The 57671-nt window shown below is 35.2% G+C and carries 57 protein-coding genes and 5 pseudogenes (2 of these 62 only partly in view); 47 read left to right on the plus strand and 15 right to left on the minus strand.

Going from position 1 to position 57671, the window contains the following annotated elements; translation table 11 throughout:
* From RHP64_RS05410 to RHP64_RS05575, 34 genes and pseudogenes are all read left to right on the plus strand, one after another.
* On the plus strand, positions 1 to 983 hold the 3' portion of the coding sequence (locus RHP64_RS05410) for a phage tail tip lysozyme (RefSeq protein ID WP_160215177.1). Its footprint begins 268 nt before the window's first position; 983 of the gene's 1251 nt are visible here — the last part of the coding sequence; its start codon lies beyond the left edge, outside the window; its stop codon occupies positions 981 to 983.
* A 12-nt stretch (positions 984 to 995) separates the two neighbouring features.
* Positions 996 to 1421, plus strand: a complete 426-nt coding sequence (locus tag RHP64_RS05415; RefSeq protein WP_150288708.1) for a thioredoxin family protein — start codon at positions 996 to 998, stop codon at positions 1419 to 1421.
* Between the two features lie 2 nt (positions 1422 to 1423).
* Positions 1424 to 1981, plus strand: a complete 558-nt coding sequence (locus RHP64_RS05420; protein ID WP_150288707.1) for a hypothetical protein — start codon at positions 1424 to 1426, stop codon at positions 1979 to 1981.
* A 2-nt stretch (positions 1982 to 1983) separates the two neighbouring features.
* A complete protein-coding gene (locus RHP64_RS05425) occupies positions 1984 to 2580 on the plus strand; it encodes a hypothetical protein (protein WP_150288706.1) in 597 nt (198 codons plus the stop codon).
* Between the two features lie 294 nt (positions 2581 to 2874).
* Positions 2875 to 3264: a hypothetical protein gene (locus tag RHP64_RS05430; RefSeq protein ID WP_013102158.1), complete on the plus strand. Its 390-nt coding sequence runs from the start codon at positions 2875 to 2877 to the stop codon at positions 3262 to 3264.
* Between the two features lie 15 nt (positions 3265 to 3279).
* Positions 3280 to 5457 carry a hypothetical protein gene (locus RHP64_RS05435; protein WP_160215176.1) on the plus strand — a complete coding sequence of 726 codons (2178 nt, stop codon included), beginning with the start codon at positions 3280 to 3282 and terminating at the stop codon, positions 5455 to 5457.
* Positions 5458 to 5467: 10 nt separating this feature from the next.
* Positions 5468 to 6349, plus strand: coding sequence for a sortase family protein (locus tag RHP64_RS05440; RefSeq protein WP_160215175.1), 882 nt, complete (start codon positions 5468 to 5470; stop codon positions 6347 to 6349).
* Between the two features lie 67 nt (positions 6350 to 6416).
* The gene (locus tag RHP64_RS05445) at positions 6417 to 8435 is read left to right on the plus strand and encodes an SspB-related isopeptide-forming adhesin (protein ID WP_160215174.1); all 2019 of its coding nucleotides are present in this window, start codon (positions 6417 to 6419) and stop codon (positions 8433 to 8435) included.
* Between the two features lie 722 nt (positions 8436 to 9157).
* Complete coding sequence (locus RHP64_RS05450) at positions 9158 to 10183, plus strand: IS30 family transposase (protein ID WP_160215173.1); 1026 nt, start codon at positions 9158 to 9160, stop codon at positions 10181 to 10183.
* 1373 nt (positions 10184 to 11556) lie between these two features.
* A complete protein-coding gene (locus RHP64_RS05455; protein WP_160215172.1) occupies positions 11557 to 13638 on the plus strand; it encodes an RNA-directed DNA polymerase in 2082 nt (693 codons plus the stop codon).
* A 659-nt stretch (positions 13639 to 14297) separates the two neighbouring features.
* A complete protein-coding gene (locus RHP64_RS05460; protein ID WP_150288700.1) occupies positions 14298 to 14948 on the plus strand; it encodes a hypothetical protein in 651 nt (216 codons plus the stop codon).
* Positions 14949 to 15080: 132 nt separating this feature from the next.
* Positions 15081 to 15866 carry a hypothetical protein gene (locus tag RHP64_RS05465; protein ID WP_150288699.1) on the plus strand — a complete coding sequence of 262 codons (786 nt, stop codon included), beginning with the start codon at positions 15081 to 15083 and terminating at the stop codon, positions 15864 to 15866.
* Between the two features lie 248 nt (positions 15867 to 16114).
* Complete coding sequence (locus RHP64_RS05470; protein ID WP_150288698.1) at positions 16115 to 16915, plus strand: alpha/beta fold hydrolase; 801 nt, start codon at positions 16115 to 16117, stop codon at positions 16913 to 16915.
* A gap of 523 nt (positions 16916 to 17438) precedes the next feature.
* Positions 17439 to 18503 carry a YdcF family protein gene (locus RHP64_RS05475; protein ID WP_150288696.1) on the plus strand — a complete coding sequence of 355 codons (1065 nt, stop codon included), beginning with the start codon at positions 17439 to 17441 and terminating at the stop codon, positions 18501 to 18503.
* Between the two features lie 20 nt (positions 18504 to 18523).
* On the plus strand, positions 18524 to 18922 hold the full coding sequence (locus RHP64_RS05480) for a DUF1093 domain-containing protein (RefSeq protein WP_150288695.1): 399 nt from the start codon (positions 18524 to 18526) through the stop codon (positions 18920 to 18922).
* A gap of 141 nt (positions 18923 to 19063) precedes the next feature.
* Complete coding sequence (locus RHP64_RS05485) at positions 19064 to 21214, plus strand: KxYKxGKxW signal peptide domain-containing protein (protein WP_150288694.1); 2151 nt, start codon at positions 19064 to 19066, stop codon at positions 21212 to 21214.
* Positions 21215 to 21302: 88 nt separating this feature from the next.
* The gene (gene uasX / locus RHP64_RS05490) at positions 21303 to 22178 is read left to right on the plus strand and encodes a serine-rich aggregation substance UasX (RefSeq protein WP_150288693.1); all 876 of its coding nucleotides are present in this window, start codon (positions 21303 to 21305) and stop codon (positions 22176 to 22178) included.
* A 70-nt stretch (positions 22179 to 22248) separates the two neighbouring features.
* On the plus strand, positions 22249 to 22614 hold the full coding sequence (locus RHP64_RS05495; RefSeq protein ID WP_150288692.1) for a cupin domain-containing protein: 366 nt from the start codon (positions 22249 to 22251) through the stop codon (positions 22612 to 22614).
* Between the two features lie 138 nt (positions 22615 to 22752).
* Positions 22753 to 23700 carry a conjugal transfer protein gene (locus RHP64_RS05500; protein WP_150288691.1) on the plus strand — a complete coding sequence of 316 codons (948 nt, stop codon included), beginning with the start codon at positions 22753 to 22755 and terminating at the stop codon, positions 23698 to 23700.
* 15 nt (positions 23701 to 23715) lie between these two features.
* Entirely contained in the window at positions 23716 to 23943 is a 228-nt protein-coding gene (locus RHP64_RS05505) for a TcpD family membrane protein (protein WP_010385861.1), read from the plus strand.
* A gap of 1 nt (position 23944) precedes the next feature.
* Positions 23945 to 24313 carry a hypothetical protein gene (locus RHP64_RS05510; RefSeq protein WP_150288690.1) on the plus strand — a complete coding sequence of 123 codons (369 nt, stop codon included), beginning with the start codon at positions 23945 to 23947 and terminating at the stop codon, positions 24311 to 24313.
* Between the two features lie 134 nt (positions 24314 to 24447).
* The gene (locus RHP64_RS05515) at positions 24448 to 25053 is read left to right on the plus strand and encodes an alanyl-tRNA synthetase (RefSeq protein ID WP_150288689.1); all 606 of its coding nucleotides are present in this window, start codon (positions 24448 to 24450) and stop codon (positions 25051 to 25053) included.
* 63 nt (positions 25054 to 25116) lie between these two features.
* Positions 25117 to 27146 (plus strand): annotated as a pseudogene (locus RHP64_RS05520) (CD3337/EF1877 family mobilome membrane protein).
* Entirely contained in the window at positions 27146 to 28318 is a 1173-nt protein-coding gene (locus tag RHP64_RS05525; protein ID WP_190323655.1) for a phage tail tip lysozyme, read from the plus strand. The pseudogene RHP64_RS05520 and the gene RHP64_RS05525 overlap by 1 nt, the downstream one beginning before the upstream one ends.
* A 15-nt stretch (positions 28319 to 28333) precedes the next feature.
* On the plus strand, positions 28334 to 28858 hold the full coding sequence (locus RHP64_RS05530; protein WP_150288688.1) for a hypothetical protein: 525 nt from the start codon (positions 28334 to 28336) through the stop codon (positions 28856 to 28858).
* Positions 28848 to 29414 (plus strand): hypothetical protein, encoded by a 567-nt coding sequence (locus RHP64_RS05535; protein WP_150288687.1) that lies wholly within the window; start codon positions 28848 to 28850, stop codon positions 29412 to 29414. Before RHP64_RS05530 ends, RHP64_RS05535 begins: the two co-directional genes overlap by 11 nt.
* Before the next feature lie 213 nt (positions 29415 to 29627).
* Positions 29628 to 30563 carry a zinc-dependent alcohol dehydrogenase family protein gene (locus tag RHP64_RS05540; RefSeq protein WP_150288686.1) on the plus strand — a complete coding sequence of 312 codons (936 nt, stop codon included), beginning with the start codon at positions 29628 to 29630 and terminating at the stop codon, positions 30561 to 30563.
* Positions 30564 to 30720: 157 nt separating this feature from the next.
* Positions 30721 to 31179, plus strand: coding sequence for a thioredoxin domain-containing protein (locus RHP64_RS05545; protein ID WP_462784967.1), 459 nt, complete (start codon positions 30721 to 30723; stop codon positions 31177 to 31179).
* 32 nt (positions 31180 to 31211) lie between these two features.
* Positions 31212 to 33710: an ATP-binding protein gene (locus RHP64_RS05550; protein ID WP_150288684.1), complete on the plus strand. Its 2499-nt coding sequence runs from the start codon at positions 31212 to 31214 to the stop codon at positions 33708 to 33710.
* A gap of 13 nt (positions 33711 to 33723) precedes the next feature.
* Entirely contained in the window at positions 33724 to 34059 is a 336-nt protein-coding gene (locus RHP64_RS05555) for a hypothetical protein (protein WP_150288683.1), read from the plus strand.
* Positions 34046 to 34390: a hypothetical protein gene (locus tag RHP64_RS05560; RefSeq protein ID WP_150288682.1), complete on the plus strand. Its 345-nt coding sequence runs from the start codon at positions 34046 to 34048 to the stop codon at positions 34388 to 34390. The genes RHP64_RS05555 and RHP64_RS05560 overlap by 14 nt, the downstream gene beginning before the upstream one ends.
* The gene (locus tag RHP64_RS05565; protein WP_150288681.1) at positions 34383 to 34640 is read left to right on the plus strand and encodes a hypothetical protein; all 258 of its coding nucleotides are present in this window, start codon (positions 34383 to 34385) and stop codon (positions 34638 to 34640) included. The genes RHP64_RS05560 and RHP64_RS05565 overlap by 8 nt, the downstream gene beginning before the upstream one ends.
* 191 nt (positions 34641 to 34831) lie before the next feature.
* Positions 34832 to 35245, plus strand: coding sequence for a GNAT family N-acetyltransferase (locus RHP64_RS05570; RefSeq protein WP_223825246.1), 414 nt, complete (start codon positions 34832 to 34834; stop codon positions 35243 to 35245).
* 25 nt (positions 35246 to 35270) lie between these two features.
* Entirely contained in the window at positions 35271 to 36653 is a 1383-nt protein-coding gene (locus tag RHP64_RS05575; protein ID WP_150288679.1) for a cell division protein FtsK, read from the plus strand.
* Positions 36654 to 36738: 85 nt separating this feature from the next.
* Here RHP64_RS05575 and RHP64_RS05580 read toward each other — a convergent pair whose 3' ends face one another.
* Complete coding sequence (locus RHP64_RS05580; protein WP_150288678.1) at positions 36739 to 37188, minus strand: ASCH domain-containing protein; 450 nt, start codon at positions 37186 to 37188, stop codon at positions 36739 to 36741.
* 292 nt (positions 37189 to 37480) lie between these two features.
* Complete coding sequence (locus RHP64_RS05585; protein WP_150288677.1) at positions 37481 to 38659, minus strand: MFS transporter; 1179 nt, start codon at positions 38657 to 38659, stop codon at positions 37481 to 37483.
* Positions 38660 to 38995: 336 nt separating this feature from the next.
* Between RHP64_RS05585 and RHP64_RS05590 the strand changes: the two genes are divergently transcribed.
* From RHP64_RS05590 to RHP64_RS05630, 9 genes are all read left to right on the plus strand, one after another.
* Complete coding sequence (locus tag RHP64_RS05590; RefSeq protein ID WP_010002619.1) at positions 38996 to 39292, plus strand: hypothetical protein; 297 nt, start codon at positions 38996 to 38998, stop codon at positions 39290 to 39292.
* A 397-nt stretch (positions 39293 to 39689) separates the two neighbouring features.
* The gene (locus RHP64_RS05595) at positions 39690 to 41318 is read left to right on the plus strand and encodes a replication initiation factor domain-containing protein (RefSeq protein ID WP_160215171.1); all 1629 of its coding nucleotides are present in this window, start codon (positions 39690 to 39692) and stop codon (positions 41316 to 41318) included.
* A gap of 2 nt (positions 41319 to 41320) precedes the next feature.
* On the plus strand, positions 41321 to 41506 hold the full coding sequence (locus tag RHP64_RS05600; RefSeq protein WP_146955642.1) for a hypothetical protein: 186 nt from the start codon (positions 41321 to 41323) through the stop codon (positions 41504 to 41506).
* A gap of 87 nt (positions 41507 to 41593) precedes the next feature.
* Positions 41594 to 41854: a hypothetical protein gene (locus tag RHP64_RS05605; protein WP_146955643.1), complete on the plus strand. Its 261-nt coding sequence runs from the start codon at positions 41594 to 41596 to the stop codon at positions 41852 to 41854.
* 72 nt (positions 41855 to 41926) lie between these two features.
* Positions 41927 to 42337, plus strand: coding sequence for a hypothetical protein (locus RHP64_RS05610; RefSeq protein ID WP_146955644.1), 411 nt, complete (start codon positions 41927 to 41929; stop codon positions 42335 to 42337).
* Positions 42337 to 42708, plus strand: a complete 372-nt coding sequence (locus tag RHP64_RS05615; RefSeq protein WP_146955645.1) for an ATP-binding protein — start codon at positions 42337 to 42339, stop codon at positions 42706 to 42708. Before RHP64_RS05610 ends, RHP64_RS05615 begins: the two co-directional genes overlap by 1 nt.
* Before the next feature lie 135 nt (positions 42709 to 42843).
* The gene (locus RHP64_RS05620) at positions 42844 to 44022 is read left to right on the plus strand and encodes an IS30 family transposase (protein ID WP_146955646.1); all 1179 of its coding nucleotides are present in this window, start codon (positions 42844 to 42846) and stop codon (positions 44020 to 44022) included.
* A gap of 146 nt (positions 44023 to 44168) precedes the next feature.
* A complete protein-coding gene (locus RHP64_RS05625) occupies positions 44169 to 44477 on the plus strand; it encodes a MazG nucleotide pyrophosphohydrolase domain-containing protein (protein WP_146958284.1) in 309 nt (102 codons plus the stop codon).
* A 44-nt stretch (positions 44478 to 44521) separates the two neighbouring features.
* Positions 44522 to 45085, plus strand: a complete 564-nt coding sequence (locus RHP64_RS05630; RefSeq protein WP_146955647.1) for an LOG family protein — start codon at positions 44522 to 44524, stop codon at positions 45083 to 45085.
* Positions 45086 to 45970: 885 nt separating this feature from the next.
* Here the strand turns inward: RHP64_RS05630 and RHP64_RS05635 are convergent.
* The 5 genes and pseudogenes from RHP64_RS05635 to RHP64_RS05655 all read right to left on the minus strand — a co-directional run bounded on the left by RHP64_RS05635 (position 45971) and on the right by RHP64_RS05655 (position 49752).
* Positions 45971 to 46607: pseudogene (locus RHP64_RS05635) on the minus strand (YdcF family protein).
* Between the two features lie 63 nt (positions 46608 to 46670).
* Complete coding sequence (locus RHP64_RS05640) at positions 46671 to 46874, minus strand: hypothetical protein (RefSeq protein WP_014324767.1); 204 nt, start codon at positions 46872 to 46874, stop codon at positions 46671 to 46673.
* A 461-nt stretch (positions 46875 to 47335) separates the two neighbouring features.
* Positions 47336 to 47765, minus strand: a pseudogene (locus tag RHP64_RS05645) (restriction endonuclease subunit S); the annotation flags it as partial.
* Positions 47758 to 48639: pseudogene (locus RHP64_RS05650) on the minus strand (type I restriction endonuclease); the annotation flags it as partial. The pseudogenes RHP64_RS05645 and RHP64_RS05650, both read right to left, overlap by 8 nt.
* Positions 48640 to 48948: 309 nt before the next feature.
* Positions 48949 to 49752 carry a CPBP family intramembrane glutamic endopeptidase gene (locus tag RHP64_RS05655; RefSeq protein ID WP_049639980.1) on the minus strand — a complete coding sequence of 268 codons (804 nt, stop codon included), beginning with the start codon at positions 49750 to 49752 and terminating at the stop codon, positions 48949 to 48951.
* Positions 49753 to 50072: 320 nt separating this feature from the next.
* Here RHP64_RS05655 and RHP64_RS05660 point away from each other — a divergent pair, with 320 nt between their 5' ends.
* Positions 50073 to 50180: a putative holin-like toxin gene (locus RHP64_RS05660; RefSeq protein WP_004902735.1), complete on the plus strand. Its 108-nt coding sequence runs from the start codon at positions 50073 to 50075 to the stop codon at positions 50178 to 50180.
* A 799-nt stretch (positions 50181 to 50979) separates the two neighbouring features.
* Here RHP64_RS05660 and RHP64_RS05665 read toward each other — a convergent pair.
* A complete protein-coding gene (locus tag RHP64_RS05665; protein ID WP_025268126.1) occupies positions 50980 to 51213 on the minus strand; it encodes a hypothetical protein in 234 nt (77 codons plus the stop codon).
* A 16-nt stretch (positions 51214 to 51229) separates the two neighbouring features.
* On the opposite strand from RHP64_RS05665, the gene RHP64_RS05670 reads away from it, so the two are divergent.
* A complete protein-coding gene (locus RHP64_RS05670; RefSeq protein ID WP_080675400.1) occupies positions 51230 to 51787 on the plus strand; it encodes an HAD-IIIA family hydrolase in 558 nt (185 codons plus the stop codon).
* 42 nt (positions 51788 to 51829) lie between these two features.
* On the opposite strand, the gene RHP64_RS05675 is transcribed toward RHP64_RS05670, so the two are convergent.
* The 3 genes from RHP64_RS05675 to RHP64_RS05685 all read right to left on the minus strand — a co-directional run bounded on the left by RHP64_RS05675 (position 51830) and on the right by RHP64_RS05685 (position 53376).
* Positions 51830 to 52168 carry an ASCH domain-containing protein gene (locus RHP64_RS05675; protein ID WP_014324773.1) on the minus strand — a complete coding sequence of 113 codons (339 nt, stop codon included), beginning with the start codon at positions 52166 to 52168 and terminating at the stop codon, positions 51830 to 51832.
* 52 nt (positions 52169 to 52220) lie between these two features.
* Positions 52221 to 52835, minus strand: a complete 615-nt coding sequence (locus RHP64_RS05680) for a cadmium resistance transporter (protein ID WP_025268128.1) — start codon at positions 52833 to 52835, stop codon at positions 52221 to 52223.
* 127 nt (positions 52836 to 52962) lie between these two features.
* Complete coding sequence (locus RHP64_RS05685; RefSeq protein ID WP_025268129.1) at positions 52963 to 53376, minus strand: cytidine deaminase family protein; 414 nt, start codon at positions 53374 to 53376, stop codon at positions 52963 to 52965.
* A 216-nt stretch (positions 53377 to 53592) separates the two neighbouring features.
* Between RHP64_RS05685 and RHP64_RS05690 the strand changes: the two are divergent.
* Positions 53593 to 54019 (plus strand): annotated as a pseudogene (locus RHP64_RS05690) (HIT family protein).
* Positions 54020 to 54091: 72 nt separating this feature from the next.
* Positions 54092 to 54532, plus strand: a complete 441-nt coding sequence (locus tag RHP64_RS05695; RefSeq protein ID WP_237048888.1) for a DUF2000 domain-containing protein — start codon at positions 54092 to 54094, stop codon at positions 54530 to 54532.
* Here the strand turns inward: RHP64_RS05695 and RHP64_RS05700 are convergent.
* The 4 genes from RHP64_RS05700 to RHP64_RS05715 form a co-directional block, all read right to left on the minus strand.
* Positions 54499 to 55299 (minus strand): AraC family transcriptional regulator, encoded by an 801-nt coding sequence (locus RHP64_RS05700; RefSeq protein WP_025268132.1) that lies wholly within the window; start codon positions 55297 to 55299, stop codon positions 54499 to 54501. The genes RHP64_RS05695 and RHP64_RS05700 overlap by 34 nt on opposite strands.
* Positions 55300 to 55375: 76 nt before the next feature.
* Positions 55376 to 56023 (minus strand): response regulator transcription factor, encoded by a 648-nt coding sequence (locus RHP64_RS05705; RefSeq protein ID WP_014324778.1) that lies wholly within the window; start codon positions 56021 to 56023, stop codon positions 55376 to 55378.
* Entirely contained in the window at positions 56013 to 57221 is a 1209-nt protein-coding gene (locus RHP64_RS05710) for a sensor histidine kinase (protein ID WP_025268133.1), read from the minus strand. The genes RHP64_RS05705 and RHP64_RS05710 overlap by 11 nt, the downstream gene beginning before the upstream one ends.
* Before the next feature lie 77 nt (positions 57222 to 57298).
* Positions 57299 to 57671, minus strand: the end of a protein-coding gene (locus RHP64_RS05715) for an MMPL family transporter (protein WP_014324780.1). Its footprint extends 1742 nt past the window's final position; 373 of the gene's 2115 nt are visible here — the last part of the coding sequence; its start codon lies beyond the right edge, outside the window; the stop codon is at positions 57299 to 57301.

Genomic DNA, 57671 nt, shown 5'->3' on the forward strand with positions numbered 1-57671 from the left:
ACAATATCGCTGCTGCGATTGCAATTGGTCTTAGAGAAAGTGGCTTTAACCCGAAAGCCGTCAATCCTGCTGGCTCTGTAAAAGGCATCTGGCAATGGGGCGCTGGTGGTATTAACGGAAATCGCTATGGTGACACAGCTGATACAGTGCAAGCACAAGTTCAACTGGCAATCAATGAATTGCATAGTAGTCATAAAGCAACTCTAATTGGCCTAGCGGCCGCTAACAACATTAACAGTTCAATGGTGGCTTGGGATACAAAGTTTGAAGGAGTCGGAGAAAACGATCCACAGCGAAAAGTCGCCGACACCGCAAAAACTGCCGAAGAAGTCAAAAAGGTTTTCAAACTAGATTATGCAGGTGATATTGATGTCTTTGATGGCGGCAACAACGACTCAGGTTCTAGTGATACCTCAAGCGATGCCAATTCAAGTGCTATGTCTGATGCCTCATGTGACACAGGGTTGGATACCAACACAGATGGCTTACCAGTTAAAGGGAAATACAACATAACAGGTGGCTATCCAAACTATGCAGGCCTGACAGGTGCAGAACATTATGGTGTCGATTTTCAAACCGTCAACCACACTATGGCTGGTGGTGAAAGTAATGTGTACGCTGTTCATGATGGCACGGTGGTAGCCAAAAGTTTTGATTCAGTTGGCGGTAATTGGCTAGTGATTAAAGGCACTGACGGGGTGTTTACCTATTATGGTCACGCACCAACACAATCAGCAATTGTTGTCAATACAGGTGATAAGGTTTCTGCTGGTCAACACATTAGTCATGAAGGCCAAACTGGTGAAGCGACAGGTATTCATGTTCACTTCGCAGTGCAAACAAAAGATCAATACAATTGGGCGCCCGAAAGTAAAGGACTAAAATCCCCTGGGCTTTATCTCAAGCTACCTGCAAAGGCAGGCACTAACGTTGTTATTCCTAGTGGGCCATTTGACTCTAGTACAGGCAAAACAGATAAATAGGAGTATTCAAATATGAATAAATTAAAGAAATGGGGCATTGCAGTGTTCTCTTTAGCCGTCATTGCGATATTGACTGCAATTGGTGGAACTTATTACTACAACACGGAAGTGAATGGTTATCCAGATACCAAGAACTTCGCTGACAAAATTGACCAGTTAGATGCCAGTAGCAAGCAAAAGACAGTCTTAATCTTCCATAAGCCTGGTTGCCCTGACTGTAAGAAAGCGCGTAGCACGATTAAAAAGACGATCAAGACACATCAAAAGACAATTGATTACGTTGTGGTCAACGTTAAAAAGTCTGATGCACAAGCATATCTCGCGAAGTATGGTGTGACACAAGTACCAACAGTGATTGCTTTAAAAGGTAATCAAGTAATTGACAGTACCAGCTCAACCAATAACAAAACGATTGCCAAAGTGGTCGCAGGAGATTAACCATGACAAAATTCAATTTAAAATGGGTTTACGCGTTTGTGTTAACGCTTGCTTGCCTGTTTTTAGTTCAGCAAGGACTTAGCTATCAACGCACGGTCAAGAGTGTGACTATCGTGCATCAAGAAATCAAGGCAACAAAAGCTAAGGCAAGTCAGTACAGTGTTCAAGCTAAACAACTTGATAAGGTTAAAACCGCTGATATTCGAGATACCCAAAACATTGAAAAGATTGGCAATACTTTCCTCAAAGAAATGTTTGCCATCTTACCAAAGTTAAATAAATCAGATGCTAAAAGTAGTGTGGCAACGAATGATGTTGTGTCAGCTTTTCTAGGGGCAACGTTTGGCGGTGATGTGGATGAAGGCGTGCCAACTTTTCACTTAGAAAGCAATGATATTGTCTATTCTAAAGCAGCCGATGGCTCAGGCCTAGGATTTGGGACGGTTAAATATAAATTAGGCAAAGAGGAAACCAGCACAACACTATTGATGCACATTGAAAATGGCAAAATTACAGAACTCCAAACGGGTGCTGTAAAAGATACCTCAGGAAGGAAATAACCATGTCAAAAGTAAATAAAAAAATAGCCTTATTGTGGGCTATTCCAGTGTTGATGGTGGTTGCTGGACTTGGCTTTTGGTTAGCTACTCAAGTCGCTGTTAAAACGCATCAAAGTGCCACAAACGAACTAGCCGTGCAACAAAGCAAACTCATCAAGAAGAAATCAAAGGTCGGTACGGTACTAGATTCAAAGCAACCGAATGTTTCTGCAGCCTCTACCTTGCTAGATAAACTGTTTACCCTAGATTGGACAATTGCCTCTCAAAAGGAATTTGATGCTAAAGCCAAACAGATGACACCTTATGTGACTCAGGAGGTCGTCAAAAATAGTTTAGATTTCAAGGCTGATCCCGATAAAATGATTACACAGACAGGAGTGGTAATGACTTATGATCACATGGATTTCTTACCCACCTCAGCAAGTGACACAGAAGTAAAGGGGAAGGTGATTGTCTTTGTTAAAAGCCATCTCAAGGACTCGGCAGATGCTACCACACGTTTTGTCTATAATGTCAGCTACAATCCTAAAACAAATCTTGTGACACAACTAGATCGCATCGGAACTTATCAATTACAAAGTGACAGCAGTGTGTTATGAGTAAATATAAATTATCTGATTTGTATTTCTAAGCCATTTTGATATACTAAAATTATAAACTAATGTTTATTTTTACTCGATGTGTTCCAGCTCGCCAAAGTAGGAACGACACATCGAGTTTTTTATTTTCTAGTCCCTAAAAATTAAAATAAATTTTATTCTCACAGTTCGTCCATTTGGACGGACTTTTTTGTTTGCCCCAGGAAAAACCATTTACCTTTATGACAATTTTTTGATTCTTGTTATTCTGTGCGTGTGTTGATAACACAACAAAGAAAAAGGAGGACTTTTTGAATGAAAAAGTCAAATGCACATAACAAGTTTCTATGGGAGCGTCGTCCGATTTCACGCTTACAACAAACATTAGCGGGATTGGTTGCTTCATTACCAATGTGGCTACCGACTGTTGCCTCAGCGGATATTGGTGATGCTGCCAAAACAAGTGGTTCAAAGGTCATCACAATTCTTTATATTGTGTTGATCGTTGTTGGCGCTATTTGCTTATTGATTGGTTTCATCATGCGTGCTACTGGTAATGAACAGATGGCGCAAAAGAGTAACAGTAAGCTAATGCACGCCATGTTTGGTATTGGTGGTGGTGCTTTGACTGGACTATTGCTGACATGGATTTGGCAAACCGCCACAACTGCTGGTGGCGGAAACGTCATCAACTGGCCATTCTAAACGGGGGAATAAGATATGTTTGGAAAGAAAAAACAAACTAGTATCGGTGATCCATTTTTTGCCCGCGTTGAACAAACTGAAATTGATCTCAATGATGAGGTGATTCAAGACCTGGCAGACAAAAGTGGAGTAAGTGAAAGCTGGCCGAATGTATCACTGTCAGGGCTACAACAATTCGCTGCTCGTTTGGTCAATGATGTGGTTCGAGCAGGTGATCATGACGTTCGTCTAGGCAACGTCGTCTACTTTATCACTAACGAAAAAGGTCGTGCTGAGCCAACAGGATTAAGTTGGGAAAGAGCGACATTAACAGCAGGGTTTGAAAACATTGTTGTTAGTACCGCTGATCATATTTTCAACGACACAGAAATTCGTCAAGATGAAGATATGACTTATGAAATTATTGTTGAAGCCCTACAACCGCTGATGGATGCCGTGCTAGCTGATGGCACTCTCTCATCAGATGACTTGCCAGCGTTACCTTCTGAGGAACAATTTAGACAAGCGCGTGAAACCGGTGAAGTCCTCACGGTTGAGCCAAATAAGTTCCAACGAACAACTGCCGAAGTTAAGCTACCTGTCGAGGAATCTACTAAAGCTGACTCAAATGAGGCTGAATCAAGTGAGCACCCAAATGATGCAATTTGGGAAAATCCAAATGGAGTGACTTTTACGGCTGGACCTACTATTCCTAAGATAGTTGAACAGCCAAAGCAACCTTCACGTGATAAAACAGTGAAGCCAACTGTTCAAGCTGTTGTTCCGACTCAAGACAACTCAGAGGGTGTCATGACCGAAAGTGATCCCACACAGAAGTTAATTGATCGTGTCAACTTGGCACCAAGTGCTTTTGAAATGAGTGATGTCAAAGCTGATTTACCTGCGGAACACCCCGATTACGTGGTTAGTCGTTTGAACGCAGACAAAGCCAAAGCAAATGACTTTTTGAATGATACCAGCAACATTTACACGCAAAAGATACGCAAAGCGATGTCTGACTTGTTGAAGCAACAACAAGCAAAGACGAAAGCAGCAGTTGAACAGTTGCGTGACACTAATGTTTCTGAGACGGTTGATGCACAAATGAAAGAAGAACGGGCAACTGAGTTTGAAACCCGTTATGCGCAAGCACATCAAGCTCGTGAAGCAGGTTATCGCACGGCTGTGGAAGATGAGAATGCGCGTCATGATAATACACTCAAAACGCTCAAGAGTGACTTTGTCAGCGACTTAGAGGCTTTGAAAGTATCTGTTAATCAAGAGCTGGATAACTGGTTTATAGAACGTTCTAAAGACTTGCAAAGTAATCTTCAAGCCACAGTAGACGATCAGGTCTCAGAAGTGACGTCACAAGCGCAAACAGAGACGCTAACCAGTCTTAAAGCTTTGCGTGATGATCTATTAGCTCAGAACACACAATCCTTGCTAGACATGCATCAAAAGCTGGAAGAAGACATCAGTAACAAGCGGGCACAATATCAATCAGAGCATGAAAAAGCGATGATCAGTGCCACTGAGTTAGAAAGTGCTAAAACGCATGCTGGTAACCTCAGTGAACTTGAGCAACAAGTCCAAATTTTGAAGCAAACTAATCTAAACCTCGAGCAACAATTAAAAGGTAAAGATGCTGTCAATAGTGATGAGGGTTCCCAACTTCGTCAACAGTTACAAATGCTTCAAAATGCCCCCCAAACAACATCACATGATGAAACTAACCAACAATTGATGACTTTGTTAGCAGCGCAGATGAAGCAGCCTCAAGTTGAACAAAAGAAAACAAGTGCTTGGCAATCAGCGGCGATTGGTGTCTTGGCCGTTCTGGCTATTGGTGGTGCGGGCTTTGGTGGTTATGCGATGGCACAACACAAAACAGATAGCGCCGCACAATCATCAAAAGCGGTCTCTGCGAGTAGTCACAACGAAGGCAACGCAACCGTAACCTTAGCCCCTGAATCATCTGAGGCTAGTTCTTCTTCAAAGGTAAGTGCTTCAAGTAGTCAATCAAGCTCATCTAGCTCATCTAGCTCACAAGCTAACAGTTCTTCTACGTTAGCTGACCGTTATCATGTCGGTGAAGACGTTGATGCCACAATCAACGGTCAAACAGTCACCGCTAAAGTCGTTTCGGTACAAGACAAAACCATCACAGTGCATCATGATGGCTACGATTATGTTGTACCGTTTGACAATTAGGCGGTGATCTATGGCAATCAACATTGAACAGGTCAAGCGCCGTCGCACGACTGCGCATCCTAGACGTCCAAATTTTCATCGTTTGAAAAGACACCATCCAATTCTAAAAACACTGTTATTAGCCATGATTGGCATCTTAATTGTCACTGGCGCTGTGATTTACGGTAACCATACGCAGTGGCAAACAGCTCAAAGTGTGAAAAAAGCAAGTCATAAGGCTGTTGCTAAAGCAAAAAAACAACCTGTTGTCAAAGCAAGTCAAGTCAAACAAGTGGCGGCACAGAAAAGTGTCAAACCTGATTACTCAGGGACTGGCGGTTTATCTAGCAAAGAAGATATGTTGAAACTAGCTCAAAGCAATCAAGCTGAAATACTACGTGGACATGTGGCTGTGCCAAGTTTTAGCATTAGTGAGCCAATCTATGAAGGCACTAGTAACCACGTCTTAGCCATTGGTGCGGGCATGAATGCACCCAACCTAAAGTTTGGAACTGGATTAGTGCCAATATTTGCTCACAATATGGGTGATTATAATGCCGTGTGGCCATACCATCCTACCAAGTTTAGTGCGCTACAAAACATGACTGAAAAAACCATCATCGGGAAAGATATTTACCTCTCTGATGGCCATACAGTTTACCGTTATAAAGCCACCAAATTAGATTATGGTATCGCTGTGGGCGTGATGAATCAAGAATTAGCTGTTGAGAACACAGGCAAACCAAAGGTTAAATTGATTGCTTGTTTGGAAGATCAGGAATTTTGGCAGCAAGTTAAAGCGAGTCACTACACAAATTTCACCGCTAAAAAGCGAATCGTACTGACTGGTGAATTAGTTGGTCAACAATCAATTAATTCCCTGGACAGCAGCTTAAAGCAGCAATTGCAATAAAACTAATTTAATTATAGGGGGGTGGCAAATCACCACCCTCCAAAAATCGGAAGAGAGAATATTTATTATGTCACATAACATTAAACACAAACTACGCAATCGTATTTTTGAAGGCGCAGCCATTGCCACGATTATGATTCCAATGGCTTCACCAATCATTGCACATGCCACAGACACACCAACGCCAGTTAAGGTATCGACGACTGGTACAAAAGTGAAAATTGATGACGCGGCTTTGCAAAAAGCTATCGCTGATGCCAAAGCTGCTGGAGTAGATTTAACACAAGAAAAGACTGATACACAAACAGTTAAATCTAGCGAAGTCGCATCCGCTAAAACAAAAATAACTGATAGCTACAAGACACAGGTTTCAACGCTTGAAGCTGCTACTAAAAAGCAGACCACCGCTAACACTGACTACGCTACCAAAGAGGCGCAGTATCAAAAAGATTTAGCTCAGTATAACAAAGATGAAGCCGCCTATGAGGCAGAAATTGCTAAACATAAAGATGATACGCCAATCGCTGACAAGAATGGTATTAAGGTCTACGGTGACTATAATGAAGCTGGTAAAGGCTCACTGGATTACTACAAAAACTTTGATGTTGTCGTTGATGGTTCAAAGGTCAAAGACTTTGCATCTGTTTCTGATTTAGGTTGGAACAAAGATAGTAAGGTCACTGCAATTGGTAAAACACAAGTTTTGAATACTGACAGCACAAACTTTAATGCCCCTTCAAAGGATATGTACCTAATTAAGGATTTCAATAAGGGACAACAGTTCAAGATTGAAAATGTTGGGACTGATAAGATTACAGGTAAAAAAATCAACGCGATCATTACATTTACCAATACGGTTAAAAGTACCAGCTCTGATTCACATTACCTAGCCGTTGGTAAGCAAGATATGGATGGTCAAACTAATGATTCTGTCCGTTTTGAATATCTTAATACCGATGGGGTCAAGACTAAAATCAATTATGAATACTCTGATGGTAAAGCGGCCAATTTGGTAACCGCATTCGCCATTGGTGACGTTGATGTCTTACAAGGTATGCAGACTGACTATGGTAATGTCACGCAATTGAGTCCCAAAGACAATGGTCTAGAGATTGACAAGAATGCCCCTTCTGGATTGTTTGGCACTTATACGACAAGTGCTGCTGGTTTGGATGGTTTTAACGACACACCGCTTGGAACGGTCGGTTTAGTAGGAACTGGTTCAAGCTTCACGTATAACTTCTTTGATGAATACACTAAGAATGCCAGCAAAGCAGATACGACGGCAAGCAATGTTATTACCGAAAAGGGTGGCTTGGTTAATGCCTGGAAGGCTTTGGGAACACAATATAATCTATTTGGTTCCTCTGCGGCTCTAAATGTGGTGACACCACCTGTTAAGCCAACACCACCAACAAAGGAAACGGTCAAGGCTAGTTACAAGCTCAGCGAATTATACACAACGCCAGAGCCACACAAGTCAGAAACAGATGATAGTGGTAAGGACAACAATGGTCAAAATGTGAAACCAGGTGAAACTTTGCATTATAAGTTAACGTGGGATTTGAAAGGTTTAGAAGCTATTGACGTGGATAAGGATACTTTAGCTAAAGGCTTGTCATTCATGGATGATTATGATGAGACTAAGCTAGATATTACTGATCAAACTAAAAAGGATTTCACTGTCATTGATGCTAAAACACAAAAGTCAGTGATGGATGAACTCCAACAAGATTGGGATATCAAGAACGGTAAGTGGACATTGAAAGCCAAGAGCGTGCAAGAATTTTTGACTAATCATGCAGGGCATGAATTGACCATCACGTTTAATCCAGTGGTTAAAAAGGATGCCACAGGGACAGTGACAAACACTGCGGTTCAAAATGACTTTGGTCAGGATTTTGATACTGAAACAGTGAAGAATCCAATTACGCCTGATACACCAAAGCCAGATACACCATCAACGCCTAATACAAGTTATGGTGAAGCGCCAAAGGGTTGGTTATATGGGGCGATTGCAGCGATTGCACTAGCAGGCGCCGCCTTTGGATTCCGCAAGCCAATCAAGAAGTGGTTCCACAAATAACAACTTTTAACAGTGCCTAAGGGCATTGTTTTTTTGTTTTATCCTTATCAAGCGATAAAATAATGAACAATATACATTGTTTTGTTCTTCACAAAGTGGTATATTTAAGAGGTTCAGAAGAGGTCTTGACATGCAATATCAGTAGTTTGCTTTCAGAATTATTACAGTTAACCTGCAAGAAATTATCATATCTCACTTCATATACTTTACTGTTGTTGCATGGCTTTTCAGAACATCTTTCCTAAGTTAAACAGTGAATCTTTACGCCAGATTTACTGCGCAAATAAAGCCATCCATTGATGGCTTTTTTGTGTGTTTATATAAACAAGCGCACTTGTCTAGCCAGATAGACGTAGAAAATTGACGGCGATTAGGTAAATTGATTAGCGCCATAATATGAGAAAATAAACCATTATTTTTAGTTAAAGCAAGTCTATTATCAAGGTCAATATCAGTCTAATGGCTAATATAAATATACATATAAGGCAAACATACATACGTTTATGTTAGCCATTATATACACAAGTATATAGATGTATATATACATCCATATGTTAGCCGGTATACTAGTGTTATATACACTAACATATATACATTATCTACGTCTTAAAACCTTGTTAAAAAAATATTTGCGCAGTTGTTCACTTTTGTTTTTCTTAACATTTTAACTATTGACCGAATGTCAATTTTATAGTCTTATTGAGAGAAGGAATAATTGCCACATGACTAAGAAAAATCCTAATTCCAAATACGCTCGTTTAGATTTTAGTGAACGTGTCACTATAAAAAATATGATCGATGACGGTAAATCAAATGCCGAAATTGCTCGAAAGCTAAACCGACCTCGGGCTACCATTACACATGAATTGCAGCGTAATGCCCGTGTCATGACTTGGCGTGGCAAAAAGAAAATATTGCGCCATACATACGAACCTGTGCAAGCGACTAGACGTGCTGAGTATTACCAATCAAAGGCGCATCGTTCACAGCCTAAAATTACACCTAAAAAGCGCGAAAAGATAGATTACTATCTCAAAAAGAAACATTGGTCGCCAGAACAAATTGCACATGGTGTGCCACGAATTGGGGTTTGCACACGAACAATCTATAACTGGATACTTAATCGCAACCTGAGTGCGACATTAAATGATTTACCGCTTAAAGGCAAAAGACGTAGGCATCTTAGGGCAAAACCAGTTAATCCAGAACATAAACGGATGATGATTGAAACGCGTTCAATTCACAACCGTCCAGAAGTCATCAATAATCGCTCAACATTTGGTCATTGGGAAATTGATGGGGTGATGAGTCCTCAAGATTCCCAATCTTTCGTGATCACATTTGTAGAGAGAAAAACACGTTTTATGGTTGGTGTCAAAGCAAAAAGTAAGAATTCAGAAGATGTCAAAACAGCCATAGATACCTTTATGTCAAGGTTTGAGAACGTTTGTGACAGTATCACGTGTGACCGCGGAACAGAATTCACGAGTAGTTTATTTATTTATAGCATTGAAGATACATATGGGAAAAAATTATATTACGCTGATCCACAGTCACCAGGTCAACGTGGTACAAATGAACGCATGAATCGTGAATTACGGCGTGTATTTCCTGCTGGTTATGACTTTACTAAGATTACCCAACGTAAGCTTCAAAACGCCATTCAGGACATCAATGATCGTCCTAGAAATGTACTCAGGTTCAAAACACCTGAAAAAGTCTTTACTAAGCGAATCATGGCAGCTTAATCATCAATAGATGCTAAATATCGCTAATTGTTAAGACAGTTCAAAGTCAATAGCTTTGGACTGCGTTTTTGCGTATAATAATAACCAGATAAACACGAATTAAGTGCTTGATTGGCTTAAAAAAGTCAAAATGACAATGCAAAAACTAAATATGCGACCAACTTTAAACATCAAAAATAAATTATGGTAGTTGAAATTTAGAAACGCAAAACCACAAATAGCACAAAAACAGTCTTTGTAATCAGATTGTAAACAAATCCGCTATCACAACAGCGACAACGGATTAGCCAAAATAAAATCAATTTTTTAGATTATTTGTTACTTTAGGGGTTGACCGGAGTCTGTAGAATAATAAGCATAAGGTTTGATATGGGAGTTGAAATACTTCTGTAACACACCTTGTGCTTATATTTTTGTCAAAATGGCTTATTTAATTAAGAAAACCTAAAGAATAAAAAAGCACAAAAAAAAGACCAGCCATTGGCTAGTCGAATATGTACCTTGAAAACTAGATATAAAAATTGATTACTATAGAATAATGTCCCCACGACCTTATTAAAAAAATCAAATTTGCTTAACTAATCTTCAATAAGATAATTGTAAAGTATTTTGTGGATTATAGCAATCATGGTTGGCTTTTGATTAGCTAACCCGGAGCCTCTAAAAGAGTGTAGAGAGAACAGTCTAGGACAGTTACGAAAATCAACGTAATTTGTTGCTCCGTTAGAAAAAATCTCAGTGCCGATGCGATGTGTGCATACTTTGGCAAGTATGTTATACCGAAGGTTTTGAGTCGTGAAAACAAAAAAAGTGTGAGAGACTATACACGCACAGAGATATAGTCAATGTATTTTATTTTGTTGCATAGCGTGCTAAATTATTGATTGTACCATATAATACAATTATTTTATTTTTGTGTTTGAACTGACAATTAAGGACATCCTTGATCATTTCAAAGTTATAGTGAGTACTTGATTTTCATAATCAAATAATATAAAAATGAAATAGAATAATTAAATAAAAATGAGTTGAAATTTTTGAATAAGTCTGTGGATTCTGACTTATTTTAAAATTATTTTCGTTAGCATCAAAAGTTAGTCTTAACTTGACCTGCATATAAATGGTTAACTAAGACTTATAGGTGAAACTATAATTTCAAAAAAATAATCTTTTTTCTAATGATTTAAATTGACTTCTAATTGCTCCAGTTTACCTCCATATTCTTACTTTTAAAGTCCGAAATAAAATATTTTTTATATAACAATCAAAAACGCGTTGAAAAGTTCCATATAGTTCAATTAATCGATTATTACGTGATATAATTACGACAACTCTAACTATGGATAGTAATAAATCATTTGTAAGGAACAATAATGTCAGCTGTACCAGATACTATAAAAAATCTAAAATATATTTTAAATCAATTTGGAGGTAAATATCGGACTGTTGTTGGAGACTGGGATAGGGGAAAAATAATTAGCGATCTAAACCTCTACACACCAGAACTAATTACAAAGTTACTTCAAGATGACAAAATATGTGACCGTTTTGTTGATAAAGTTGATCAAACAACTATATTAAAAATAAATGAACTCGTTGATGTATTTAAGAATGAAACTCTTTGGGAAGAACCTAATCCTATTCCTGGTAGTAAAATATTTGACAATGAAAACTTGTCAGGACACGAAGTTGACGATGCCTATATACTTTTAGACGGAATGTTTGCAACACAATTACCACCATTGCTTGACCAAATAATAACTGTTGAATCTTCATCAGCATTAATTGAAGAGTTAGCTCGGCATCCAAAAGAGAACTTGTTCAAAGTTGACTCAAAAACAAATCTACTAATTGAATTTGCCAAAGGAGTTAAGTCACCTGAAAATATTTTTGGTCATAACTGGGCGACAGAAGAAATTACGTTTTATACCATAAAAATTGATGAGTCATGGCGCCCGATGGCCATACCAAACATTAAACACTCAGTTATGTTTGCATACAACAATTTACTTGTTGCACAATCAACATTCAATCATATGTACAGTGAAGAAAACAGACTCGAGGGCATAACCAAGCACTCCGAGTCACCAATAATTGGTCGAGATGGTTTTTTTTCAAGTGTGTTGTATGAAGAAATTGAAAAAAATTTATATGAAGATACTGATGAAACAAATATGATACCAGTCGGTTTTATAGGTTACAGCAATCAAAATAAATTTTTTAAAGAAAGTAAGTTACAACGGTATAGACTAGAAGCTACTTACCCTTATATTTTACATTTAGATATAAGTAAATACTTTGAAAATATCTACACACACCTAATTGCTCAAATTAAACCTGAAATGCTCAGCTCAAAAGCAAATATAGTAGTATTTTCAACTTATTTAAAGTGGTTAGACGATTACAACCAAAAAATCAATAATAATCATACAAAAAGCATAATTCAGGGGCCTATATCATCAAAAATATCTGCCGAGCTGTTACAGTTATCATTAGATCAAAAGATAGAAAAAGCAATTACAGATTTACATTTAGATGTTAGCTTCACAAGATATGTTGATGACTATCGATTTTTCGGAAGAAATGTAAAAGACTTAGAATTAATTAAGAACATTCTGATCAAAATATTTAGGCAACATGAATTATCTTTTAATGAAAATAAAATTCAGCTCTATAAAGGATTCGAACAACACAAACAAGCCTATTTGGAAAACTATCCTAAAATTTTGACAATAACACGTGGTAAAAATGTTCGACTTTCTTTTGATGATTACTTAGTATTTCGGGAGGTGTTGTCACAATCAATACATGAACAAGATTTACCAACAACAAAGTCTATTTTGACTATATTTACTAAAAAAATTCAAGATAAGCAGATAACGATTAGAGATAACTCTTTAATTATTTCTTTAATTGAATTTTTAATAAAAACAGCATATGTTTCTCCAATAATCGCTATGCAAATATTTAAATTATTGAATGAAATTTGCAATGTTTTGGCATCTAAATATAGAAACCAAGTTTGGAATATACTTTTTTCCGAAATAGAGTTTATCGTTGCTAATTATTCTGATACTGATTTAGAATCTTGGTATTTTTATGCTTTAGCTAATTGTGGAAACGCTTATGAAACGTATAGAGTGGTTAACAAATACCTAAAAATTGTTGGAGAAAATCCTAGTGTAATCGTTTTATCTGTCTTATTAAAAAACAAGAGCTTGCGAGCCAATAAGAAAATACAAGATCAAATAATAAAACATATCAACAATTGGCAAAAAGTATCGCAATCAAAATGGTGGTTACCTATTTCAAAGTTGTGGTTAGTAAAAGGAAATTTGGAAATAAATAAAAAAATAAAAAGTCTATTTATATCTAATAATCGGTCTAACATACAATGGGACAAGCTTGGGATAATTGAATATCTAAGACAAAAATCCGATAAAACCAAAAAATAGAACTTATGTACCTTCGTTTGAAACAAAAAAATAGTGAAGAGATACATGGGATTAGTTAGAAAACATTTAGGGGTAAAAAACCAGATTTTTTTTTATATAATATCAGTGATTTTGGAATTGTTTTGGATGCAAAAACTTATTCAAATGTTTATCTTCTTGATATTACAAAGCAACGGAGTTTGCAAGATTATATAGATGGTTCCAAAAATTAAAAAATAAGGTATCTCTAGAAAGAAGGTTTTCATATTATTCATTGTATAATGCCAAAAAACTTATAAAACGGGAATCAATAGAACCGAATTAGATGAAGAAAATTTAGTCAAATATTATGAAAAAAGTAGCTGATTGACTTTTTTTATTTGAAAATTATTATCGATTGTAAAACCAAGGAGAAAAAAGTTAACAAATTTAGTAGTTTATCACTAAAAAAAAGAAGTATCGGAAAGCTCACATTTGATGGGCGTAATTATTTGTACAGATGCTGATATCGCCATGGCAATTCTGAATATAGTCAATATATCAAATACTGAAATAGAGAAAATATGATTTATTAAATGCATAGGATTTCTACAAAATATGATCATCAATTTATAAATTCTATATTCATTAGGACATGTGCTACGATATATCTTAGATAATTTTATAATAAGGAAATAAGTATGGTTAATATTTTGATTCACTTGTGGGAAATTTTGACTTTTGTTATAACACCAGCCACAATTACTATAATTGTTAGTGTTATAGCGATTTGGGTTGCAAGTAAAAATGTAACAGAACAAATTAGGATATCGCGACAGCCGTTATTGATATTCAAAATACAAGATACAAATATTCGTGAAAATGCAGAAGACATTGCCAAAAAATTTCAATTGGTCGAAAACGTAGGTTCAAATACCGCTGTAAACATAAATATTTTTAGATCCTTTTTAGATATAACTCATGAGTCTTTCTTGTATAAGCATATGTACAAAAATCTTCCTAATTTTATAAAGAAAAAAATTAAGATTAGTCCATATCAATTTGCAGATTTGACTTTGGAAGAGAGCTTAGGAACTTTAAAAAGTGATGAGTACAAAAGTATCAATTTATTACCATTGTCGGTTAGTTATGACCTTTTTATTGTGCAATATCAAGATATGTTAGGAAATTATTATCAATCATTATTGATACCCCAAAATGGTAGAGGTGACTTTGAAAAAATAATTCCTCCCAAGAAAATTTCCTCAAAGGAGAGATTTAAAAGTACTTTTATTGGACAAAAAAACCGGATTACGTTAACTAATTTTTTGAAAAATGGATATGAAGAATAAGTCTGATCTTTCTCAATAATACGTTACAAGATTTAAGTTTTAAAAATAAATATATGAAAAAAGCAAAAACAGCAACAAAATTGTTTTTGCTTTTTTCATTTTCAATTAAAAAAGAAAGTAGGAAATTAAATTATGGTTAATAAGTTTGGTAGTTTATCACTACAAGGAAAAAGTATCGGAAAGCTCACATTTGCTGGGCGCAATTTAGTTGGTGCCAATGCTGATGTGGCAGTGGCAATGTTAAATGTGAATAATACACTGAATACTGAAAATGTCACACCACAGGCTGGCTTTGATTTTAGTACGGCTTTTGGCACACCACTAAAACTGATCGATGCAAAAATTATTGCTGGTACTGCTCGCAGTAATCAAAGAAATGGCGCTCGTGTTGCCACTAAGACAGGTACTTTGTTACCTATGTCTGATGCTAAAACAGACACTTTGCCAGAAGAAGAATATGATGCTGTATTCGTATCAGGTAAAGACAAAACACCGCACGGACGTGTACGCAGTGCTGATGCGTTTGATAGTCATGATTTAGTTTTGTTTAGGGTTACACCTAATTATAAAACCGACAATCGTGGTGAAGTTGCTCGTGATGATTACGATGAACCAATCATTTCAAATTATCAGTTCAACTTTATCCAACAAAGCAAATCAGGGGATGTTGGCAATGATGATAACATTGTCCGTATTTTGGTTGACCCAGCAGAAAGTGAACGCTTGCAAGCTGGTTTGAAGCCGGGGGACAAGTTAGTACCACAAGGTTTGAAGTTTGCATTTGCTGGTAATGATGCCACAGATTGGACGGTGTATGCTGACACGTTAGTTGCACTTGATGAAAAGGCAACAGAAAAACCAACATCAAATCAAAATAAGACAACTGCTAATCAAGCTAGCAAACTTAAAAGTGAGTAGTTTTATGAGCATTTAAAAATAGCATAAGTAAATACGCTATGTCTACATTAAAATATCTAAAAATTCTTAGAGGATTCTGGTTTCTAAAGAATGCGATTTTGGTTTTCTATATATGATCTATTTTTAACGTTCAAAAGTTAAGAATTCTTATACTAAATTCAGTTCCGTTTAAAGTGATTGCAGTTTAATCTGTTAACCCATAAACTATTTATGAATTATAATTTTATTGAAAAGCGGGTAAGAAATCAATGGAAACAAAAATATTTGAGAATATAGAATATCAAATTATTGGGAACGGTATACCAATTATATTTTTGCATGGCTTATTTTTAAATAAGCGTTCAACTAAAAATTTTTTTGAAAAAGATAATAGCCTTGCCGAATTCCAACGTATTTATGTAGACCTTCCAGGAATGGGAAATTCATTACCCACACCTGAAGCGACCACTGACGCTATTTTTAAAAAGCTTTTAAGTTTTATTGATTATGTAGTTGGAACACAAGAATTTATCATATACGGGCATTCATATGGTGGCTACTTGGCACAAGCAATTGCTTATCATTATCAGAATCAAGTTAACGGTTTATTCTTAACTTGTCCTGCGGCTATTGCTGATAAAGAATTACGCTTAGTAGAAAGACATAAAAATGAATTTATTGGCAAAGTACATCATTCTGAAAATGAAACATTTTACGATGACTTTGAGTCTATGAATGTCTTAATTAGCCAATCACGATGGGCGGCGTACCAAGATCTTATTTTACCTGGGCTAAATAAGGCTGATGCCAACTTTTTAAAACGTCTTCAAGAGAATAGTTACACCATATCATTTGAAGAAAAATTACAAAATCTGGGACCAAATACAAAAATTCAATTAGTTTTGGGCAGACACGATCATGTAGTAGGGTATAAGCAACAGCTGAATAAATTTATAAGTAATGAAAAATCAAATATAACGTTACTGGCATCTGCCGGACACAACGTTATGATAGATCAACCTAAATATGTGTATGGTCTATTTGATAATTTTTTAAATACTTTTGAATAGTATTTAAAGATAAACTTTTGTCCTTTATTTTGAGAGAACTTGTTATTCTTCCATAAGTCAAAAGTTATCAACTAATTCAGGTCAGAAAAGCTACAACCAAGCCGACAAAGCAAAAGGTTAATAGCTAAACAATATAATAGAAAGGTTAAAGGCTGATTAAACAATCGGTCTTTTTTTAGTTGTTACAATGGCACAGAAAATGATTTATTTTAGCTTTATGTTTGGAGTTTGGCTCGTCTATGTTGGGTCTATGATCCCTATATTTTTACTCTTTATGAGTTTGGGTCAATCACTACATGTCGCTATGATAGTTGCCAGTGTTTTGACCTTTTTATTTATTATCATTCAAAGAACCTTTAGGGGGTTACATGTAATCAATCACACAAAAAAAGTTAATAAACAGACTCACTAAACTCTTGTCATCAAAAATTTTAAGAAATTTTGAGAAATAGTTTCTGCTTTTTTTGTAAAAACCTCTTTCATGCTACAATTGAAGTTAAGTAAGAGAGGGGATTCATTTATCATGGGCAATATTTTTGATAACTATTTTAGTTATTCTATATTTTTTATTGCCGCATCAGCTGTGATGTCGGCAATAACTTTTCTTCTAATCAAGAGAAACCGTTATAGACTTCTGTGTGGTATGGCAACCATTGCAACCATTTTTAGTTATTTTGTCTCACTTTCCATTATTGTGCTCCAGATCAATAACAAAGTGTTGACCTATGTCTATTTAGCTGCGTTGGTATTAATTTTCATACCCATTTTTTTATTGACATTTTTAAGCGCATTCTTGTTTATATGGAATGGTATCATAGTTTGGCGGCGTGAAAGTCATTCAATTGGAAACATGCTCACTTTAATTATTGGCGTTTTACTGCTGCTAATTCCAATTGTCTTTAGTTTGTTGAATCGATATATTCCAAACAACAAAATTATTGATTTTTTGGAGAATGTTTCATACAGCTTCCAAAATTATTTACTTTTCTGGGTTTTGACATTTCTTGCATCTTATATGATTACAAAAGTAGTTCGTCCAAAGTTTAATAAAGAATATGCTATTATTTTAGGATCCGGATTGATTAACGGTGATACGGTTTCACCATTGCTCGGCTCAAGAATTATGGTTGCTGCCAACTTTAAAAATCAACAATTCAAGAAAAATAAAATGCCTATGAAATTAATTATGTCAGGTGGCCAAGGGCGAGATGAATTGTTGGCCGAAGCTGAAGCTATGAGAGAATATGCAATTCATCATGGGGTGCCAGAATCTGATATTCTAGTAGAAAATCAGTCAAAGAATACTTATCAAAATATGCTTTTTTCTAAACAAGTGGTTGAAGAAAATGGATTTGATTTACAAAAAGGGATTTTTGCAACAAATGATTACCATGTGTTTAGAGCAGCGGGTTTTGCACATTTAGTTGGCTTGAATATCGATGGTATAGGCTCTAAAACAAGTAAATATTTTTTGCCTAATGCATTAATTCGTGAATATATAGCAATTCTTTCTAATCACAAAAAATTTCACATAGCTTTTATGCTAGTCATTGTGATTATTAATATATTGCCCATATTTATCTCTTAGAATACAGGAGTAAAAATAAAATGAAAAAAGTAAGTTTAATCATTGCAAGTCTATTGACATTAAGTTTAGTGATTGGTCTAGCAATTCAGGTCAGAAATTATTATGACAACACCTATGCAGCGTCCAAGGCATATACTAGGGTGCCCCTAAAAGTTCCTAATCGTGAAGAAACAAAAGACGACACGGGAAAGGTGATTAAAGGATCATACAGTTATCAGTATCATTTTGAATTTGTGACCGCTGATGGTACTAAAAAAAGGGTTGCTTTTGAACTATCAGGAGAAAATGTTACACCATTTAAACCAGGCGAATTTTTGGAAGCGGAAGTATCGAACACTAGAGTTGTATATGGTCCAACTGCCATTAAACAAAATAAAATACCAAAATCAGTGTTAAAAAAGATTTCAGTAATTGAATAGAATTTACAGACATTACTCTGTGAAAATGAGAAGTTTCCATTCGGAGGCTTTTTTTTTGAAACTAAACGATTGTGTTAGAAATACTTTATAAGGAAGGGAAAGAAAGGCTACCTAATATGTAGTCTTTTTATTTAGAAAATTATGGAAAATGTAAAAAAATATAAGTTGTACAAATCTGGTAAGCTCTGGGTTGTCGGGGCGGTTGCAGTAGCTGGTGTTGCTGTGAGTGCTAACACTACACAAGTCAGTGCTGATACTGTTTCAAACACTGATGCACAAGCTGTTCAAACGACTGATGCCACGCAAAATGACAAGCAAGTGCAATTAACTGCTTCATCAACTGATACTGATACGGCTACGGACAAGGCGACAACTGATGATGCCACTAAAACTGCAACTGTTTCATCAACTGCTGAAAAAAGCACAGTACCAACAAAGGCTGGTACTAGTGTCACACAAGACCAAGCAAAAGATGCAATCGATAAGGCACAAGATACAGTCAAAGATGATGCTAAAACTGCATCTGATGCTGGTGTTGATATCACAACTGGTAAGACAACTGATGTCACAATCAATGATGACAACGCTTCATCAAAGACAAATGAAGTCTTATCTGATTTGAATAAGCAAGACCAAGCTGTTAAAGATGCCACGGCAAAACAACAAGCAAACGATCAGGCTTATCAAACGGCAACTACTGAACAAACAGATGCCACTAAGCAAGGTCAAGCTGATTTGGACAATGCCACATCAGACCTTGATAAGCAAGTTGAAACCACTGAAAAAGCTGGTATCACAGTTAACGTTGAAGTTGCACAATCTTCACCTGAATACAAAGATTTGTCAGGACTTGAGGGTCAAGATTTGTTAGACGCAATGGCTTATAACATTAATCTGTATAAACAAGCAATCGCAGACGGTGTGGCAAGTGAAAAAGCTGATACTGAAACATTGGCTAATTTAACTGCTGAATACCAACAAAAGCAAGCTGATTACGCCAAAGCTAATGCAGACCGTGATGAAGCGGTTGAAAAAGGACAATCAGATTTGAACAATGCGACATCAGACCTTGATAAGCAAGTTGAAGCAAGCAAAAATGCTGGACTTGATGTTAGTGTTGAAGTTTCAAAAGTTTCGCCAAAGTACAAGGATTTGACTGGCTTAGAGGGTCAAGATTTATTAGATGCAATGGCTTATAACCTTGATTTGTACAACAAAGCAGTAGCTAGTGGTGTGGCAAGTGAAAAAGCCGATGCTGAAACATTGGCTAAATTGACGGCTGAATATCAAAAGCAAGTGGCTGACTATGAAGCACAAAAGGCAGCGGTTGATAAGGCAAATGCTGATAAAAAAGCAGCCTATGAAAAAGCACTTGAAGATTATATGAATGGGACTAACCATACGACAAGTATGACAGCCCAAACGCAAACTGATGCTTCATCTGGTCAATATCAAACCTTTATGAATGCCACTGTTGACCAAACAACAGGTGAGTTTACGCTGGAACACGATATGAACGACGGTGTACACATCATTGGTCATGGTGTTTTGAAAGGTAAAATCAATTGGAAGATTGTTTCAAATGGTGACGGCACAGAAACCGTGACGATTTCATCAATTGAATTGTATTCATATACGTATACCAATGCTTATCAAAACCAAGCGGTTAACCAAAATATCAATTTCCACGTCTATGACAATGACGGCAACGAACTATTTTCGGTTTACCATGACGGCAATACGACATTCTCAAAAACAATCAATAAGACTGCGCAAATTAACAAAACATTCAAAATCTCACCAAATGAGACTAGTCCATTGACACAGGTATTGGTTGTTGATGATAACTGGATCTGGAACACGCATGGTCAAGTTTCAACGCAAATTAAGAATACTAACGTAGCGCCAAAGGCACCTACTTATGAACATGATCCAGTGAAGCCTACGGCACCAAAAGCAACGGTTCATCATGTACAAGTTGTGGCACCTGAAAAGGGACAAGAACCTGCTGTACCAGTTGCCAGTGTTAAAAAGGTAACTGTTGCGGATATGCCAAATGCTGATAAGCCACAACCACAAAAGGTTGAGGTGCATTATTACAACATTAAGAAGACACCAAAGGTTGAAAAGACAGCCACACCAGAAACGCCAAAGGCAGTTGAAACGGCAAGCATTTTGCCACATACCAACGCTAATGAAAGTCACGGCGGTGTGTTGTTAAGTGCAATGGCTGGGTTAGCTAGTCTTGGTTTGGCATTTGGTATCTCTAAAAAAGGTAAAAAGCAAAACTAATTTAAAAATTGATCTCGTGACGTTATCACAGCATATAACCAAATGGGGTGTGAAGCCCAATCAATAAAATTGTTAGGAGACAATAAACATGTTGCAAAAACAACTTTTAATCGCTGGGTCTGTTTTAGGGGCTTTAGCATTAGGTCATCAAGCAGTTAGTGCTGATACTGTACCAACAACTGATACTAGTACAGCACAATCAGTACAAGCAACTGCAAAGATGTTGCCACAAGTTAAGGCGGTAGTCTTGAGCGCTACAACTGATGTCACAAGTGATGCCAGTTCTAATGTAGATGACGGCACGACAGTGGGTGACGGTAGTACCTCAACAGATGACGGTACTAGTGTTGATAACGGTTCTGGTTCTTCAACTGATAACGGCAGTGGATCATCATCAACAGATGACGGTTCCAATGTTGATAATGGTGGTTCCTCAACAGAAGACGGCAATAGTTCTTCAACTGATAATGGTGGTTCAAGTTCATCAGAGGACAATGATAGTTCAAGTTCTTCATCAGATAACAATGGTTCTTCATCAAATGGTGGCGGTACGGATAGTTCAACGACTGGTGACAATGGGGCATCAAGCGAAGATAATACCGTGCCACTGACACCAACTACACCTGATACAAACAATCAAGGCGAAGTCAATCATGTCAAGCCAGTTGAAGTAACACCTGATAAATCAGGCAATGTTGTTGATGTACCAACACAAGTTGCTAGTGTACCTAGCGTTGCTCGTGCAGTTGAAGCCTATAATCAAGCATTGACTGATAACGACAAAGATGCGACAAAAGCACCAGTTGTTGAAGCCAAGCAAAAAATTGATGATGCCTTAGCTAAAGCACTGCCATTAACACATGCCACAAAAAAGTCATCTATGGGTGGTAATGGCATCTTAGCATTGTCAATGTCTAGTTTAGTTGCTTTAGGTGGTTTGATTTACAAGCGAAAAAAGATTTAAAAAGCGTGTCATGTAAATAAGTCGTCTCTCCTGTATAATAGTAAGAATAAATGTAAAAGAGGTGATAAACATGGAACAAAAATCGATAAATTTTGAAGAAAAATTTGAGTTATTTGATGAACAATGGTCTCCCAAGATTGTTGCACAAATGAATAATTATCAATTTAAAGTTGTAAAAATTCAAGATAATTTTGTTTGGCATAAACATGACCAAACGGACGAAGTGTTTATCATTATAGATGGAGAAGTACGAATAGACTTTCGTGACGGCAGTGTAACATTGAAGAAAAACGAGATGTTTGTTATTCCAAAAGGTATTGAACATAAACCCTATTCTGAATTGGAATCAAAAATCATTTTAATCGAACCTGAAGGTGTGGTTAACACTGGAGATAACGAAGGCGCCATGACTGCCGAAAGCGATGTTTGGATTTAAATTAGTGAATATTTTTAAAAACCACTATCCTAAATTTGACAATATTTTAAATTTATTTATAAAAAAGTTACTTGCAAAACCAATCATCATATATGATTGGTTTTTATTCTGCCAAAAATTATTGAAAGGGGGTGTGAAATGCGTGGTCTCCCAAAACTAAAAGTGAATTTTGAGTATGAAAAAAAACAAAAAGATAAAGCGGTAAAAATTCCAAAAGCACATGTTTATAATTTGAGTAAAGTACGTAAAATTGTTGTTGGTCTATTGATTATCTTAGTGCTTTATTTTGCCTATGTTTTAGTCTTAGCCAATGGTGTAGCGATTAAAAACCGTGAATTAAGGCATAACATTACTAGTCTTACAACCAGACTTGATAAGGCTAGTGCTGGGACAACCAGTTATAACCCAATTGTGGGGCAATACTTGGCAAACTTTGTGACGGCTTACTATACATTTGATAAAACTAAATCTGATGCTTGGTTGGATAAGGTTACGCCTTATTTTGCTAAGAATGTCACGTTATCATCATCGACCAATACCGAAGATATGAAGCTGTTACAAGCTAAATTGAACGGTATTTTTACGGTGGATAGTATCAAAACAGCACAATATAATCTCACGATTGATAATGACGGTAAGCAAAACGCTATGACTGTCAATGTGCCTTATACACAAGATAATGATAAATTAACTGTGATTGGTTTACCTTATGTGGCTAATGAGATTGATAGTGTTGGTCAAGTGGGTAAAGCGAGATTTGACAAGACTGGTAAAACAATCAATGATGAAGCGGTCACTGGTAAAGTTCAAAAGTTTACCAAACAATTCGTGCAAAAATATGTCTCTAGTTCAACTAAGGATATGTCGTTGTTCATGAATAACCCTGTGGGATTAGATAATGCAGTAGATTTGGTTAGTCTTGATGAGAGTGATATTAAAGTCACTGGTTCGGCAGATAAGCCAATTGTCACTACTAAAATCACGGTTAAAGTACATGGTTCAGATATTACGCAAGTGCAGACAATTTACTTAGAACTTAAAAAACAAAATTCGACGTATTTTGTCACAAAGTTTTTACAGGCTTAGAAAGGGGGTATCAGATTGGACTTTTATAATTCAATTAAACCTTTATTGTTAGTTGGTACGGTTGTTATTGCTGGTGGACGTGCGTTAATGCATTATGGCAAAAATGAATCTAAGGATATGTGGATGTCAATTTTTATTGGTGCGTTAGTGTATTTCTTCGTCAATGGACCGCAAAATAGTTTACAGGCGTTTAGTGGTATTTTGAATGCTTTGCTAAATTGGGTTAAAGGTATTGGTGGTTAACATGTTTAATTATCGAAGAGTTTATATCAATTCAGCTAAGTTTAGTAAAATTGGTAAGGGTATGCGTTTACCAATAATGGTTGATACCAGATTTCTGTATCTGTTTTCAATCACGTTAATCATCACGGCTTTCATTAGTTATGTCTTAGGTTGGTTTCACATGCAGTATCTTAGTTTAGGGTTTGGGTTAATCATAGTCAGCGAAGTAGCTGTTTACTATTTAGACCGTCAACTTAAAAGAGATAATCTACCATTTGAAACAACGATCAGATATTTAATGACTTATGTTTGGCAGGTCTGGTTTCGGAAAAATCAATTGTATCAGGGAAAGCGTGTTAATAGTAATTCAAAGCAGTACATGATACTGTAAGTAAAAAAATTTAAAGAGCATGGTTAAACATGCTTTTATTAAGGCATCGTCAATCAAACGATAGGGCAAGTTGGGGCAGTACCAGCAGATGCGTAAGAAATTCAAAAAGACAATGAGAAAGGTGGTGTGTTAAAATGGATTTAACAAATCGAGATGTGAGAGAAATTACAATGTCAAAAGACATCAAAAAACAAAAATTACTAGACGAAGTAAAAGATGAAAAACCTGTTAAGTCCAAAATACTAACATTACCAATTCTTATTATCGGTTTTTTAGTTATTGTTTTTGGAGCATACATGCTTTATGCAATGACACATATGCACGTTGCAAGCAAAACAGGAACATCGACTGTTAAAACATCAAGTGGTTCAGAAAAAGCATCATCGAGTACCAAAAAATATGTTGCTGGTAAAGATTACAAAATCACTTATAGTAACACGAATTTAATTGATAGATCTACTTTAGATAAGGCTTTAAAAAATAGCACTGGTGCAGATATATCCTACATGATGGATACTTCTGAAGATGGTGGCGATATGGCAAAGGTTGAAGTCTACTATAACAAAGATAAAAATTTGTTGGTTGAAAATTTGTTCAACAACGGACATTCGAGTAATGAAGCCACAACTGCTGTTGTATATGATTTAAAAAATAATCAAATTGTCAATAGTGGCGTGAATTATGACACGAATTACCAACCGACATGGCTGGTTTATACATGGGAAAAATTAACTAAATAAGTGATACAACAAACATTTACAAAACTGTAAGTGTTTTTTTGTTGCACATAAGAAAGGGAAATGATGAAAAAATCAATTATATTATTGCTTGTAATTGGTTCAATGTTTAGCTCACTAGTTGTTAGTAGCTTTTTAATTGCGCCACAACATGTTTATGCGTTAACGTATGATTCCAAAGAAATAAAAGAAGCCAAACGAGAGTCAGATAAGGAAGCGTTGGCAAAGGATAAGGCAGACGGTAAAGCAGTTAATGAGGGGACAACCCAACCCACGCATACCAAAAAGACAATTAATGACAAACTAAAATATAACGATATTGATTGGATAAATAAAAATATTTCTAAAAATTTCACAGTTTATTATCAATCAGGGTCGTTGACTGATTTAGGGCTGAGTTCGGCGCATTTAGTCGCTAGTTTGTTTATGTCACTTAATTTATACATTATCTATCCATTGTTCGATACAGCTTTATCAAAAATGTTTGATTTAACTAATATCACGCAAGGGATCAATGATATTTTTTCAAACGTCCAACAATTTACCAAGCAAACATGGGCTGGCGAAGTTTTTAAACAATTATTGTATACCGCTTTTGGTTTAGGGCTTGTTTGGGTATTTATTCAAAGTGTTAAAAGTGGTGCTGGTTTGAAAGCCATTTTATCAGTTTTGTTAGTAGCGATTATCGGTAGTGCTTGGATAAGCGCTGGTGGTACAGTCTTGACGAAAGTTAATGAATTTACGTCAACTGCACAAACGGCTATGTTTACTGAAACGTCCAATATTAACGGACAATTTACTGATAGTGGCGATAAATTTGAGAGTGCAATCAGAAGAGCTTATTTTGAAAAGTCGGTTATTCGTCCTTATACATTAGCTAACTTTGGAACAACCAATTTAGATGCCAGTGAAAAAGACGGGTCGTATCGTCTAATCGGTGGTAAAGCTGATAGTGATGTGATCGATGCCCTAGCAAAGTCAAATGATTATCTCTCAAAAGACGGTGGCGAAGAATGGTATCAAGCATCTGTCGGACTTATGGCGCCAATTATGTCATTAGCTTATGGTACACCATTGCTGATGATTGGGGTATTTAATTTGATATTGCAATTAGGTGCTATTTTACTTTACTATCTATCGCCTTTTACCGTGTTGTTATCATTGCTACCAAGATTTTCAAACAGTGCTTTAAAAACTGGTTTAAGTGCGTTAGGGTTGCTATTCGCAAAAATCGGACTGCTATTTGGTATCATGTTTGTTTCATGGGTTGGCACAGTTACAGACACGATTGTACCAGTTACAAATAGTGCTAGTGCGCTACTCAATTCAATTGTCTATATTGTCCTAATGGTTTTGCTTTGGAAAAATAAATCATTCTTAGTGCAAACAGTCACTGGTTCATCAATGGCAAATCAGGCTTTGAATAAAATTCAACTCACACAGGCAGGACAACGTGCAATGTTAGCTGGTAGTGAAATGGTCAACTCAACTAAGCATGGGCTAGAAAATGTCAAAGGTTTTAGTGGTCGTCATGCTAAAGACAAATCGGAAGACAAGTCAAATGATGAGCATGAAAGCTCGGACGATAGACGTGGCAATGTACCTGATGAGCAAGAAATGCGTGAATTAGAAGAACAGCGAAGACAAGAACGTGCAGAACGTTTGGCTGACGAAGAAGAACGTCAACGTCAAAGAGATGCTGATGAACAAGGTTTTAACTCTGATCCTGATAACTCTGCTGATGAAAGCTACACTGATAGGCATGGATATGGCGATGATGACGAATTGCCAGCTTATACACGTACACCTTATCTTATAAAAAATCATGACAATACCGAAAGCTACGGGAACGGTTCTAATGAGCGTGACAGGTCGTTTAATCGTGGTCGAGTATTAGATGACAAAAGTAGTGAAAAACTTGCTGAAAAGAGACGTGAAGCACGTTCACAAGTTTTGAAGCCTAGTGCTAAATCAGTTACACCAAAATCAATGATAGTAGATGGTGATAAATTGCAACAACGCAATTTTGATGAAGCCGTTCATCATCAAGAACAAATCACGCAAGATGAGGAAAAAAATTAGATAAGGAGTTGTGATGCAAAAACAATTAGTGTCCCATTTCAAACATAAAATTGTGCTTTTCTTAGCGCCTTATTTAGTTTTTTTCTTAGTGCTGTTACTTATCGTAATGGCGCTTTTTTATCAGGATAATAACAATGACTGTCAAAGTACAGATACCACAGTAACTGTCACAACCAGTGCCGATAAAGAGGCGGTTGCCAAATCATTGCATGATAATTTGAAAAAAATATCAGGTGTGACTGAAGCTGGTATTGCTGGTTATTTAGGAAACACTGAAAATGAAAGTGGTTTTAACGCTAGCATAGTTCAATCAAATGCGACATTCAATGAAAGTACCGCTATGAATTCTAGTATTAGTGGTTACGCTTTAGGTCTCAATCAATGGGACAATTCAAGACGTGTTGAGTTGCTAAACTATGCGAAATCTCAAAATAAAAAATGGTCTGATGCAGGTTTGCAGTTAGATTTTGCGCTTAATCATGACGGCACAAATTCTGATTTATTAAAGCAAGGTCTGAAAATGACCAACGTTGATGATGCCACTGAATTTTTAAGAGCAAAGTGGGAACGTGGTGGCGCAGGAACTACTTCAAAAAGGCAAGCCTATGCTCGTGCTTGGTACGCTAAATTTGCTAGTGGTTCATCAAATACAGCCGTTGATACGGCAACTAATGGGACAGAAACGACACAAAATACCGATAATACAACTAACAACTCAAATGGTTGTGCCACTAATGTTGCACAGGGTATGGGGACTAGTGGTGCGCCGGTTAAAGAAATTCCTAGTGCCTATAAAAGCAAAATTAAAGATACGAATTTTACCGCTACGTCATCATCAAACACTTATCCATTCGGACAATGTACTTGGTACACCTATAATCGTATGCAAGAATTAGGCACACCAGTAGAAAATGGTTTAGGCAATGGGGCTGATTGGGGTAAGAATGCTAAAGCTAAAGGATATAAAACTGATAGTCAGCCACATGTTGGCTGGGCAGTTAGTTTCTCACAAGGTGCAGACGGTGCAGACCCGACATACGGACACGTAGCTGTTGTTGAAGCGATCAGTGATGATAAAACACATTTCTTAGTGAGTGAATGTAATGTTGTAGCATCTGGGACTGGAACGGTTAGTTTTAGAGAATTAACAGCAGGTCAAGGCGTAACCTTTATTCAAGGTAAATAATCGAAAGGAGAAAGTATGAAAAATAGCTGCTTAATCATCTTTGCTAGTCTGGTGTTGGCTGGAATTTTACTAGTCCAATTCAATCAAATACCTAACTTGGATAAACAATTAGGACAAGCTAGGGCAGATTTAAAACAGGCAAAAGCTAATCAAGTCAAATCACAAACGATTGTATCAAGTCCAAAATCACAACAAGAAACGGTTAGTAGTAGTACAAGTCGGGTCAATAAATTTGTACAAACATTTAGTAATCAGCCGACATCAAGTTATTCTGATAGCTTGAAAGGGTTTGCTTCACAAAAAGCGATTAACGAACTAACGCAAACTTTTGCGCCTAGTGTGACGTTTAGTGATAAAGCACATTATGATGTGCCACTTGTAGGGCTTAAAAATGCTTGGGGGTCTAAATTAGAATACTTGGTTGTAGCTAAGAGTGATACACAAAGTGTGGCTTACACAATCACTTATGATACTGATGAAAAACAAGTGACTGATATGTCACGATTAACCTTGAAAGGGGCATTCGATAATGAAAAATAAGGTTTTACTTAGCATTATGGGTTTGCTTTTGGTTGGTCTTGGCATCATGATGTCAATTACTAATGGTAAAAGAGTACAAATTGAACAAGTTAGAAAGGAAGTGTCACAAGTGACTAAAACTCAAAAACATGTGACCACTCAAATTGATAACTTACAAACCACGTACAATGCCAATGATGCAAAAGCTAAGAGCAAGTTACTTGAATTTGCAAAAGCCTATTATACATTTAGTAGTCAGTCAGATTATGATAAGCGATTTAGTGAGGTGTCTGATATTTTGTCACTATCTAATGACCAAAAAAATCAATTATTTGATAGCGGATTTGATGTCACAGGTGGGTCACGAATTGATAATTTGGGTCTGACTAGTCAATACCAAACAGCCACAGGTTATACAAGTGATTTAGATAATCAAACAATCGAAAGCCTAGCAACTGTGGTTGTCAAAACCAGTGGTACAGGTCAAAAAGCAATCAATCAAACCGTGCTATTACATGGCTGGTTTGATAGTGAAAGTCAAAAATTAACGTCAGTTAAAATCAATCAAATACAATAAAAAGAGTTCTGAAAAATAAAATTTGAAATCAGCAAATTATTTTTCAGAACATTAAACTTACCATTGTGAACTGGGTTAATTTTTCATGTGTTACACTGTTGTAAATAGATAAAATGTTGCATAAATATTAACCATGATACAAAGTGAGTCAATTATGAAAAAATATCGCAGTTTAAAGTATAGTCAATTTGGTGATCCATCGAAAGAAGTATCATGTTTTTTTCTCAAATGACGGACTTATTTGAAAATGAATTTTTAGTTCAAATGATTATAGCTCCAATTAATCCGTCAGATTTGATACCTATAACTGGGGCTTACAGTCATCGGACAGTTTTACCATCTTTTATAGGTTATGAAGGTGTAGGTATTGTGAAAGATGTAGGGAATCAACAAAATAGTAATTTATTAGGTAAACGTGTTTTACTCGTGGATGTTAAAGGTACTTGGCAGGAATTTTTAAAAGTCAAACGTGACAATATCATTATCATTCCAGATGATATACCTAACATTATAGGTGCTCAAATGTATATAAATCCTTTGACAGCTTGGATAATTTGTAAATATGTTCTAAATGTTAAAGTTAGCAATTTTGTTGCAATTAATGCTAGTGGATCAAATCTTGGTAAAGCCTTAATTCAAATTAACCACTCTCTTGGAGCAAATATTATTGCAATAGTTCGAAACAACCGAAATATAAAACTCTTAAAAGAGTTGGGTGCGCAATACGTTGTCAATACGGAAAATCAAAGTGTTTATAACGAAATAATGAGAATTACAAAAAATCAAGGTGTAAATTTTGCTATAGATTCTATTGGCGGAGCATCTGGTATGAACCTAGCGAAATCAGTCAAAAAAAATGGAAATTTTGTTGCAGTAGGATTATTATCAAATCAACAAGTTGATTGGAAGTTTATCAGTGAAAATTTATGTATTCAGTGCGGCATTTTCCACCTGAGACATTGGATGAACAGCAACTCAATATTGGAAAAGAGTCAAGAATTTAATAAATTGTTTTCCATGGTTAAAAACAATATGTTACAAATTAGTACTCATGCTAAAATTTATCCGATAGATAAATTCAAGTTTGCTATAAATGATTCATTAAATGAAGATATAAAAGAAAAAATTTTTTTAAGGTTGACTGACTAATTGATTTGAGAAATATAAAATACAATAATATCTTTTACTTATAGTTACAATCTAATAATTATTCTGAGGTAAACAATTCGAAGTTTGTACTTAATTTTAATGAATTAGAAATCTTAAACATCAGTAAGTTAACTAATAACAATAAGGAGAACGAATAATGAAATATTATATTCAGCAGGGTAATCAACCAGCAAGAAGCAATAAAAAGCAATTACCCAAACCAATCAATGTTATTGTCAATCGCGTATTACCAGTCATTTTGTTCTTAGTGGCTGGTTTTTATTTTCTCCCAAAAGCATCAATGTATTTTCAAAATAATGATGTTAAAGGGTTAGACACAAATGTTCAATCTGTGATGTTTTACAGCGCTAATTGTTCACATTGTCAAAAGGTCTATCCCAAAATATTCTGGCACAATGTTTTGAATTTTAATCATGCTGACAAGCAAATTCAAACAATCAATGTGCAAAACCCTAATAACAAACATTACATTAGCGATTTTGCTGTTCAAGAGACACCAACGTTTATGAAGCCAAACAACCCAGACATGAAATTAGTCTCAACTGATGTGAAACAAATTAACAATTTTTTAAAGACCGGTGCAAGTGATCAATGACAAATAATAAAAGAAAAGTGGGTATCTAAATTATGGCAAAAAAAGCAACGGTTAAATATGAAAACCCTGTTGTGCAGTATCGAGATAACTTATTGTTGACTACGATTGGCGATGTGTGGGCTTATTACAAGATTAAACCATTTCAAATCAATGTCGCTAATGTTGAGGATAAACGCAAATACAAAAATAGTTTTATTGATGTGTTTGAACGTTTACAAAAATATGATGATGTTGATTTAAAACTGATTCCAAAAGATATGGACTTAGCGGGTCGTATTCAAGGAACGAGTGATGATTGGGCTGATGACTTGCGAGAAGTTGCCGAGTATTATATCGGTCAAGAAGAAGTCAATTTATTGGAGAGTGAGTTCAACCCAGCAATCATTGATGAATTTTATATTGGGGTTAAGCTCAAAAATATCAACGTTGGCGATGACTTAAAAGACAAGGTCAGTTTTGTGACTGATTTAGTCATGAAACGAATTGCAGAAACATTTAGGTATCAGGTCAAATTTGATGATAGTTTCTTTGAACGTTTTAATACCATGAATGAAGATGTATTAAGCATTTTGAAGTCAATTGATGCCGAAAAAATGGACGAAGACAGATTAGTTGCCATGCTGGGTTTGCCCTATCATCACGAAAAAGAAAAATCACTTATGGCAATGCGTGATACCGTTTTTGATTTATCACAGACAGGTTTTATTAAACGTATCACTGATGAAAAAGAAGATTACTTCACACATCTGGTTATGAATATGCCAGACAAGATGCAATTTTTATCTGTGTTACCAGAGATACAATCATATAAATTTCCAGTCGAAGTTCATATCAAAATCAACTTTCCGCAAAGAGATGGTTGGCGTGGTTTAAAACAACAAACAAAATCATCAAAAGGGAAGTATCGTGACGAATTGCGAGATGCCTTTAATACTGATGAAGACAGTTCGAAACGTAGTGAATTGAACTATAAGTTAGCCAAAAATTTAGTTAACGTTCTCGATGATAAAAACGGTTTTCTGCAATGGTCAGCGATTTTAGTGGTTCGAGATGAGAACGTCAAAGAATTGAAGAAAAAGGTCAATAAACTTAAAACACGTTTAAAGACTTTTGAGCGTGATATTGAGTTGTATCAACCTAGCTTCAATCAAGAACAATTGTTGTATCAAACATTGCCAGCGGTTAATTTAGGGGTCTTCAAACAATGGCGACAGTACACGACTGTACCAGCCTTAGCTGAGTTGATGTTTGGCACAAGTCAAGCGTTAGGGTCACATACAGGTTTCTATGTGGGGCGTGTTTTGAGTTTGGATAAGTTTGAGACTATCCAACAAGCCGTGGCATCATCTCGTTTGTTGCTTTTGTTAAACCTTGTTATCACTAACAAAGGCATCAGGGGTGCTAAAACAGATAGTCCCCACCTTGCATTATCAGGCGATACAGGTCAAGGAAAGTCATTTTTGTTTAAATTGTTGTTGCTTCATATGGCAATGTTTAACGTCAAGATTTTATATATTGATCCTAAGCAAGAAATACACCGTTGGTTTATGCGAGCATTGGAAACTGAGAAAAACCCTTACTTCCGTAAGTTGATTGAGTCGTTTCATTTTGTCACTTTAAATGCCAATGATAGACAAAACTTAGGTGTTCTTGACCCTATTCTGACTTTGAATGAGCAGAGTACGGAAGACGATATACCTGATGTCCTGACTTTGGTTAAAGAAATGTTAGTTCAAATCAGACCAATCTCACAAGATATTCAATTAGAGACTGCTCTTAATCGTTCCATTAGTAAAGTATGTGCGATGCGTATTCAAGGCGAAAAAGTTGGCACTTTAACAGTTTTTGACGAATTAGCTAAAGGTTCTCATGCAGAAAAAGATTTGTCTGATTTCTACCAAAGTATTGTTCCAAAGACAATGTTACGCTTAGCCTTTAGTGACGGTTCAACAGATAGTTTGCAATTTAATGACCAACGTACAATCTTAGAAGTTACTGGTTTGCAATTGCCTAATGCTAAACAAGATAGCCGTACTTATACTGAGACACAAAAGTATTCAATGGCTTTGATGTTGGCGTTAGGTAAGTATTTGGAAAAGTTTGGTCGTGCCAACCCAGATGAGTTTAGTTTGGAAATGATTGATGAAGCTTGGATATTTACCACTTCACAGGCGGGTAAAAATGTTTTCGATAGTATCAAGCGATTAGGGCGTTCTGAAAACAATGCTGTTTTTTATGCCACACAACGTGTCAAAGATAGTGATGATGAAGAAAGTATCGGACAGTATGGTCAATTATTTGCCTTTGATAGTTCTGATGACCGTGAAAATATCTTGAAACAATTTAATTTGCCAGTGACCAAAGCAAATATTGAAATGTTAGCTAATTTGAAAAAGGGGCAATGCTTGTTTAGAGATATTTATGGTCGAGTTGGTAAAGTGGTAATTCATTCATTGTTTGATGAATGGACGGCTGCCTTAAAGACGGTTAACTCAAACGAGAGTGCCAAATTAGAAGAAAAGTATGCTTAGAAAGTAGGATAGTATGGAAAACTTTATTTTGTTTTTAATCTTTGGTTTTGGTATTGCTTTTTTCTATGTTAGGCATAATCGAGATTTTGAAGCGTTAGATGATTTGGGTAAGACGATTTATAAGACCAAAGATTTAGCGTTTATGATACCGCAAGCGAGTGATTTGGCTAAAGCTATTCAAAACAAAACTGGTGTGATTGCTGGCAACATAGTGACTGCTTTTGATAAAAAATTGCTTACGTTGAAGATTGAAGCAAGTGATTTTACTATTATAGTTATTTTGGATAAAAAGAGAAATGTCGTGCGATTTGATGTTAAGAATAGGGATAAGAAATATGACCAAAGTTGATTTTAGAATGGCAGATTTACAGCCTATGTCGCTAGGTTATGAAGAAGGACAAGATGTGACAGCAGAAGTTCTAAAAAGAGCAGAAAAGGCTCATCAGTATTTTCATAATAAGTATTTAGAATTAGTGACATCTGGTGTTGATAAAGAATTGCGAGATCTTTTTATTTTTCATGATGCTTCATTGGAAGATTTTGTTGGTAGAGTGAGACAGGTTGTGAAGTCAGGCTATTATTATGACAGTATGGGAGTGTTTAGTGTTTATTTGGAATATAACGATACTTATGCTGAATTAAGAGATTATTTGAATAGTCGGGGGTCAATTGATGTCTAGTGTTTTTAAAAAATATCGCATGACACGAAAAAATGTGTTGTTATTGGCACGAGCAATTATCAATGTTCATGGCAAAATTGCTTGGAAAGATTATGCGAGTGATAGTCCATATCCCGACCTACACACGCTTACCTTGAATGAAATTAAAAGTAGTCCTGAGAAATTTGAACGATTTAGAAATGAGTTTGCACATCAAATGTATAGTAACGTCATCAATGATGAGATTCAAAAACTAGAAAATGATTTTTGACACAAATATGTTTATAAATTACAACAAAAGTATGATATAGCAAGTCTCATAATGTTATTCTAGTTAACATTGTTCAAATTAACTGAGACTCATCAATGTTACTATTGATTTAAAATACAATTTGGACACATTAGTGGAGTATACCTATGAAAATTAAGAAAGTAAATACTACAGATCAGGACTTTAATAGAATGGTTCAGATTCTTGACAATACATTATCTAGTTTCAACAGTGGTATTCAAAGTACAGAAAAAACTGAATATCATGTTTTTAATTCGATTAGTGATTTAACAGATATTTTTGTTGCTTATAATCTAGGACAGGCAATTGGTTGTGTAGCAACCAAAACCTATTCTGAAGACGTATTAGAAATGAAAAGATTATTTGTTGATCCCATAGCTAGAAGCGCTGGTATAGCAACTAAATTAATTAGCAAGTTAGAGTCCCAAGCTTATTCCAATGGTTATAAAAAAATCATTGTAGAAACCGGTAAAAATAATAATGAAGCAATCCGACTTTACACGAAAATGAAATATCAGTTAATTGATAATTATCCACCCTATGACGGACTAAGTAATTCAATTTGTATGTCAAAGTATTTATAATAATAATGATTCAGATAGGAGCATAATGTTTAAAACAATTAAATATAGTGATCAGTATTTAGCAAAGACTTTATTTAAAAGGACTTTGCTTTTTGTTTGGTTTTTAGTCACGGTGTGTTTTGCTTTTTGGTATTCGAATATTTTTCAATCGTTGATGCAAGGACAATATAGTTGGTGGTATTTGTTGCCTATTTTTTTGAGTATCTTATTGACTAGTTTGTTTGGTTGGGGCGTGTTTTGGTTTTATAAGCATTATGCACCAGAACATTCCGACTTTATTTCAAAGTACCTGAAAACAGTTGAATTACGCCAAATGATAAGCTTGTTGGTTGTTTCCAAAGGGTTCTTCGATACTGCTAGTGATGACAATGGGACATTTATAGCTTATTTTCCAAAATTGAAATTAAAGGTACTACACAAAACAGGCCAACTGATTTTACAAGAACCAGTAGACGGCCAGAAATACATGGAAAGTTTTTCTAAAAATGAGTTTGATAATGTGGTTGAAACAGCATTACTTGCTGATAGACAAACAACTGAATTTAGTAAAAATAAGATGATTAGTACCTTTGCTTTTGACCCAATTAAATTTAGACGACAGTTAAAAGATTTGAAACCTAAAAAAGGGTTATTGCAGATTTCAAAGGGCATTAATTGGAAGTATGATACTTTTTACAATTCTTTAATATCAGGTAACGTGGGTACTGGTAAATCGTATACTATGTTTGCGATTATCGGACAGTTATTACAGGTTACTAAATATGTTGATATTATCGACCCAAAACGTTCTGATTTGGCTAGTTTGAAATATGTTGACGAATTAAAAGGACGAGTTCATAGTACGGCATCTGAAATTAACGATGCCGTGATTAAGTATTATCAGTTAATGATGAAACGTGCAGAACGTATGGAAGAATTAAAAGCATCAGGTCAGATTGGCACCTATAAGGACTTTGGTTTTGAGCCTTGCTTTTTAATCTTTGATGAGTTCGGGGCGTTTGTTGAAATGAATGATAGGTTAGCCTATGACGACCCAATTAAAACAAGCTATGATACAGCAATGTCTAATTTGAATGAGATAGCTATGCTAGGACGTGAACTTGGTTTTTATATTTTGATTGGTATGCAGAGACCTGATGCAGGTTCTTTGCCAATGGCAGTACGTAACCAATTGAATATGCGTATTAACATGGGTGTGCCAACACCAGAAATCGAAAAAATGGTGTTTCCTGATAATGAAAAACAATTGCGCCCTTTGTCATCACATTTGAAAGGGTGGGGCTTTATTAAGATTGGGGACAGTCAAGTTAGGTCATTCTTTGCACCAGAAGTACCAAGAGATTTTAATTTACATGAATACATGCGCATTAATATTGCAAAGTACCAAGTAAAGCGAAATAAAAAATAAATGACTATCAAAAAAAGCAGTTTATAGTAAACTGCCTCATGCTAATCAATTTGTATATATTAGTCTGCTTATTCAAAACTAATTATTATTGTACAGGGTACACAACGTGGAAATTTTCAAGAACCATTTTAGCGTCTTGTTCTTTGAACACGAGTCCTTCTAATTGGTATTCGTTGACAAAAAATTCATTATGAACATGACGCCAGTATTCTAAGCTTCGGTCTCCTTCGCCTTCAAGATAAGCATGTTTTTCGCTAACGTCTAGGTAGTTTTTAATTTCAACGGTATCATTTTGTATGACACAAATGGCTTGATTTTCACTGTCTAATACCACATCATAGGCACCCAGCTGCGGTAGAGGTTCGTCTTTTTCGTATAAGTCTAGTGAACTTGTGGTTGCTGTTTTTTGACCACTTATAACCAAATCTGCCAGTTCATCGGCGGAGACACCAAATTGAAAAGCTGATCGCATTTTTGCATCGTGGGGTACACTATTAGATTCTTGTGCTTTCTTAAAAAGTTCACTTGGTGTCATTTTTGATTCCTCATTTTTTAGAAATTATCTTAATACCTAATTAATTGTATCACTTTAAATTCTTTGTTCAGGAAATAATTTTTAAATATTATGTTATGAGATTATTTTGAATATTGTGCATTTAAAAGATTGGTCTAAATTTAATTGACTTGTGAAATTTAAAAACTGATGTGATGAAATAGGCGTTTTAAGGACTTTGTGAAAGGTTTTGAAAATGACCTATTTTTTAGTGCTTTCAAACGTTGATATATCGTTACTTTGCATAGTCTGTCTTATGTTAACTTTAATTGGTCTAACTGTGAATAGTGTTAAACCTAATTGTAAAAGTAAGAAAAGTAGCTAGGGCTAGTACTATCGCAACAAAGGTATAAGGTAAATTACTATTCAGATCTAATAGAATGCCTCCAAGAATGGGACCAAAAATATTCCCAACGCTAGTTAAGGACATATTTAGTCCATTAACAAATCCTTGCTGAGAATCACTAATATGGGATAACAGAGTTGTTATCGCAGGACGTAGGATATCAAATCCAACGAAAACTATTAATGTTGCTACAAATACTTCCCACTTTTGTTGTGAAAATAGAATCCAAATAATCGAAATAAACCCAAAAAGAAAACTGAGTCTTATAATCATTAATTCGCCCATGAATCGTACCAGTTTATCAAAGAAAACAACTTGGAAAATAAGCGATAAAACACCGTTAACAATTAGAAAGACTGCAATTTCATTAAGATTAAAACCACGCACGTCATGAAAGTAAAGGCTAAACATATTTTCAAAGGCTGCTAGTCCAAAGGAAGAAACTAAAATCATAATGAGCAACATAACTAAAGCTAAACTCCAAAAATTATTTTTTGGAGTTTTTGTATGGTCAGAGGAAGTTTCTATTTGTTTATTGCGTAATTTATTTTCATTTGGCATGAAGATAATGAAAATTAGAAAAGAAATAGCTCCTAAAATAGCAGATCCAAAAAAGGGTAATTTATGATCAATGTTTGCCAAGACCCCTCCCACACCAGGGCCTAAAATAATGCCACCACTAAAAGCAGCTGATAGCCAACCTATGACTTTTGCGCGATTCGAACTGGTGGTCATGTCTGACGCTAATGCAGTAATAGATGGGATTGACAGTGCAGCAGCTAGCCCACCTAAAGCCCGAGCCACATTTAAGTGCCAAAGTTCATGTCCTATTCCTAGAGCAAATAGTCCCTCAGAAATGGAGAAAAGTAGTAGTCCAATGGCAATTAGGGGTACACGAGCAAATTTGTCTGAGAGACGGCCAATGATGGGAGAAGCTAAAAATTGCACAGCAGCAAATAGCGCTGCCATGATTCCCATATCTGTGGCAGTAAGTCCCATATCGTCTTTGATGTAGGGTTCTACCGGTATAATCAATCCAATTCCTAACATGATTAAAAGTTGTGAACCAACCAGTAATGTTAGTGCTCGTTTTTGTAGAGATGTCATCAGAATAACATTCCTTTCTAATCTTTGAAAAAAAATGCATAAAAAAGAGGGCATCGCATTGACAATGTCCAATCTATGCCACTTATGTAGGGCTATCACAGATGTTTTAAAAACATCAATATTGACTTATCTAGAAATTTAACATCAACAAGAATGTTTGTCAAGCAAAGGTGATATTTAAGAATATAAAAAATGTTTAGATTAAAATATCTGATTTGAAGTTAGGAAAACAAAAAAATGGAGTACAACGCTAGAAGTCCAACACTTAGCATCTGTGTTTGGCTTTGCTGTTAATTAAATATTTGTAGTTTAAAAAGAAAAAGTAGGTAAAAAATTATGGCTTTAGAAGTTAAAAAAATTCAATCTTTGTCCGCTCAATCAATTGAAGATTTGAAGGCAATTGAAAAGATAGGTGGACTTGAACACCTTGCTCAACTAAGTGATGAACTTAAAAAAGCAATGGCAGATGAAGAACAGCTACGTGCTGTTAGTCCAATGCTGCCACCTTACTTTGCGGAACTACGCAAAAACTTAGGTTTTTTGCTTGGTACGGCTAAGTCATTGCAAACACACGGTGTCAATCGTACAAAAGACATTCAAGGTTTGCTCGATCAATTATCACATATCAAGTAAGCAACTATTGTTAAAGCTCTAGTCTTTTACAGCAAATGTCCTGTGAGAGACCGGGGCTTTATGTACATAGTGACTTTGGTTTTGGCGTGGCTCGTAGCGACCAGCGAAGAGACAGTGCCACGCCTTGCCCCAACGCGAAGCGTTAAGGGGGCAAGGTGCGTGGTCGCGGTTAAGCACACACGACCAGTGTGTGTCAGCGACTGGCACATGCGCCAAAAATAAAGTCACCAAAAAGGCTTTAACCCCCAGTTACTAACAGGGGGGTTAAACCGGTAAAAACGCTGAAAGCGTCAACCCAATATGGGGAACAAACGCCGGTATGAAGCCATTTAGAACAAAAAACAAAAATGTCCCTTTGAAAGTACCAAATGGGACATTTTAAGAAAGGAAAGCCGACATGATAACGATTAACAATGAGCCAACAGCTTATACACCTATATTTCTAGGCACAACACAACATAGTTTACGGTTATCGTTGGAAATACTTATCATGGTTGGTATGAAATTGAATGATGAAATTATTGAGACTTATAACGTGACCGTATCAGCTATTGAGCTAGGACATTTACCTAATATCGGTAGTGAAATTGCGATTGATGAAATTACTGGTAGTGAGTTATCAGGCTTTAAGGCAAAACTTAAACAGTCTGATGCACAAATACAAAATACGGCTTCAACTGACTTAGAAAAATTAGTTGATTTAAAAAACGTTGGACGATACCAACTATTGAAAGGGAAAAATATTATGACACAAGATTTAAATGCACCAGAACTAACAAATGATAATTTAATATTGATGCGACAACTACTTGGGATAACACAACAAGAATTAGCTACTGCACTGGATATTAGTAGAAAAACAGTTACTCGTTTTGAAAATGGAGAACAAAAAATATCAGATAAGTTTGTTGATAAATTGTTAGTAGCCTATCCAGATTTAGCAGAAAGCATTGAAGTACAATTCGATTGGGTTTCATTAACGTTCCCAGATTTAACTTCAAAGCAAGTAATCGCTGATGTGTTGAGATTACAAGAAAATTTATTTTTAGAACGTCCTACATCTCAAAACTTTTATACTCGTGAAATGGCATTTGCTGGCGAAAAAAATATCTATATTCAAGACTTTGCACCAATTAAAAACCCAGAAACACAAGCGATTGAGCAAAAGTTTGGGACAACGCTTTATTTAACTGGTAAAGGCACACGGCTGTTTGAAAAAGCGCTACTTGAACAAAGCATGAATTGGCGTAACTTTTTTGAGAAAGCACGACAATATCGGGGACATCTCACTAGATTAGATATTGCGATAAATGATAAATGGGGTCTGCTAAACATGAATGACCTTGTTAAAGCTGTTCAAGAAAAACGTTTTTGGAGTAAATCAAAGTCTTATGCAGTTCATGGCAACGTTGATGATGGCTGGACGGTTGATTTTGGTAAGTCGCCTTTTGTTATCCGTGCCTATGATAAGCACAAAGAACAAGCTAATAAAGGCTATGACACTGATGTAAAAACTCGTGTGGAATTAGAATTGCATCAAGATAAAGCAGAGTATGTCCTTGATGAGTGGCTTAATCAAGATAAGAAATTGGTGGATATAACCTTTGATATTTTGTATACCTATTTGTGGTTTACTAATGGCAAAATTGATGACCAACAATTGAAATCAGATACAGTGCGTGATGAGATTGAAGCAACGGTTGAGCCGATGCCTGCTTGGTCGTTACTAACAGCTTTAGGCAAGAAAATGAAATTTGTTAGAGAGCCAAAAAAGCAAAGTGTTGAGCGTATTGAAAAATGGGTTTTACAGTCGGTTGTGCCTAGTCTAGCGGTATTGAAGAAAACAGGACATTGGCATGAAATCATTGAAGCAATCAATGCAGTGGAATTATCGGCTGAACACGAAAAACTGGTTATGGCAACTACTAAAAATGCGATTACACAGGCAAGTAAGCAGTTAAATATCAACTTTGAAAAGCCGACTAAAAAATACAACGAAGATGATGAACAAGGAAAGGGGGCATGATAATGTATAAAGCAGTTGGTTGGCATTCAAAGAATGAGTACATGATAGGCACTACGCTAGCAGATGTGATGCGTAAGTTACAAAAGGAATATCCAGCACCTAGACGTACTATGAGTACTCAACAAATTTATAGTGAACCATTACGAATTATTGATGAAACTGGTAAAGATAAACAGTATTTACCCTGAATAATTTAGAGTGTTTAACTGTTGACTAAGGGAACAAATGTTCGTATAATAGTTATAGTAAATAAAACGACTGGAGCTGTTTGAGCTATGAACCAAATTGATGCGGTAATTGGGGATATTAAAGAAATGTTTGCTAAGCAACCTAATACGATATATGAAGTGAGAGTTGTAGACCAAATCTACTCAAAAAAGGTCAATATATTTTTTGAATGGTATAAGATTGGTCGTGCAACACATTCACAACAAATAGCACGATTGGATAGTTCATATACAGAACAAATACCGGAAATTATTAAGAAAATTCGTAAAGAAACAGGTTTGACGGTTCGTACAAATATATATGATTAGTCACAAAGTGAGTTAGTGTTTGATAGGTACTAGCTTTTTTGTTTGCAATTAAAACTGAAAGGATAAAGTAAGATGCCAACAAAAATATGGTTAAAGCCGGAACAATTAGAGCTGTATATTAAGCAGTTAGAACGATTTAGAGACTTATATAGTCAATTAGACCAAACGTTAGAAAGCGATAGACAAGGCTTTCAATTCAAGGCTGGTGCGCCTAACTTTCAAACAACGTTAAGCGTATCAATGCAATTACAAGCTAAAATCAGACAAGCACAATCTCAAACATACGGAGATGTGCTTTTTTTTAACAAAGAATTAGCATCAAGGGTACAAGATTTGGTCTCAAAATCAATTGAGCTAACCTTTGCTTATCGTGATTTAGACTTGCTGATTAAGGGAACTGATCGCAACACTGAAAGTGGTTTGAATAAGATTGAAGAACAGTTGTATCAAGCTAAAAAGCAACTAAGAGAAAGGGCAATGTGATGATAAACAAAGCAATTGACAATTTAAGGTATCGCATCATCAATCGTTATGTTGATTGTTTACGTGATATTGAGGTTGATAGTCATTTGCGTGAACAATTAAAATGGTCTGATAATAACAAAATTATAGGGCAGATAGCTTATAGCATTCACAATATTGTTGATTTTACTGATGAAGTCTTTAGACCATTTGATGATGTAAACAATTATGAAGCCTTTATTTTGAGGGAATTGTCAGAACATGCAAAAAATTTGGAAAACAATTTACTACCTGAACTTGAACGTATGCGTTTAGATACTCGTTGGCTATCTGAATATTATGAAGAACTAGCTGATGTAAAAAAGGTTCTTGATGAATTCAATGTTGTGTGAACAGTTGATATGCTTATAATTTTGTTTTTCGATAAGTTAAAAAATAAAATAATAGACAACATTGTGAAATGGTAAACTTGTTATAAGGGAATATTCCCAACTTCAATAATCATAATAAAGGAGTATATACGTTTTATGAGTGATGAAACACCAAAAAAACGAAAGCGCCAACCACATATAAATGAAAATCAACGTCACATGATTGAATACTTGTGGAATATTGAGAAAATGACACAAGCGGATATAGCTAGGCGTTTAGGCTATACACCGTCATCAATACTACGTGAATTACACCGTGGCAACACACTTGATTTTTCGCATTTAGATAGACGAACGCTTTTGAATATGGATATACACGCACGTATCAAGTATTCGGCACAACGTGGTCAATATCTAGCCTTAAAGAAACGTAGTAAAATGGGTACCGGTTCAAGATTGACACCTGAATTAAAAGAAATCATTGAAACTTGGGTTAATGTTGAACATTGGACACCTGAACAAATAGCTGGCAACGTTCAAGATGTTGATGTCTCCGCATCAGTCATTAGATTATGGGCTAGAAAAGGTTTAATTGATATTCGCAAACACAAGTATCATCGACAAAATGGGACACCAAAAGAAAGAGCTGTTGCGCAAACAAGACGTGCTAAAGAACGTGAAATTGCTAGACTTCGTGAGCAACTAAAAAATGACGGAGAATTAGTCCGCCACTCAATATTTGATCGCTCACAGGTTGTTGAAAGTCGTAAACAGTTCGGTCATTGGGAAATTGATTTAGTTCTGCCTGCTAAAATGAATAATCTACGGTATCAAGATACGACTGCGATTATGACATTTACTGAACGAAAAACTCGGTTTACTGCTTTGGTATTAGTTCGTAGTAAAAAATCTAGTGATATGGTTGATGCGTTTAAGCTATTTTATGAACGATATGGCAAAGCAGTAAGAACGATTACCGCTGATAATGGTTCTGAATTTATCTCATGGGACTTTTTAGAATATGTTCAAAAAGAGCTTAAAATCAAGCTATACTATGCTACACCGTCATCACCACAACAACGTGGTTCAAATGAAAACAGAAACCGTAAGCTACGTGATTGGTACCCTAAAGGTACGTCATTTAAAGATGTGAAGCAACGACAACTAGATGAAGTAGCTTCAAAAATGAATGCCATGCCACTTAGACAAGCATTGGACGGCAAAAGACCAATGGTAGTGTTTGAACAAGAATATAAAGCCATGCAACGTTACCGTAGAGCTTATGAAAAGCGTAAACAGCGCATGCTAGAAGAGCGCCAAAATGATGAAGGGTAACCAATTATAGTCAGTAATGTAGTGGCTAAATTAATATTTCTAAATAAAGTGACAGGTCTCATTTTATAAAATATATATGTATAGTATAATCAATTAGTACGCATTGATTATACTATACATACTAACACTAAGGAGGAAGATTAGTGATGCAGGAACATAAAATGTGGTTAACAAGCTTCTATAAAAAACGCAATTGGTTTCAATATTCGACATTTATCAGATTAAATTTTTTATTTGAAGAAGTTGGTGAATTAGCCCAATGTATTAGAGCAATAGAACTAGGCAGAGATCATCCTGGTGAAGAAATGCAAAATCAGTCAGAGCTTAATGCACATTTAAAAGAAGAACTAGCTGATGTTTTAGATCAAGTACTGATTTTAAGCGAAAAATATAATATAGATTTAGATGATTTAATAGCACAAAGTCAGACGAAATTGAAACAACGTTTTAATTAATCAGTTTTATTTAAATTTAGAATATGTAAAAGGGTTATATAAAAATGAAAAATTTGGCAGTTTACTGTGGTGCATCACTAGGGAAAGATTCTGCAGTAGTAACTGCTACTAAAGAATTAGGTCAATATTTAGCACAGAATCATATTGAATTGGTTTATGGTGGCGGTAGAGTTGGTTTGATGGGTATACTAGCTAATCAAGTACTAGATTTTGGTGGTAATGTTCATGGTATCATTCCAAATCAATTAGCTGACAGAGGTGCAGCCTTAGAAAGACTAACTGATTTAACGATAGTAGAAAATATGTCTGTTAGAAAGCAAAAAATGCTGGACTTATCAGATGGTTGTCTTGCGTTGCCAGGTGGACCAGGAACACTAGAAGAAATTATCGAAGCTTTTTCTTGGGCACGCTTAGGCAACAATAATAATCCGTGTGTTTTTTATAATATTAATGGCTATTATGATGAGTTAAAAAAAATGTTTGATACTATGACAGCGCATGGTTTCTTAACTGTGGAAGATCGTCAAAAATTACTTTTTTCTGATTCTCTAGAAATAATATTCGATTTTATGAATAATTACATCCCACCAAAGATTCGAAAGTATTAGTATTATAATGGCCATTAACAAAAGGCTCAGGTCGTAATTTTATTATTTTTCAATATTTTTTGCGAATTTAAGCACAACAATAAAATAATGAACTTTAGACACTAGAAGTGTCTTTTTTTGTTGTGCTTAAAATATAAAGATTTGAAAATGGTTTAATTGATTGAAATATTTGATATAATAGTGAGTAATTAGATTGCTAAAAGCCTTTGTATCGACGTTCTAAAAGCGTGGACATGCAGTTTACTTTTAGACAAAATCATGATATTCTTAAAAAAGTTGTGCTCTGATATAAAAATAATCTTCGTTAGTTTTACATACGTGTTACCAGAAGTTTACTAAAATATTAAACATGTGGTTTTCAGGTTGACATCCGCCGTTCGTCTTTTAGTTAACATAATATATATTATCAAAAGTAACCATTTTAAGGAATTTGCAAGCGAATTTTTCTTTAACTTAAAACGTAGTCTATCAATCTCACGCTGCTTTTGATACTGCGTTTTAAGTTAAAATTTTTCTGCATCTACAATTTGTTCTGGTGGCAATAGTTTTGAATTATTGCCACATCAGACAACTTTTTGGGTAGCAAAAAATGGACCACGTAAGGCTAAAATATTTCCTTGCTTTAATTCTCGTGAGATTGCTGATTACGAATGATTGAGTTTTCTTGCAATTTCAAATTATGTTAGTTTTTCGTCATTCCACATGTGCTCAATCAAATGCCTGTCATTGTCTTTGATGCGTGGGTACTTAACTTGGTCTGTTCTGATGGTAACGACGTCTGTTAAGATAGTAGAGTTAAATGGTCTGAAATTGAATAAAAAAAGCCCATCGATTTGAATGCGCTTTGAATTTATATTTACATGTAGTAAAAATGATCCATGATCATTAGTTCATTTTTAAAGGCGTAATATCTCCCTTTTGCCCATAGTGAAGTATTCTCAAATACTCTCCCCACACTCTTGACTGTCCGATGTCGCTATTCATCCATTCTTGTCGGCTGACAATATTACCGGAATATTCAGCATTGAATGTGTAGGGAATATAATCAATGGTTGCAGGTAAATATTTGGTTAATGTCCGAAGTTGCCTACCAGTTGCATGACTCTTACAAATAAACATAAGACTTTTTATTTGAGAAAAATCAAATACATTCAGTGCGAATTTAACATTTTCCAATGTGTTTGTGGACGACTTTTCGTAGACAATTTGTTGTGGAGAAACACCATTGCTGATTAAATAATCAATAATAAACGTCCGCCTCGGTTTGATTGTCAAATTGCCACTCAGGATGTTTTTTCCCAGTTAAACTGTTACCTCCCGTGACAATGATTTTATCAACACCAGTTTCATTGTATGCCTCTAATGTTTTTTCCCAATGCCCTGGATGTGTACCACTAAACACAAACAAAGCATCGCATTTTATAATTGATTTTTTCGGTCCAAAAACAGTATTTGTTAAAAATTCTATTTCGGATTCGGATAATTTAGGAACTTCTGGACTTTTTGGAATAATCGGATTCATATACTTTTCTTCTTTTCTTTTAATTACTGGTATTATAGTATATTTCCTTAAATTTGAGTACATTTATTCCGACTTTGACGGCATACCAAAATCAAAACCAGCCTGTGGCTCAATGTTGAGTGTATCAAGACTACCGTTGATATTGACAACAGCCGTATCTGTATCACTACGCTTACCAACACTCTTGCGAGTTGAATAAGTTAAGTTTCCTAAAGTCTTACCAGAAAGCGCTAGGCTTTCAAAATTGTTAATTGTTGCTTTAACCATGTTTCTAAATTCTCCTGTATTTTAAATTAAAGTTTTGCATCTACCGACACTGTAATGTCGTACTTATCACGCAAAGGTTGTAAATCTTCAATGAGTTGTGCATATTGTACTGTTTGACCAACTACCTTGCAAAGCTAAGGATATTTTCTTATCCCCTGCATTTTCTTTTTCACTCATAATATCGTTTAAACGTCCTTTCTAACTGATGATATTCATTACGCATATACTCACTAGGCGCTTTGTAGTTTTCTTCTGTGAGCAAACCTATAAGACCTTGTCGCTCATTAAACCATTTAATAAGCGCTATGTCGGTAGATAACAAATGTTCATCATCTATGCTAAACCTGTGTTTAGGTTTAGCAATTATGTTTAAATTATTCATTGACTACCAACTTCCATAAAAAAAGCCCAAACTAATTTGTCTGAACTTAATATAATATTCAATTATTTATTGTCTCTCCTCATGAGACAAACATTTTTTGTAAGAAACCTTTTTTCTGCTCTTTGAGCAAATCTAACTTGCGTTGATGAAGTGCGATAGTATTATCAAAATTTGATAATAATTCAGCTATCTTTTTTTTCTTCCAAACTTGGTAATGGAATGGGAAATTCAACTAATACGTTTTGATTCAAATGCTTAATTGTTCCACCGGTAGATTTTTTATCTGCAAAATTCAAGAGGAAAGGTGCTTTTAAATAGTGAAACAAGTATTTGCTATTTATAGTAATATCTTCTTTCACTTTGACGTTAAAAACACCTGCATTAAGAGTTGCAGGCATAGTTAAACCTTCAACATAAGCAACCTTACCAAGAGTTCCATCTTTTGTAATTAAGATGCTTTCATTCGAAATTTGAATTTTTTTATCTTGGTCAAAACGTTCTTTTTCCACAACCAGTCGCATGCCAAATGAAGCCACCTTCATGCAGCGCGGCTTGTTTTCTAATTTTACGAATGGCATGAATTTGATAAGGTCGAAGAACCATCAAAAACTTTTGGTTTTTCTGATCATCAACCAAAATCGTATATTGACTAATTAATTCATGGGCATCAGGTATTCTCAAAACAATACGAGCAAAATCAAACAAATCAGGAACCGGTACGTTTTCTTCTGTACGCCAATTGAACAAAAATTTAGTCATTCGCTGATAAGCGGCATCAGTATCTTCACTCGGACGAGCAAAATATCGTGTATCAACCTTGTTCGAAACAACGAAGAGTTGCGTTGCCGCATAAATACCGTTAAAGAAACCATCTTGAGCATACCGCTGAATCTGATGATAGGCTTGCATGTAACCATCTTTTGCAGATTCTTTTTTTAGTTCAATATGGATAATTGGCAAACCATTAATCAACAGTGTCACATCACCTCTAGTGCTGCGTTCAGTATCTGGCACAATCTGGTTAACAACCTCATACGCTGAGGTGCCACCGGCAATATCTTTATTGCGAAATACTTCAAGACTAATCCGCTCACCTGTTTCTCGTTCTAACAGTATTTGAGCAACACCATTTTCACCTCGCAACCATTGTGAAGCTAAAAAAGGTGAACTGGTTAAACGCAAAAATTCAACTTTTACACGATCAAACTCAACATCAGTTAAGAGCTCACCTTCTAACAAAGCTGTATTCAAACGATTAAGATGGTTTCTAAAATTAATCCAAAGATCGGCTTCTGTTTTTAGTTCTGGTCTATATCGCCATTGATTCTCTTGCTCGCTTAAAATATGAATAAATTGATTTTCAATTGTTGATTCTGATGGCATGGTTGAAGGATCCTTATTAATATTGCATAACTTTTAATCATCAAAAAATGCTAATAATCTTATCCTTCTATTATGCCACGAAAAGTCAATCAAAATATGCTTTCCCCTAGTAAAAGTAGCAACTTTATCCTTCATTAAATTTATTCATGATCCTGTAATTGAATAGTCTGGTGTTAACTTATTGCTTTTTAAAAGTGCTCTACTTTGATAATTTGAAATAAAAAAACAAAAACAGATTTTTCCATTTTTGCTCTAGTCATTATAATTTTAACAATATTGATATTTAGGCCACATGTTTAAAAGTTAATGTCACTTGTTGCCATTTTCAGAGTATATGAGCCTAGTTAATCTCCAATCGTCAGAATGTTTTGCTTTTAAAATCATTATTCCTATAAGTAAAAAAATTAAAAATTGTAAAATAACGGCGGAAATCGTACTTGGATCAAACTGTTGTGTTTTATAGGAGACTTGCATGCCATTCATAATAGTCAGAAAAAAATCAAAAAAGAAATGAGCAATCATAGGAATTAGTAAGCTACCAGTCTTAACATAAAGACACCCCAACATGAACCCAATGCCTGCCACACCAAACATTTGAAGTATGGTTGCCTCAATATTTTGGTTTGAAATATTACCAAAATGGTAAACAGAGAATAATACTGTTGAGATGACTAGACTGATAATCACGCCGTACTTACTTGATTTAAATGTTTTCAACAAATATCCTAAAAAAATTCCTCTAAAAATGAATTCTTCTGGAAAGGCAGCAGCCGTTCCGATAAATAAAGCTTCCCAGAAACGTTCTGGATTAAAAATACTCAATAATATTGAACTGATCAATAAAATAATGTGCCATCTCACCGTTCGTCTTGAAAATATAATTTTGAAATATTTAGGAACAGGTAAAATAAAACATAGTATTGCAGCTAGAAATAATTCAAACACTTTAAATGCCGCATCGTTTAACATGACACCTAGTCTTAAATCACCTGTGGGAACATTGTTCACTAGTCCTACGACAAAGTCTCCACCATAATATTCAATAACGTTAAATATTACGAAGCTAAAAATTAGAAGAATTATTTTGTTTTTAACACTATTGAAATTAAGCATAACACAATTTTATAAAAGTTGAATCTGAAAATCAATCATTTTCGGATAACTACAACTTCGACTAATTAAGTTAAAAGGCTTGATTTGACACTATATGCTAAAATCATGCCACTAATCATAATAATCAAAGAACACTAATTGCCTAACTTATAAAGAAAAAAGCGAAGTAAGTTTTGTTCACAATTGTTACCCGATTTTTACTGTTTTTACATATGTTATACTAGATGAAGCAAACAAGTTAAGACGGTGGCTATCCCGAACGGAGGTGGTGCTTATGGTGTAATCACTGTAAACCCAGATTCTAGGAAAGGAAATGCCTGATGTCCCTTTCGGACACACTGCAAACGTTACTAGCTTTTGGTATCTTTATCATCAGTTTACTAACGTTTGTAGTTCTACTAATAGAAAAAATTAGCAGAAAAAAATAACCGTCGAACTTTGGAGAGTCACGGTTATTTCCAATAACTAAAACTTAGCCACCGCCGAAAACGGGTTTGCTAGGAGCCATAGTTTGTGCTGTGGCTCTTTTTCATACACCCATTATAGCATATATTTTCTAAAACAACATTTTTGAATTTTATTCAGTTTTATATGTTTTATAGACATGTTTTAAATCAATGCAACGATGTTTTTACTGACAATAAAAACAGTTCTGCTAAACTATGGCAACACTGCGGATACTTTATTAAGGTATCTCTCTAAACAGCATGATAGCTATATTCTCAAGTGCCAATCAAGAAAAGCATAGACTCTTTAGGGCTACATAACGAAAGCCAATAAGCACAAATTCTGATGCTCATGTTTAGACAAACTCTCTCTTTACTTCCGAACCAAAATATTAAGATATTTTAGTCATGACACAAACCAAAGATTATACGGTATAATATAACTATTCTACGGTTATATTGATTGTGTATAAATTTATTGCTTTTGTGCAATTTCATTTTATTCATCAGTCAATGTACAAAGCCAATTCTGCATTCATTTTCAAATGTTTGTGAAATTGGTTTTTTTGTGCGTTTTTCTCATATTAATACTTTCTTAATATTTAAAAGCAATATGATTTAAAAAGCACTTCGATTGTTACAAACGTGTTTCAACGTCTGTCCCAATCTCTATGCTCTTAAGTATACATTCTTCGATTATAATTACCTACACTATCAATTGTTTATACAACGCTTTAAGAATATACCAATCTGAGTAATCAATATTTGCCATATTTAATATCTAAATAAGTGGAATCCATTGCGTTTTATTATTTTCATCTTCACTGGCATTATATATGAACTCTTTTGAGACAGAGCTATTAACATGTGAAACATAAACAACCCTAAGATGCTCTCTTTCATTTGTAGATTTTTGAACTGATATAATAACGGTGGCGCTTGAAAGAATTGTCTGATTTTGATGGATTAATGATTTGTAGGAAATATTTTTTTGTTCCATTTTAATTTTATTCATTATGCTTCAGACCTTCATGAATAAGCTGTATACTAAAAATATGAATATACTAAATAATTATACGACCGTTTTTATCGATCGTGATGGTACTATCGGTGGTAACGGCCATTATCAGTCACTCAACGTTTTCGAACTTTTTCCTTATGCGCTTTCTTCAATCGCAAGATTAAAAGCACATGGAATGAGTGTATTTGCGCTATCAAATCAAACCCACATTGAAAAAGGCGATATGAACTATTATGATTTCTTCAATTCACTGATTAGAGTTGGGTTTGATGATGCGTTCATTTGCCCTCATTCCGAACAAACAAACTGTAATTGTCGAAAACCTAAAAAAGGATTAATTGAACAAGCTCATCGTAAATACAATTTTCAAAACAAACAATCCATCATTATTGGTGACCGATTTTCATCAGATATTCAATTAGCTCAGAATTGTCAAATATTGGGTATTCATGTTGCAACAGGTAAATTCGAACCTCAATATTTTATTGACAATCAAAATCAACAAAAAAAGAATATTATTACAGTTCAGAACCTCGAGAGTGCCGTAAATTACGTTCTTAGTAATTAGATAATAATATCATTTTTGAAAATATTAACTACTACTTACTGATCAATCACCTAACAACATTTCAATAGCCAACACCCCGTAATGTCTCTCCTGTTCGGGAGTATATATTTCATAAGTATCGTTAACCATTTTTTCGATATTATCAGTTGAATTACTACCAACCTTTGCACCATTAAATTGCGCATAGAGATCAGCAAACGTAGTGAACTTGTATAATTGTTTTACACTAACCGTTATTTGATTGTTATTCTCTAAATCAGTAAATAAGATTTTATGCCCAATTTTTAATTGTGCTCGCTTCTCATCATAGAGTCTTATTTCAATTGTTTTTGTACCCCGCTGCACTAAAACAAATTGATCGTGATTTAATCCCATTAACATAATTACCTTCTCCATCTTAAATGCCATTACCTATCATTATATACTAAAGGTTTTAATAGATTAACAGTAATAGGTGCTGAAGAGTTCCGGCTTCTACTAAGACATATAGCCCTAATGAAACATACACAATTAACTGAACTAAATCGCCTTGTTTATCAAAAAATGCCTTTACGATTGGTACGTTTACCAACTTATATGCTGCCACAATCACAGCCGTCAAGATAATAATAAACAAGACTAAAATGATCGGTAAGATTTGAAGATTTAGCATCGTAAAATATGGTATATATAGCGCCATATTATCGGCACCACAGGCAGAAAAAGTGATTACCAACACGTTCCAAATGATAGCGTCTGGTTTAATTATCTTTAATTTTTCTTCTATCTCTTCCCCTTCGTCTTCTTTACTAAAATACCCCTTTACCCCGATTATGATCGGAATAATACCCAACAATCCAAGAAGCCATTCCTCCGGAACTTGCTGTAATACAAGCGCGATAATAATTGAAGTAAGTACTAGTAATCCATTTCCTAAGTACGCGCCTAAAACAACTAATTTCGTATCTTGTTTTGTACTATATTTTCCAAAGAGCAAGAGTAGAACAACAAAATAATCCGTTGTTGTCCCTATATAAGAAAAAATTGCTGTCAATACATCTTTTAACATAATAGTCTCCTAATTTATACATGAATTTATTTTCATATATAAATAGTAACATACCTGCTGGGTTTTACAAGTTTTTATTATGATATCAAAAAAAAAAATTTTATTGGTTTCTTTTTGCATAATATCATCATTCACGCATATGTCCCCACCACTTAGGTAGTAACTCTTTCAAGGTAACAGACTCTCTGTTGTCATAATCTACCATAATTTCAGTATTTGCGTTTTCTGAAGAAAGTTGCATTAAAAATTCACGGCAAACGCCACATGGCATACCCGTAATACCGACTGGAGCCTCATCTCTAAAAGCAATGAGTCGCTTTATTTTAGTTTGATCGCTATTTAAATACATATTCAACGCAGCTGTTCTCTCGGCACAAAGGTTCATCGTTCCACATAGACCTTCAATACAAAATCCAGTATATATATCGCCATTTTCTGCCTCCAAGGCACTAACAACATGATGCGCATAGATGAATTCATTCACTTCTGTCGGACGATACTGTTTTTTAGCAGCTTCATATAGCTTTTGCCAAATATCCATTTTATCAAACCTCTTTACATTACTGAGGATATTATAACACATGCCAAAGAATTGAATTAAAGTTACATATACGCTCATATGATAAATATGTGCGACTTTCAAATTCGCAGAATCTTTTGTTTTAATAATTCACCCGTTTAAGTAATGATATAATGGTCTAAATAACGAAACTCAGGTTGTAAAATGAATAACTGTGAAATATGTCGAAGAATAAAAATGATTCAAGAAAGCACTAATCCTTACTTTGTTGCTGAACTAGAAACAGGGTATGTTGTTATTGGTGATCATCAATATTTTGAAGGATATACTTTGTTTTTGTCTAAACAACACGTAACCGAGCTGCATCATTTACAAACAGATTTCAAACGCAAATTTTTGGAAGAAATGTGTCTTGTTAACGAAGCCGTTGCGCTAGCTTTTGACGCTGAAAATGAATTGTGAACTACTTGGTAACGGCGACGCACACGTCCATTGGCACTTATTTCCTAGGCACAAAAATGATACGCCAACACCAGGCCCAGTTTGGTGGTTAAACAGGAAAATCATGTTCAATGAAAACAACTGCCCAACACAAGAAAAACTTACGCAACGGAGAAACAAGCTGTCTAGGGAATTAAAATTAGTTCTTCGTAAAAGTATATAAAAAAGTTACGTCTTTGCTTAAATAGCAAGTTTATACAATACCTTCTTTTTAGAACATGTTTTAATAATATACATGGAAAATTTTGCAAAGAAGGAAAAATTAAAAATGAAAATGAAGTGTGTTGTAATAGTAGATCCTGAACTGCCAATTGGTCTTGTTGCCAATACAGCAAGCATATTAGGTTGTTCATTAGGAAAAGCGCATCCTGAAATCAACGGAGAAGATACTTACGATAAAAATAATCAACTTTACCCTGGCATTGTCAATATCCCTATTCCTATTTTGAAAGCTGATTCAAATAAAATTAACGAGATTCACCGTCAAGCTAACCAGTATGAAGAAATTGAGGTCATTTCGTTTGTGGACGTAGCACAACAAGTCAATAATTATGAAGAATATAAAGCAAAGCTCAAGCAGAGTACAGATGAGGATCTTAACTTTTTGGGGATTTGCTTATATGGCAGCGAAAAGAAAGTCAATCATTTTAGCGGCAGCTTACCAATGTTAAGATAATTGTAATTGATACTTTTTTGGTGAAACACCGTGATATTGCTTGAAAAGTTTGTCAAAATGACTTTCGTCAAAAAACCATTTTGATGAGCAATTTCCGACATCGACAAATTTGTATTATCTAACAAGTCCTTCACAGCTCTATTCATACGATAGTTCATCAAATATTTTGCTGGTGAGATATGAAAAGTTTCTTTGAACAAACGAGTAAAGTAATATTTACTCAATCCTGATATGTTAGCTAGTGTCTCTACTTTACACTCCCTATGAAAATTATTAGAAATATAATGTTGAACACTTTCGAATCGTCTAGTCTCCATATTTTCTACGGAATTCACGGTCCAAAAAGATAATATTTCTTCATCATCGAGTACATTAATGATTTTCGTCAATATATTCGTAGGAGACAGTTCATATACAGCAGAATCCATAATCATTTTGACCTGCTGCATTTGCCTGCTAGTTAATTTAATCGTCATTGGTTGATTAAACTGATCTTCAAGTGCATTCGATGCTATATATAGCATCGTGTAACGCCAGTTCACTATGTCTATTGGCTGACACCAATGGACTAACTGACTAGGAATAATGACCAAAGTATTCTTTTTAATGTGCCTCACTTTATCAATATTTGCAATACAACTGCCACCTTCAACAATGCCAATCGATAAAAAATCATGATATTGATATCTTGCAGTTTGAAGTTCGTGTGCGCATCTTTTTATAATTAGGCTCTGATTTACAAGGCTTCTACTGTAATTAATTGTCATACGATATATTATATCCTAACTTCTAGTAATTTAAAAAAGCAGATGACAAGTCTGCTTTTTTAGTACGAAAAATATGTTAATCAATATCAATCAGATTATTTTTAACAGCCAAAGCCACGGCTTGAACTCCTGTTGATACGTTCATTTTGATGTAAATGTCAGTTAAATTAGACTTTATAGTCCGTTCTGAAAGATGCATCTCTAGAGCAATGAGCTTAATTTTAACCCCTCGAGCAACACGAGATAATATTTTAAGTTCTTTTTCTGATAAATTGTAATCTTGTGTTTCTTCTGGACTTGTTTCTGTATGATTCTGAGAGAATAGAATGTCTGAAATCTGGTTTTGTAACACCATGTTTCCAGTTATTGCACTATCAATTGTTGTAAAAATCGTTTCGGTACTAGCATCTTTTAATAAATAACCCTTCGCTCCTAACTTCAACATCCGCTGTATATTCACAACATTATCAAAGGTTGACAGTACCACGACAGGAAGGTCCGGAAAATGATCATGAATGAAAGACATAACCTCAAAGCCATCCTTTTTAGGCATTTTAATGTCTAATAGAACTAAGTCAACTTGAGATTTCTTGATAATATCAATAGCTTCATCCCCATCAGCTGCTTCATAAGCAACATCGTAATCTGAATGACTTTCAAAAATTAATTTAATTCCTTCACGAATAATAAAATGATTATCAACAATCATTATCTTACTGGTCATTTTGCCACCTCAATTTAGTTGGAATTTGAATTTGAATTTCAGTCCCTTCACCTATATGGCTTTTGACTAATAGCTTACCTTCCAATTGTTCCACACGCTCTTGGATTGATTTAAGGCCAAAGTGCTTGTGTTTTCTTTTGCCATTTTCCACATTAAAGCCAACGCCATAATCAATAATGCTAATCCGTAATTGATCATCCATGTCAATTTTAACAATTGCGACATCTGTTTTGGAATGCCTAACCACATTTGTCAACGATTCAGAAATAATTCTAGATACTTCCTCGTACACATCTTCAGAAACACGCATATCTGAAGTGCTTTTTATGCGCACACTTAGACCATAATTTTCATAAAACACTTTTGACAATAACTCAAGTCGATCATATAAATTGATGTTTTTGCTGTTATCTTTTCGCATATCAAAGACAATTTCACGTGCTTCCTTTAGTGTTGTTCGTGACAATGAAATCGTTTTTTCTATCTCTTCACTAGCCCGTTCAGTTTTATCAGATGCCATCAAGGATTTAATTCCTTCTAATTGCATTGTCACGCCGGCTAACCCTTGCATAAGCGTGTCATGAAGATCTCGTCCAATACGGTTTCGTTCATTTTGCTTCGAAATTTCTTTGACTTCTGTATAGGTCAATTGTAACTCATCGAGTAAATGCTGAGTTTTAACTAACTCACTAACTTGCCTTTGATAGAATCGCCATGCCAAGAAAATAATTACATTGAGAAAAGTAGAAGCTTGCAATACAATCAACGCCATTAAGGGACCAAAATTGACCCACTCTATTATAAGAAACACAACCTGAAGTGGCACTAATAATAAGGCCATTTTTTTGAACTCGATGTTAAACAATGTCAATAATTGTAAACCGATTACTGGCAACATGCCCATATATAGAACAACTTCAGAAGGAATAAGCAAAATACCTGCCAGAACAATCAAAATAAATTGCGCAGAAATAAAGAATTTTTTACTAAAATTGATGACCGTCCTACTAAAAAAGTTTAAACACAAATGCAAAAACACCACATTGAAAAACAATGCAGAGTTTATTGATTGGACACCACCATATTCGGTTTTAAAATAGGACGCTAAGAAGTAAATCATCATACTCCAAAAAATCATTGGCCAACGGTATATCATCATGATATGCTTATTCATTTCAACATCTAGATTTTTTCTCATACGTAGATTCCCTTCCAAAAACATTCATACTCAATTATTTTATCATAGTACCAAACTTATAGAACTGATATTAGTGATTAATCGATTTTTACGTTAGGCAATATTTTATCCAACCATTTTGGCAGGTACCAACTCGCTTTTCCAAACAGATCAATTGTAGCTGGTACAAGAATTAGTCTTACCAATATCGCATCGAACAAGATTCCAGATGCTAATACTAATCCCATCGACTTTACAATGGCATCACTAGCGAAAATAAATCCAGAGAAGACCGCCATCATAATAAGTGCCGCCGCCACGACAGCTGGTCCACTATCTCGCATGCCTAAGATTACTGCCTGCCTAGTGTTCTCTGTTTTTAGATAGTGCTCACGAATTCGACTGACCAAGAAGACTTCATAATCCATAGCTAATCCAAACATAATACCAATGACAAGAACTGGTAAGAAA

The organism is Leuconostoc sp. XM4 (assembly GCF_055698815.1).

Bases quoted from the DNA above. Each gene is read 5' to 3' on its own strand.
- RHP64_RS05445 (WP_160215174.1), top strand. From the start codon at position 6,417: ATGTCACATAACATTAAACACAAACTACGCAATCGTATTTTTGAAGGC.
- RHP64_RS05430 (WP_013102158.1), top strand. From the start codon at position 2,875: ATGAAAAAGTCAAATGCACATAACAAGTTTCTATGGGAGCGTCGTCCG.
- RHP64_RS05610 (WP_146955644.1), top strand. From the start codon at position 41,927: ATGCCAACAAAAATATGGTTAAAGCCGGAACAATTAGAGCTGTATATT.
- RHP64_RS05420 (WP_150288707.1), top strand. From the start codon at position 1,424: ATGACAAAATTCAATTTAAAATGGGTTTACGCGTTTGTGTTAACGCTT.
- RHP64_RS05450 (WP_160215173.1), top strand. From the start codon at position 9,158: ATGACTAAGAAAAATCCTAATTCCAAATACGCTCGTTTAGATTTTAGT.
- RHP64_RS05640 (WP_014324767.1), bottom strand. From the start codon at position 46,874: ATGGTTAAAGCAACAATTAACAATTTTGAAAGCCTAGCGCTTTCTGGT.
- RHP64_RS05660 (WP_004902735.1), top strand. From the start codon at position 50,073: ATGTCCCTTTCGGACACACTGCAAACGTTACTAGCTTTTGGTATCTTT.
- RHP64_RS05595 (WP_160215171.1), top strand. From the start codon at position 39,690: ATGATAACGATTAACAATGAGCCAACAGCTTATACACCTATATTTCTA.
- RHP64_RS05570 (WP_223825246.1), top strand. From the start codon at position 34,832: ATGGTTCAGATTCTTGACAATACATTATCTAGTTTCAACAGTGGTATT.
- RHP64_RS05710 (WP_025268133.1), bottom strand. From the start codon at position 57,221: ATGAGAAAAAATCTAGATGTTGAAATGAATAAGCATATCATGATGATA.
- RHP64_RS05670 (WP_080675400.1), top strand. From the start codon at position 51,230: ATGAATAAGCTGTATACTAAAAATATGAATATACTAAATAATTATACG.
- RHP64_RS05615 (WP_146955645.1), top strand. From the start codon at position 42,337: ATGATAAACAAAGCAATTGACAATTTAAGGTATCGCATCATCAATCGT.
- RHP64_RS05620 (WP_146955646.1), top strand. From the start codon at position 42,844: ATGAGTGATGAAACACCAAAAAAACGAAAGCGCCAACCACATATAAAT.
- RHP64_RS05495 (WP_150288692.1), top strand. From the start codon at position 22,249: ATGGAACAAAAATCGATAAATTTTGAAGAAAAATTTGAGTTATTTGAT.
- RHP64_RS05575 (WP_150288679.1), top strand. From the start codon at position 35,271: ATGTTTAAAACAATTAAATATAGTGATCAGTATTTAGCAAAGACTTTA.
- RHP64_RS05455 (WP_160215172.1), top strand. From the start codon at position 11,557: ATGTCAGCTGTACCAGATACTATAAAAAATCTAAAATATATTTTAAAT.
- RHP64_RS05705 (WP_014324778.1), bottom strand. From the start codon at position 56,023: ATGACCAGTAAGATAATGATTGTTGATAATCATTTTATTATTCGTGAA.
- RHP64_RS05630 (WP_146955647.1), top strand. From the start codon at position 44,522: ATGAAAAATTTGGCAGTTTACTGTGGTGCATCACTAGGGAAAGATTCT.
- RHP64_RS05425 (WP_150288706.1), top strand. From the start codon at position 1,984: ATGTCAAAAGTAAATAAAAAAATAGCCTTATTGTGGGCTATTCCAGTG.
- RHP64_RS05475 (WP_150288696.1), top strand. From the start codon at position 17,439: ATGGGCAATATTTTTGATAACTATTTTAGTTATTCTATATTTTTTATT.
- RHP64_RS05565 (WP_150288681.1), top strand. From the start codon at position 34,383: ATGTCTAGTGTTTTTAAAAAATATCGCATGACACGAAAAAATGTGTTG.
- RHP64_RS05665 (WP_025268126.1), bottom strand. From the start codon at position 51,213: ATGAATAAAATTAAAATGGAACAAAAAAATATTTCCTACAAATCATTA.
- RHP64_RS05480 (WP_150288695.1), top strand. From the start codon at position 18,524: ATGAAAAAAGTAAGTTTAATCATTGCAAGTCTATTGACATTAAGTTTA.
- RHP64_RS05605 (WP_146955643.1), top strand. From the start codon at position 41,594: ATGAACCAAATTGATGCGGTAATTGGGGATATTAAAGAAATGTTTGCT.
- RHP64_RS05655 (WP_049639980.1), bottom strand. From the start codon at position 49,752: ATGCTTAATTTCAATAGTGTTAAAAACAAAATAATTCTTCTAATTTTT.
- RHP64_RS05675 (WP_014324773.1), bottom strand. From the start codon at position 52,168: ATGTTAATGGGATTAAATCACGATCAATTTGTTTTAGTGCAGCGGGGT.
- RHP64_RS05435 (WP_160215176.1), top strand. From the start codon at position 3,280: ATGTTTGGAAAGAAAAAACAAACTAGTATCGGTGATCCATTTTTTGCC.
- RHP64_RS05530 (WP_150288688.1), top strand. From the start codon at position 28,334: ATGAAAAATAGCTGCTTAATCATCTTTGCTAGTCTGGTGTTGGCTGGA.
- RHP64_RS05415 (WP_150288708.1), top strand. From the start codon at position 996: ATGAATAAATTAAAGAAATGGGGCATTGCAGTGTTCTCTTTAGCCGTC.
- RHP64_RS05525 (WP_190323655.1), top strand. From the start codon at position 27,146: ATGCAAAAACAATTAGTGTCCCATTTCAAACATAAAATTGTGCTTTTC.
- RHP64_RS05695 (WP_237048888.1), top strand. From the start codon at position 54,092: ATGGAAAATTTTGCAAAGAAGGAAAAATTAAAAATGAAAATGAAGTGT.
- RHP64_RS05550 (WP_150288684.1), top strand. From the start codon at position 31,212: ATGGCAAAAAAAGCAACGGTTAAATATGAAAACCCTGTTGTGCAGTAT.
- RHP64_RS05625 (WP_146958284.1), top strand. From the start codon at position 44,169: ATGCAGGAACATAAAATGTGGTTAACAAGCTTCTATAAAAAACGCAAT.
- RHP64_RS05460 (WP_150288700.1), top strand. From the start codon at position 14,298: ATGGTTAATATTTTGATTCACTTGTGGGAAATTTTGACTTTTGTTATA.
- RHP64_RS05465 (WP_150288699.1), top strand. From the start codon at position 15,081: ATGGTTAATAAGTTTGGTAGTTTATCACTACAAGGAAAAAGTATCGGA.
- RHP64_RS05555 (WP_150288683.1), top strand. From the start codon at position 33,724: ATGGAAAACTTTATTTTGTTTTTAATCTTTGGTTTTGGTATTGCTTTT.
- RHP64_RS05585 (WP_150288677.1), bottom strand. From the start codon at position 38,659: ATGACATCTCTACAAAAACGAGCACTAACATTACTGGTTGGTTCACAA.
- RHP64_RS05510 (WP_150288690.1), top strand. From the start codon at position 23,945: ATGTTTAATTATCGAAGAGTTTATATCAATTCAGCTAAGTTTAGTAAA.
- RHP64_RS05485 (WP_150288694.1), top strand. From the start codon at position 19,064: ATGGAAAATGTAAAAAAATATAAGTTGTACAAATCTGGTAAGCTCTGG.
- RHP64_RS05680 (WP_025268128.1), bottom strand. From the start codon at position 52,835: ATGTTAAAAGATGTATTGACAGCAATTTTTTCTTATATAGGGACAACA.
- RHP64_RS05540 (WP_150288686.1), top strand. From the start codon at position 29,628: ATGTTTTTTTCTCAAATGACGGACTTATTTGAAAATGAATTTTTAGTT.
- RHP64_RS05500 (WP_150288691.1), top strand. From the start codon at position 22,753: ATGCGTGGTCTCCCAAAACTAAAAGTGAATTTTGAGTATGAAAAAAAA.
- uasX (WP_150288693.1), top strand. From the start codon at position 21,303: ATGTTGCAAAAACAACTTTTAATCGCTGGGTCTGTTTTAGGGGCTTTA.
- RHP64_RS05600 (WP_146955642.1), top strand. From the start codon at position 41,321: ATGTATAAAGCAGTTGGTTGGCATTCAAAGAATGAGTACATGATAGGC.
- RHP64_RS05560 (WP_150288682.1), top strand. From the start codon at position 34,046: ATGACCAAAGTTGATTTTAGAATGGCAGATTTACAGCCTATGTCGCTA.
- RHP64_RS05515 (WP_150288689.1), top strand. From the start codon at position 24,448: ATGGATTTAACAAATCGAGATGTGAGAGAAATTACAATGTCAAAAGAC.
- RHP64_RS05545 (WP_462784967.1), top strand. From the start codon at position 30,721: ATGAAATATTATATTCAGCAGGGTAATCAACCAGCAAGAAGCAATAAA.
- RHP64_RS05470 (WP_150288698.1), top strand. From the start codon at position 16,115: ATGGAAACAAAAATATTTGAGAATATAGAATATCAAATTATTGGGAAC.
- RHP64_RS05685 (WP_025268129.1), bottom strand. From the start codon at position 53,376: ATGGATATTTGGCAAAAGCTATATGAAGCTGCTAAAAAACAGTATCGT.
- RHP64_RS05580 (WP_150288678.1), bottom strand. From the start codon at position 37,188: ATGACACCAAGTGAACTTTTTAAGAAAGCACAAGAATCTAATAGTGTA.
- RHP64_RS05700 (WP_025268132.1), bottom strand. From the start codon at position 55,299: ATGACAATTAATTACAGTAGAAGCCTTGTAAATCAGAGCCTAATTATA.
- RHP64_RS05590 (WP_010002619.1), top strand. From the start codon at position 38,996: ATGGCTTTAGAAGTTAAAAAAATTCAATCTTTGTCCGCTCAATCAATT.
- RHP64_RS05535 (WP_150288687.1), top strand. From the start codon at position 28,848: ATGAAAAATAAGGTTTTACTTAGCATTATGGGTTTGCTTTTGGTTGGT.
- RHP64_RS05440 (WP_160215175.1), top strand. From the start codon at position 5,468: ATGGCAATCAACATTGAACAGGTCAAGCGCCGTCGCACGACTGCGCAT.